The 57,671-nt window shown below is 44.0% G+C and carries 37 protein-coding genes (2 of these 37 running past the window's edge); 10 read left to right on the forward strand and 27 right to left on the reverse strand.

What is annotated here, in order from left to right:
- The 4 genes from ABD894_RS03070 to ABD894_RS03085 form a co-directional block, all read left to right on the forward strand.
- On the forward strand, window positions 1-561 hold the 3' portion of the coding sequence (locus tag ABD894_RS03070; RefSeq protein WP_345209510.1) for an electron transfer flavoprotein subunit beta/FixA family protein. The gene continues 177 nt to the left of window position 1, outside the view; the window shows 561 of its 738 coding nt (coding positions 178-738); its start codon lies off the left edge, out of view; its stop codon occupies window positions 559-561.
- A gap of 38 nt (window positions 562-599) precedes the next feature.
- The gene (locus ABD894_RS03075) at window positions 600-1,577 is read left to right on the forward strand and encodes an electron transfer flavoprotein subunit alpha/FixB family protein (RefSeq protein WP_345209511.1); all 978 of its coding nucleotides are present in this window, start codon (window positions 600-602) and stop codon (window positions 1,575-1,577) included.
- 23 nt (window positions 1,578-1,600) lie between these two features.
- Entirely contained in the window at window positions 1,601-2,200 is a 600-nt protein-coding gene (locus ABD894_RS03080; RefSeq protein ID WP_345209512.1) for a bifunctional nuclease family protein, read from the forward strand.
- A gap of 196 nt (window positions 2,201-2,396) precedes the next feature.
- The gene (locus ABD894_RS03085; RefSeq protein WP_345209513.1) at window positions 2,397-3,656 is read left to right on the forward strand and encodes a nucleoside permease; all 1,260 of its coding nucleotides are present in this window, start codon (window positions 2,397-2,399) and stop codon (window positions 3,654-3,656) included.
- 78 nt (window positions 3,657-3,734) lie between these two features.
- Here the strand turns inward: ABD894_RS03085 and ABD894_RS03090 are convergent, their stop codons facing one another.
- The 14 genes from ABD894_RS03090 to ABD894_RS03155 form a co-directional block, all read right to left on the reverse strand.
- A complete protein-coding gene (locus ABD894_RS03090) occupies window positions 3,735-4,334 on the reverse strand; it encodes a porin family protein (RefSeq protein ID WP_345209514.1) in 600 nt (199 codons plus the stop codon).
- Between the two features lie 92 nt (window positions 4,335-4,426).
- On the reverse strand, window positions 4,427-5,842 hold the full coding sequence (locus ABD894_RS03095) for a TolC family protein (protein ID WP_345209515.1): 1,416 nt from the start codon (window positions 5,840-5,842) through the stop codon (window positions 4,427-4,429).
- 3 nt (window positions 5,843-5,845) lie between these two features.
- Complete coding sequence (locus ABD894_RS03100) at window positions 5,846-6,532, reverse strand: ABC transporter ATP-binding protein (RefSeq protein ID WP_345209516.1); 687 nt, start codon at window positions 6,530-6,532, stop codon at window positions 5,846-5,848.
- A gap of 319 nt (window positions 6,533-6,851) precedes the next feature.
- Entirely contained in the window at window positions 6,852-9,248 is a 2,397-nt protein-coding gene (locus ABD894_RS03105; protein WP_345209517.1) for an FtsX-like permease family protein, read from the reverse strand.
- A 154-nt stretch (window positions 9,249-9,402) separates the two neighbouring features.
- On the reverse strand, window positions 9,403-11,820 hold the full coding sequence (locus tag ABD894_RS03110; RefSeq protein ID WP_345209518.1) for an ABC transporter permease: 2,418 nt from the start codon (window positions 11,818-11,820) through the stop codon (window positions 9,403-9,405).
- A 310-nt stretch (window positions 11,821-12,130) separates the two neighbouring features.
- Complete coding sequence (locus ABD894_RS03115; RefSeq protein ID WP_345209519.1) at window positions 12,131-14,548, reverse strand: ABC transporter permease; 2,418 nt, start codon at window positions 14,546-14,548, stop codon at window positions 12,131-12,133.
- A 134-nt stretch (window positions 14,549-14,682) separates the two neighbouring features.
- Window positions 14,683-17,046, reverse strand: coding sequence for an ABC transporter permease (locus ABD894_RS03120; RefSeq protein WP_345209520.1), 2,364 nt, complete (start codon window positions 17,044-17,046; stop codon window positions 14,683-14,685).
- A 156-nt stretch (window positions 17,047-17,202) separates the two neighbouring features.
- On the reverse strand, window positions 17,203-19,560 hold the full coding sequence (locus tag ABD894_RS03125) for an ABC transporter permease (protein WP_345209521.1): 2,358 nt from the start codon (window positions 19,558-19,560) through the stop codon (window positions 17,203-17,205).
- A 127-nt stretch (window positions 19,561-19,687) separates the two neighbouring features.
- On the reverse strand, window positions 19,688-22,057 hold the full coding sequence (locus ABD894_RS03130; RefSeq protein WP_345209522.1) for an ABC transporter permease: 2,370 nt from the start codon (window positions 22,055-22,057) through the stop codon (window positions 19,688-19,690).
- Window positions 22,058-22,192: 135 nt separating this feature from the next.
- Window positions 22,193-24,661, reverse strand: a complete 2,469-nt coding sequence (locus tag ABD894_RS03135) for an ABC transporter permease (RefSeq protein WP_345209523.1) — start codon at window positions 24,659-24,661, stop codon at window positions 22,193-22,195.
- Between the two features lie 115 nt (window positions 24,662-24,776).
- The gene (locus ABD894_RS03140; RefSeq protein ID WP_345209524.1) at window positions 24,777-27,206 is read right to left on the reverse strand and encodes an ABC transporter permease; all 2,430 of its coding nucleotides are present in this window, start codon (window positions 27,204-27,206) and stop codon (window positions 24,777-24,779) included.
- Window positions 27,207-27,347: 141 nt separating this feature from the next.
- Window positions 27,348-29,702, reverse strand: coding sequence for an ABC transporter permease (locus ABD894_RS03145; protein WP_345209525.1), 2,355 nt, complete (start codon window positions 29,700-29,702; stop codon window positions 27,348-27,350).
- A gap of 37 nt (window positions 29,703-29,739) precedes the next feature.
- A complete protein-coding gene (locus ABD894_RS03150; protein WP_345209526.1) occupies window positions 29,740-30,417 on the reverse strand; it encodes an ABC transporter ATP-binding protein in 678 nt (225 codons plus the stop codon).
- A gap of 82 nt (window positions 30,418-30,499) precedes the next feature.
- Window positions 30,500-31,753, reverse strand: coding sequence for an efflux RND transporter periplasmic adaptor subunit (locus ABD894_RS03155; RefSeq protein ID WP_345209527.1), 1,254 nt, complete (start codon window positions 31,751-31,753; stop codon window positions 30,500-30,502).
- Window positions 31,754-32,067: 314 nt separating this feature from the next.
- Here ABD894_RS03155 and ABD894_RS03160 point away from each other — a divergent pair, with 314 nt between their 5' ends.
- The 5 genes from ABD894_RS03160 (at window position 32,068) to ABD894_RS03180 (ending at window position 38,913) form a co-directional block, all read left to right on the forward strand.
- On the forward strand, window positions 32,068-33,426 hold the full coding sequence (locus ABD894_RS03160) for a sigma-54-dependent transcriptional regulator (RefSeq protein ID WP_345209528.1): 1,359 nt from the start codon (window positions 32,068-32,070) through the stop codon (window positions 33,424-33,426).
- On the forward strand, window positions 33,416-34,756 hold the full coding sequence (locus ABD894_RS03165; protein WP_345209529.1) for a sensor histidine kinase: 1,341 nt from the start codon (window positions 33,416-33,418) through the stop codon (window positions 34,754-34,756). The genes ABD894_RS03160 and ABD894_RS03165 overlap by 11 nt, the downstream gene beginning before the upstream one ends.
- 8 nt (window positions 34,757-34,764) lie before the next feature.
- Window positions 34,765-35,301 (forward strand): NADPH-dependent FMN reductase, encoded by a 537-nt coding sequence (locus tag ABD894_RS03170; protein WP_345209530.1) that lies wholly within the window; start codon window positions 34,765-34,767, stop codon window positions 35,299-35,301.
- A 97-nt stretch (window positions 35,302-35,398) separates the two neighbouring features.
- On the forward strand, window positions 35,399-37,282 hold the full coding sequence (htpG, locus tag ABD894_RS03175; RefSeq protein WP_345209531.1) for a molecular chaperone HtpG: 1,884 nt from the start codon (window positions 35,399-35,401) through the stop codon (window positions 37,280-37,282).
- A gap of 146 nt (window positions 37,283-37,428) precedes the next feature.
- A complete protein-coding gene (locus ABD894_RS03180; RefSeq protein WP_345209532.1) occupies window positions 37,429-38,913 on the forward strand; it encodes a tetratricopeptide repeat protein in 1,485 nt (494 codons plus the stop codon).
- On the opposite strand, the gene ABD894_RS03185 is transcribed toward ABD894_RS03180, so the two are convergent.
- From ABD894_RS03185 to ABD894_RS03225, 9 genes are read right to left on the reverse strand one after another with little or no spacing between them, the layout of a single operon-like run.
- A complete protein-coding gene (locus ABD894_RS03185) occupies window positions 38,914-39,570 on the reverse strand; it encodes a 1-acyl-sn-glycerol-3-phosphate acyltransferase (protein WP_345209533.1) in 657 nt (218 codons plus the stop codon). It abuts the gene before it with no gap.
- Window positions 39,567-40,391: an alpha/beta fold hydrolase gene (locus ABD894_RS03190; protein WP_345209534.1), complete on the reverse strand. Its 825-nt coding sequence runs from the start codon at window positions 40,389-40,391 to the stop codon at window positions 39,567-39,569. The genes ABD894_RS03185 and ABD894_RS03190 overlap by 4 nt, the downstream gene beginning before the upstream one ends.
- Before the next feature lie 11 nt (window positions 40,392-40,402).
- Entirely contained in the window at window positions 40,403-40,801 is a 399-nt protein-coding gene (locus ABD894_RS03195) for a holo-ACP synthase (protein ID WP_345209535.1), read from the reverse strand.
- The gene (locus ABD894_RS03200) at window positions 40,791-41,603 is read right to left on the reverse strand and encodes an enoyl-ACP reductase FabI (RefSeq protein WP_345209536.1); all 813 of its coding nucleotides are present in this window, start codon (window positions 41,601-41,603) and stop codon (window positions 40,791-40,793) included. Before ABD894_RS03200 ends, ABD894_RS03195 begins: the two co-directional genes overlap by 11 nt.
- Window positions 41,604-42,953: a beta-ketoacyl-[acyl-carrier-protein] synthase family protein gene (locus ABD894_RS03205; protein WP_345209537.1), complete on the reverse strand. Its 1,350-nt coding sequence runs from the start codon at window positions 42,951-42,953 to the stop codon at window positions 41,604-41,606.
- 4 nt (window positions 42,954-42,957) lie between these two features.
- Window positions 42,958-43,218 carry an acyl carrier protein gene (locus ABD894_RS03210; RefSeq protein WP_345209538.1) on the reverse strand — a complete coding sequence of 87 codons (261 nt, stop codon included), beginning with the start codon at window positions 43,216-43,218 and terminating at the stop codon, window positions 42,958-42,960.
- A gap of 11 nt (window positions 43,219-43,229) precedes the next feature.
- A complete protein-coding gene (locus tag ABD894_RS03215) occupies window positions 43,230-43,787 on the reverse strand; it encodes a hypothetical protein (RefSeq protein ID WP_345209539.1) in 558 nt (185 codons plus the stop codon).
- Entirely contained in the window at window positions 43,788-44,513 is a 726-nt protein-coding gene (locus tag ABD894_RS03220; RefSeq protein ID WP_345209540.1) for an SDR family oxidoreductase, read from the reverse strand. It lies immediately after the preceding gene.
- A gap of 54 nt (window positions 44,514-44,567) precedes the next feature.
- Window positions 44,568-44,828 (reverse strand): hypothetical protein, encoded by a 261-nt coding sequence (locus ABD894_RS03225; RefSeq protein ID WP_345209541.1) that lies wholly within the window; start codon window positions 44,826-44,828, stop codon window positions 44,568-44,570.
- Window positions 44,829-45,056: 228 nt separating this feature from the next.
- On the opposite strand from ABD894_RS03225, the gene ABD894_RS03230 reads away from it, so the two are divergent.
- Window positions 45,057-47,135, forward strand: coding sequence for a CehA/McbA family metallohydrolase domain-containing protein (locus ABD894_RS03230; protein WP_345209542.1), 2,079 nt, complete (start codon window positions 45,057-45,059; stop codon window positions 47,133-47,135).
- A 38-nt stretch (window positions 47,136-47,173) separates the two neighbouring features.
- Here the strand turns inward: ABD894_RS03230 and ABD894_RS03235 are convergent, their stop codons facing one another.
- The 4 genes from ABD894_RS03235 to ABD894_RS03250 form a co-directional block, all read right to left on the reverse strand.
- The gene (locus ABD894_RS03235; protein ID WP_345209543.1) at window positions 47,174-53,401 is read right to left on the reverse strand and encodes an alpha-2-macroglobulin family protein; all 6,228 of its coding nucleotides are present in this window, start codon (window positions 53,399-53,401) and stop codon (window positions 47,174-47,176) included.
- Between the two features lie 109 nt (window positions 53,402-53,510).
- On the reverse strand, window positions 53,511-55,886 hold the full coding sequence (locus ABD894_RS03240) for a GH92 family glycosyl hydrolase (protein ID WP_345209544.1): 2,376 nt from the start codon (window positions 55,884-55,886) through the stop codon (window positions 53,511-53,513).
- A gap of 131 nt (window positions 55,887-56,017) precedes the next feature.
- Entirely contained in the window at window positions 56,018-56,791 is a 774-nt protein-coding gene (locus tag ABD894_RS03245) for an SDR family NAD(P)-dependent oxidoreductase (protein WP_345209545.1), read from the reverse strand.
- A gap of 18 nt (window positions 56,792-56,809) precedes the next feature.
- On the reverse strand, window positions 56,810-57,671 hold the 3' portion of the coding sequence (locus ABD894_RS03250) for an IlvD/Edd family dehydratase (RefSeq protein ID WP_345209546.1). Its footprint extends 854 nt past the window's final position; the window shows 862 of its 1,716 coding nt (coding positions 855-1,716); the start codon falls outside the window, past its right edge; it ends in the stop codon at window positions 56,810-56,812.

Raw genomic sequence — 57,671 nt, forward strand, 5'->3', positions numbered from 1 at the left:
ATTAATGTGGGCGAAGCCGGTACCGAGCCAACCATACGCAAAGCGCTGGCCATTGGCGCTACCGATGCCGTGCGCGTTAACGCGCAACCGCAGGATGCCTGGTTTGTAGCCAGCCAGATAGCCGAATATGTGAAAGCCAACCCATTCGACCTGATACTTACCGGCCGCGAATCGATAGACTATAATGGCTCAAAGGTAGCTGCCATGCTGGGCGAACTGCTTGATCTGCCATCGGTAGCTATCATCAAAAAACTAAACGTTGAGGGCGATAGCGCTACTGTGGAACGCGAAATTGAAGGCGGCAAAGAAATACTTACCATACCATTACCATTTGTAGCAGGCGCTGCCGAAGGCGTGGCCGAACCTAAAATACCCAATATGCGGGGCATCATGTCGGCACGTACCAAACCGTTGGCTGTTATTGAGCCGGTTAGCGTGCAGGTTACATCAACTATTGTAGGCTATGAAACCCCTGCCCCACGCGGACAGGTTAACCTTATACCTGCCGATAACCCGGGCAAACTTATTGAGCTATTGCACACCGAAGCCCGTGTGATATAATAAAAACCTTTTGAACTTTTTTTGATTTATACATCAATATGCCAGTTTTAATATATGCCGAAAATGCGGAGGGCAAATTCAAAAAGTCCATTTTTGAAGCAGTAAGCTACGCACGTGCCATTGCCGACCAAAACAACACCTCGTTAACTGCTATATCAATTGGCGATGTAAGCACTGATGAACTTGCCGCTTTGGGCAAGTACGGTGCCGATAAAGTACTCAACGTAAGTAACGATAAGCTGAAGAACTTTGTTAACCAGGCCTATGCTTCGGTAATTGCCGAGGCTGCTAAAAAAGAGGGCGCTTCTATTGTAGTGCTATCCAATTCATTTTCAGGCCGCGGACTGGCGCCGCGTGTTGCCGTAAAATTGGATGCAGGCCTTATTGACGGCGCGGTTTCGTTACCCGATACCACCGGAGGCAAATTTGTGGTGAAGAAAACCGCTTTCTCGGGCAAGGCTTTCGCGCTAACCGAATTAACATTGGCCAATAAAGTGATCGCCCTTACACCTAATACTTACAAGGTGGTAGAAACCGGCGCAACCGCGCAGGTGGAAGACTTCAGCGTTGAAACTAAAGAAAGTGACTTTAAGGCTTTGCTGAAAGAAATTGTGCGCTCAACTGACAAAGTTTCATTACCCGATGCCGAAATAGTGGTATCTGCCGGTCGTGGGTTAAAAGGGCCCGAAAATTGGGGGATGATTGAGGAGCTGGCAGCTTTGTTAGGTGCCGCAACGGCCTGCTCAAAACCGGTATCAGATGCGGGCTGGAGGCCCCATAGCGAACATGTTGGCCAAACAGGCATAGCTGTGAGTCCAAATTTGTATATTGCAATTGGAATTTCGGGTGCTATACAACACCTGGCGGGCATCAGCTCGTCAAAGGTGATTGTGGTGATCAACAAGGATGTCGAAGCGCCATTTTTTAAAGTAGCCGATTACGGCATTGTAGGCGACGCCTTTGAGGTGGTGCCAAAATTAATAGAAGCAATTAAACAACATAAAGCTGTAGCATAAAGATTGTTGCGATGGGTAATAACATGAAAAAAATAAAGCTGGATATTGTAGGTTTGTCTTACAGCCAAACACAATCCGGCGCGTATGCTTTGGTTTTAGGTGAGGTAAGTGGGCGCCGCAGACTGCCTATTATTATAGGTAGTTTTGAAGCGCAGGCCATAGCCATCGAGATAGAAAAGATGACGCCAAGCCGTCCGCTTACGCACGATCTGTTTAAAAGCTTTGCACAAGCCTATAATATTACCGTACAGGAAATTATTATTTATAACCTTGTTGATGGCATTTTTTACGCCAAGCTCATCTGCTCGGATGGTAAGCGGGTAATGGAAATTGATGCCCGTACATCTGATGCCATAGCGGTATCGGTAAGGTTTGATTGCCCTATTTTCACTTACGAATTTATCCTCTCTACTGCGGGTATTGTAATAGAAGGTAATGATTTTGTATACCTCGAAAACATTAATGAACCTGTAGAAGAAAAAACGTCGGTAGCATCTACCGGCAGCTATACCTCATTAAGCGACGAAGAGCTTAAAGCCAAGTTGCAGGAAGCCCTTGCCGAAGAAGCTTATGAAAAAGCCGCCAAAATTCGCGATGAGCTGAATAAACGTAAGGCATCGTAATTTCAATAATATTTCAGAAAAAAATCCGACCAACGAATGATATAGCGTCAATACCGGCAGTTATATCATTCGTTGGTTAGTTTAAAACATTCCCTTTCCGGTCAAATTCAATTTTTATTGTTTTTTGATTCGCTTAATTTGAGTATTTTCCGCTTTTAATTAACACTGACTACATTTTTTTAAACCAGGGCACCGTATGAATATTAAGTTCCGCTTAATACTGATGAATTTTATGCAGTTTTTTATTTGGGGAGCCTGGCTGCTCACCATTGGTGCATATTGGTTTCAAAATAAACACTGGTCGGGCGCGCAATTTGGGGCTATTTTTTCTACCATGGGTATTTCCGCAGTGTTTATGCCTGCACTTACCGGTATTATATCCGACAGGTTTATCAATGCCGAAAAACTATACGGTATTATGCACATCCTGGGTTCGCTGGTATTGTTCAGCCTGCCAATGGTTCAGGATCCTTCCACATTTTTTTGGGTGATATTACTCAACATGGTATTCTACATGCCAACCCTTTCACTATCTATTACGGTTGCCTATTCGGCACTAAAAGGCAGTAATAAAGATGTAGTAAAAGATTATCCGCCTATCCGTATCTGGGGAACAATCGGCTTCATTGCCGCGCTATGGGCCGTGAGCTTAACGCATAATGAAACTTCGGCCAACCAATTTTACATAGCCGGGGCTGTCGCTTTAATATTGGGAGTTTACTCATTCACACTACCAAAAGCGCCGCCTTTAATGAAAAAAGTGGGCAGCAAATCATTTGTTGATCTTTTGGGCTTAAATGCTTTCGCGCTGTTCAAGAAACCACGTTTCGCTATATTTTTCGCTTTCTCGTTATTACTGGGTGCAGCCTTACAGCTTACCAATGCTTACGGTGATACCTACATTCATGATTTTAGTAAAGTAGCGGCTTACAAGGATACCATAGCGGTGAAATATCCGGCTATCATTATGTCGATATCGCAAATATCTGAAACATTGTTCATCCTCGCTATCCCCTTCTTTTTACGCAGGTTTGGTATTAAGTATGTAATGCTGTTCAGTATGCTGGCCTGGGTATTGCGTTTCGGCTTATTTGCCTTTGGCGACCCTGCCGATGGCTTATGGATGATCATCGCCTCATGTATTGTATACGGCATGGCTTTCGATTTCTTTAATATCTCGGGCTCGTTGTTTGTTGAAACCCAAAGTCCCCCCGAAATTCGCGGCAGTGTACAAGGCGTTTTTATGATGATGGTAAACGGTTTCGGGGCATTTTTTGGCAGTATTGCCAGCGGTTTCGTAATCGATAAATTCTTCACCATGGCTGATCAAAGTAAAAACTGGCAAGGCATCTGGCTTACATTCGCGGGTTATGCCTTGGTAATAGCGGTTGTATTTCCGTTTGTTTTCAGGTACAAACACAACGCCGCGCTTAAAGAGGCAATTGAACATTTTTAGTCCTTCATCAAATATCCAAAGCATAAAAAAGCCCCGCTGTAAATCTACAGCAGGGCTTTTGTTTTTTATAATTCTCTTTTACAGCGAGAACAATTTATAAGCTACGCTTAAAGTAAACAAGCTTACACGGATGCTTGAATTACCGTCATTATATTTTTGTTTGGTTAATCCTGCTTCATAACGAAGGTCAACCGAAAAATCTCTGATATCAACACCTGCACCTACTACAGCCGCAAAATTTTGTTTTTTGTAGTCTTTAAAAGTTACGGCATCACTCAACCCTTGACCAAGACTTTGATCTTCATTTATATTAAATGACACCAGCGGACCTGCATAAAAACGACCGCCAAAGCCAAAAGCGCCAACTTTAGTACCCAATAATAACGGCACATCCAAACTGGTGAACTTAGCTTTATTTTCATTAGTACCGTCTTTAATGGTAAGGTTTTTACCTGTAACATAAAGCTCAGGCTGAAAGTTAAAACCCAAGCCGCCGATACGGGCGTATACACCGCCTAAATAGCCTGCGCGTTTATCGCTGCTGAAAGTGCTGTTGGTTGAAAAACTTGATAAGTTAACACCTGCTTTTAAGCCGAATTGCGCGTTCGGGATAAGTTGAGCCGAGGCCAGGTAAGATGTACCTAACAAGATACTTAATGATAGGAGTAATTTTTTCATATAGGTTGTGAATTTGATCGTTTAGCAGCGTGAAATTTTGTACAAATAACGATAATTACATGAAATTATAATGATTTTCAGTACAAAATTTATTACAACGATAATCTCCCCTGGTAATAATCTAATATTTTGGTGCGGATAAAATAGTCGTACCTCGCGGTAATGAGGCTGGTGTTCGCCCTGTCGAGGTTATTTTTAGCTACCACATAATCAACCGAGTTCAACGCGCCCTCATTAAACCTGATCTCCGCTATGCGGAAAGATTCGGCAAATGCTTCTACCTGATCGGTAACTACGCTGTAACGCTCGTAAGCGGCCGTCATGTTCAGGTAAGCCTGTTCTACGTTCTGTTTCAGTTTGACCAGCGTATTTTGCTCGGTGTATTGGGCATCAAGCAGTTGTATTTTAGCTAAAGCTATTTTGTTCCTATTCTGGAAGTAATTCAATATTGGTATCCGCAGACCTACATTGAACTGGGTATTGTAACTATTACGCAGCTGATCAAAGTAAGCATATTTGGTAGAACCATATTGAACGGCGCTTACCGGCTGCCTTACCCCCGCTGAGGTTACAAATGTACCGGTATTAACAATTGATGAGTCGCTGAAATTGGTAAGCCTTGCCGCGCTCGAATACCTTGTACCCACACCGCCACCGATACTGATAGTAGGGAACAGGGAGCCTTTAGCTGCCTTCACGCCTTTTTCGGCACTTTGCCTGCGCAGGGTTGCTGCTTTAACCAATGCAAGATCGCTCAGCGCTTTGTTGTACACCTCATCTTCGGTACTTACATATTTGCCCGGCAGTTGCTCGGCATTTAAACGCTGTAGCTGAATGTTGCTTTTGTAAGGCACGTTCATCAGTTGCAGCAGGTTTAGTTTTGATAAAGCCAGCGCGTTTTTAGCATTAATGTAAGTAACCTGATCTGTAGCCAGCTGGCCTTTTACATCATAATATTCAGATGGTTTAACACCACCTTCTTTATTCATGATGTTTAACCTTTCGGTCTGCTTTTTTGATACATCAACCTGCGCGGTGGCCTGGGTAAGCAGGTCAACATTGTTTTGCACCTGCAAATAAGCGGTAATAACGTTCAGGGTAATATTATCTTTTGCCTGCTGAAAATCCATTTTACCTGCCTGGTATGCCAGTGATGTTTGGCGGATGCTGTTTTGCAGTGATAAGCCATTAAACAATACTAAGTCCGAGTTCAGGCTATAATCTGCCGCGGTAGTTGATCCGCTCGACGAACCATTACTGAAAGGGTCGCGGCCGCTGCTGATGGAGTGGTTAACGCTACCGTTTAGCGTAGGCAACAGGTTTTCACGTGCCTGGTTGTAATAAACGCGACTGGTTTGCATATCCAGTTCGCTCCTCTTTACATCAAGGTTGTTTTTTATGGCGATATCAACGCATTGTTGCAGGTTAAGCAGGGAATCTGTTTGGCTGTAGGCCGATACAGACAGCATTAAAGTAAAAGCAGATAAAAGGTATTTTAAATAGCGCATTGTTTATTTATTATTCAGGTTTTTAGATGATTCCACTTTGCCATCTAAAAGGTTAATGATACGGGTGCCGAACTCGGCATTTTTTTCGGAGTGGGTTACCTGTATAATGGTTACACCATCCTCCTGGTTCAGCTTACGGAAAAGCTCCATAATTTCTTCGCCCTGTTTTGAGTTTAAGTTACCGGTAGGCTCATCGGCCAGTAATAACTTAGGCTTGGCAATAAGCGCGCGGGCTATACCCACCAACTGCTGCTGTCCGCCTGATAGCTGCGCCGGGAAAAGGTCTTTTTTACCAACTATCTGAAAGCGGTCCAATATATCGGCCACTAAAGCTTTACGCTCAGAGCCTTTTATGTTTTGATAGATGAGCGGAGTTTCGATGTTTTCGTATACGGTAAGCTCATCAATTAAATGGTAAGCCTGAAATACGAACCCGATGTATTGTTTATATAAAGCCGAACGCTGTTTTTCTTTTAACTGGTGTACGGCCTGCCCGGCAAAATAATGAAAACCGTCTGTTGGCTCATCAAGCATGCCTATTACGTTTAGCAAGGTTGATTTACCCGAACCCGATGGCCCCATGATAGATACAAATTCGCCTTCATCAACTTCGAGGCTGATATTATTAAGCACAAATGTTTTGCTTGCGCCAGTTTGGTAGTACTTTGAAATGTGTTGAAGTGATAACATTTTTAAACTTTAGTATATGGTTAATGATGCCGGCAAATTAAAAATATAAACCCGATTTACCATTAATGTATCAATAATATACCAAATACATATACAACTGATAATCAATTAAATAAATTAAAAAAGCTATTAATAAAGTGTTCGTTTATGTACAAGATGCGTACGGTTATGATACACCTTTTTAATGGTCATTGGGGCATTTGGGCATTAAGTCATTGGGCAGTAGTCAATGGTCAGTAGGGAATAGTGAATAGGCAGTAATGAGTAGTCATTACCTTTCGGCTTTAACCTCTATCCTTTCAGCTTTCCGCTTTCACCCCTATTCACTACGCAAGCTTTTTACCGGGTTGGCTATCGCCGCTTTTATTGATTGCAGCGAAACCGTAATAAAGGCAATAACAAGCGTTAAGCCACCGGCTACTACAAACACCCACCATTGTATATTTATGCGGTAAGCAAAATCCTGTAGCCATTTATTCATAAAGTACCAGGCGGCTGGTGATGCTATTACAATGGCTATCAGCGTAAGCACTAAAAACTCTTTTGATATCAACCCTACTATACCGCTTACACTCGCGCCAAGTACCTTACGAATACCTATCTCTTTGGTGCGCTGCATAGTAGCAAATGCCGCCAGCGCGAACAAACCAAGGCAGGCCAGTAAAATGGCGAGGGTAGAGAACGTACTGAATATCTGCGCCGTTTTTTGTTCGGTTACGTATAGCTTGTTATAATTTTCATCCAAAAAGCTGTACTCGAACGGGCGGTGCGGTACACGCTCTTTCCACATCGCTTTCAGGAAGCTTAGCGTGGCCGGAATATTTTTACCATTGGTTTTAATGAAGATATCGTTGGTAAATTGCTTATCGAGAAACAGCATCAGCGGACCAACATTTTCGTGCAGCGACGCGAAGTTGAAATCTTTTATCACCGCTTTGATCACGCCCGGCGTACCACCTTTTTCGGCACGACGACCAATTGCCTGTTCCGGCGTTAATCCAAGCGCTTTAACCGCTGTTTCGTTCAGTATAAAGGCGTATTTGAAATTTTTTCCGTGGTTGCTGGTATCCATCTGGGCATAGTCGGCTTCGGTATAATCCATTCCGGCGATGATCTTCATGTTCATGGTTTTGATGAAACCAAGGTCAGACGGCAGAGCAGTAATTTGTAAACTAACGTTCTTTTGTCCGTTATCCACATCGATGCCATCGCCCCAACCTACTGATGTAGGGCTGGCATTGGCACCGCTCACGCTGATCACATTAGGATTTACGCTAATGGCCGCTTTAATGGCTTCATAGCTGTTTTGCATTTGCTCGTCAACAGGCAGTACAATTACGTGTTCCCTATCGTAACCCAGATCTTTATTGCGCATAAAGTTGAGCTGCTGTAATATTACAAACGTGGATACGATAAGGCATATTGATACCGCGAACTGAAATACGATAAGCGTTTTACGGAAATAACTCCCTGATGAACTAAGGCGCAACCCCGATTTAAGGGTACTGATCAATTTGGCATTGGCCAGTACAAGCGCCGGGTAACTGCCCGAAGCAAAACCTACCAATACACATAGCAGCACCAGCGCGGCAACAGGCAGTGGCTTAAATAAGGAAGCGATGGCAAGTACTTTACCTGTCAAATCATTAAAGTACGGCATTAAAGCCGCAGTCAATACAATAGCCAAAGTAAGCGACAGTAAGGTGATCAAAAATGATTCGCCGATGAACTGACCAAACAGTTGTCCTTTTTGCGCGCCCAATACCTTGCGGATACCGATTTCGGCACTGCGGCCACTTGATTGTACCGTGGCCAGGTTGGTATAGTTGATACAAGCTATAACCAGTATCAGCAAAGCGATAATACTGATCACATAAATGGTTTTAATGCTGCCGTTTGCTTCCAATCCGCCCAAATCAGAGTGCAGGTGTACCTCTTTCATGGGTTGGGCGTTGTATACCAGTTGCGCCTTGCCCATTTTAAGTTCGTTGGCGCTTACATTGGTCATGTAGGCGTTTATTTGGGTTTGCAGTGGGGCTATCGATTCCTTTTTATCCAGCATCAAATAAGTAATGTAATTGGCTGTCCACCATTCTTCGGTTTTTGATGCTGAAAGCGTGGAGAAAGAAGCTATAAAATCGTATTTGATCTGCGAGTTTTCGGGCGCATCGGCTACTACGCCGGTTACCTGGTATTCGCGGTCGCTGTTTACGTTGAGCACTTTACCTACCGGATCGGCATTGCCAAAATATTTATGGGCTGTTGAGGCCGATATCACCACTTTTCTCGGGCCATCCAGTGCCGATTTAGCATCACCTTCCAATAACGGAAAGCTGAACACATTAAAGAAACCGGCATCGGCAAAAAGAAAACGCGGTTCGGTAAATACCTTATCCTCATACTTTACCACGCTTGAGTAATTGATAACCCTTACGTAAGTTTCAATTTGCGGAAAGGTACGCTGCAATTGCGGACCTGCCTTAGTACCCGTAGTAACCGCCTTATTCATATTACCCGGTTCGCCGTATTCCATGGTTACACGTACTATCCTGTCGGCATTCTTCTGGAACTTATCGTAACCTGTTTCGTTAATGATATATAGCCCAATGAGCAGACAACTGGTGATGCCCACCGTTAAACCTACTATGTTTACGATAGAATAAAGTTTATTTTTCGACAGTTTGCGTAACGCTATCTTGAAATACGTTTTGAACATAATATTTTATTTTAGTCGTTGGTGGATAGTCAATGGTCGATGGTCCATAGTCCATGGTCAATGGCCATTGCCTTTTACCTTTAAGTTTTAACCTTTTTGCTTTCAGCTTTAGCCTTTAAGCTTTTCGCTTTCGTCTTTCAACTTAACCTTCCCCTCACTCCCCTCTTAAGCTTTTAACCGGGTTGATAAGGGCTGTTGTGATGGCTTTGTAGCCAAATGTAAGACATGCAATTAATACCGATACCACAATAGCCAGTATAAATACACCTGCCCCCAGCTCAATACGGTAAGCAAAGTTTTGCAGCCAGCCGTTCATCATGTACCAGGCCGTTGGCATGGCGATGAGGAATGAGATACCCAGCAGCACGATAAATTCTTTGGAGAACAGGAAGATAATACTGGTGATCGACGCGCCAAGTACCTTGCGGATACCCACCTCGCGGGTGCGCTGCACTGCCATATATGATACCAGGCCATACAAGCCAAGGCACGATATAAAGATGGCTATGCCTGCAAATATTTTGTATACCAACGCAAGTTGATTTTCCTGTTTATAAAACTGGGCTATGCGCTCATCCATAAAATAGCCGTTGTAGGCATAATCAGGATAGGTACTTTCCCATTGTTGTTTTATATCGGCCACGGTACCGGTAATGTCCGCCACCTGAATTTTTACCGCCAATTGCGATTCAAACTTTTTAATCGGGGTAATAACCATTGGTTTAATGGCATCGCGCAGTGAGTTGGTTTTAAAATCTTTCACCACGCCAACTATAGGTATCCAGGGTGTTCTACCACCTATTTTTACCATTTTGCCAATAATGTCTTTCGGATTTTTAATTCCTAACTTTTGTACAAAGGTTTCGTTCACCACGGCCTGGTTAGCGGTATCGCTTTGGGTGTAACCGTTACCGGCGGCAAACTTTAAGCCGAAGGTTTTAAAGTAATCAACATCACCCATTTTACGGAACACGGTGAACTCGCCATCTTCATTTGAGTTGTTAAAATAGAAGTTGCTGCCCCAGTTATTTTCTGACGATGGCACATCTGAAGCGAAAGAAACCGCTTTAACTTTAGGATTTTGCAGCAAACGCTGTTTAAAGGCATCCATCTTTTGCAAACTCAAGCTATCGGTATAACCCGGAATAACCAAAACGGCATCCTTACTAAAGCCCAGATCGGCATTGTTTACATAGTTCATTTGGTTAATTGCCACAATGGTACCGATAATCAGCAATTGCGATATAGCGAACTGCGCCACTACCAAACCACGGCGTAAGGATACGCCGCCGACTGATGCCGCGGTGATCTTATTTTTAATAGCCAGTACCGGTTTAAAGCCCGATAATATCAGTGCCGGGTAAATACCCGAAAGCAGGATAACCGTTACCACTACCACCACAAAAAATACAATAGTACCTGTATTAAACAGACTCAAATCTTTTGGAACACTTGCTATATTTTGCAGGTAGGGCATGCCTAATTTGGCTATACCAATAGCCAATAAACCCGCGCACATCACTATAATGGCAGTTTCGCCAATAATTTGCAGAATGAGCTGCTTGCGGTTGCTGCCCAGCACCTTACGTATCCCCACCTCTTTTGAGCGGCTAACAGATTGTGCCGTAGTAAGGTTGATAAAGTTGATTGACGCCATTATGATGATAAGCACGCCTATAAAAGTTAAGGTGCGCAGCGTAGCCTTAGTGGTTACGTGGTCGCCGGTTGAGTTACCGAATTTAACATCGAAGTGCATATCGCTCAATGGCTGCGATAAGATGAGGTTACTGCGGATGCCTTCTTTATAATGTTTGTTTGAAAATGCTTTTAAACGATTGTTCAGGCTTGCAGCGGTGTAGTTCTTAGGTAACAGCATATATATCTGGTGGTTGCTGCTGATACTGCCCCATTCGGCCGAGTAGTTATAATCCTTACCATAGCTTTTCCAGGTGATGTATGATACCATTACCTTGAACGGAAAATCGCTGTTTGATGGCACATCTTCAATTACGCCTCCCACTTTAAGGTCTATCAGGTTATCCATTTTCAGGGCCTTACCTTCGGCGTTTTTCCAGTCGCCAAAGTATTTGGTAGCGGTACTTTTATCAAGTACTACGGTATTAGGTTCGCCCAATACGGCTTTGTTACCGGCCAGCCACTTGCCATCGAAAATTTCAAAATATTGCGGCTCAACAAAGGCTACGCCAATGTCTTCCAAAAACTTTTTATCGTTGGTGCCGCTTACGCCATCGGTAACTGTAAGCTGACTGCCATAGCTTGTATTAAACGCGGCAACTTTAGCCTCGGGCATATCAACCCGCAAAGCCTCAAGTGCCGGCACTGATACACCCGGATTATAGCCCACCTCATTACCCTGGTACGATTGGGTCACCAGGTGATATATGTTATTGAAATTCTTATTGTCTTTATTAAAGCTCAGCTCGTATTGTACAACAACAAAAATGAGCAGGCAGGCGGCTATGCCCACCATTAAACCAGATATGTTTATAGCTGAATATGCTTTATGACGTACAATGTTACGCCAGGCTATCTTGAAATAGTTTTTAATCATGATAATTATCGTGTTACTTATTCAACCTAAATCACATACCAAAACAACAAACAACTGTTTATCAGCGCATTAAATCAACCGCTCAATACCAACGTGTTCGCAAGCGTAACAGCGGGTGTACGGTTATGATACACAATAGTCAGTGGTGAATGGTCAGTGGTGAATAGTCATTCGGTAATAGTCATTGGGCATTGGGGCATTAAGTCATTTACCTTCTGCCTTACCTTTTACCTTTCAGCTTTAGTCTTTCAGCTTTCTGCTTCTACCTTTCTCTATTTACCTTTCAGCTTTAGTCTTTCAGCTTTCCAACTTATTCGCTTCTCAGGCTCTTCACCGGATTTGACAAAGCGGCTCTGACCGATTGGAAGCTTACTGTTATTATGGCTATCAGCATGGCCAGTGCACCCGCCAGCACAAATACCCACCATTGGATATGGATGCGGTAAGCAAAGTCTTGCAGCCAGTGATCCATAGCGTACCAGGTAACAGGTACGGATATCAATACGGCAATCAATACCAATTGTATAAATTCGGCCGAAAGCATTTTGGTGATATTGGCAGATGACGCGCCCAGCACCTTACGGATGCCTATTTCTTTTACCCGCAACCTCATCATGTAAGCAGCCAATCCGAATAAGCCCAGGCTTGCTATAATAAGCGCGATTACAGCGAAGGAAGTAAATATCTTACCGGTACGTAATTCTGCCGAATACAGCGAGGCAAACTGTTCATCTAAAAAAGTATAACTAAAAGGCGCTGCCGAAGTATAGGCGTTCCACTGCGTTTCGAGTTTGCCTATCAATTGTTTAATGTCCTTGGTTTTTACTTTAACAATAAAGTTGCCGTAGCTATGGCCGGCCAGCAGCATAAGCGGCGCTATTTTTTGTTTGGCCGATGTATAATGGAAATCTTTGATAACCCCCACTACAGTGAACTGCCTTTGCCCTGATCTCACGATGGTTTTACCAATTGGGTCAGTACCCGACCAACCCAGATCGCGCACCGCGGCTTCATTGATGATCACCGATGAGGTGTCGGCTAAACCAGCATAAAAATTACGCCCTTTAGCCAGTTGTATACCCAGTGTAGTAATATAATCTTCATCTACATGGTAAATATTGGAGTGGATCTCGTTACGGTCGGCATTACCGGTATGTTCTTTTGCGTATATCTGTGTGCCATCCAAATCGCTGCCACCCGGTACACTGCCCGATATGGTGCTTTTTATCACGCGGTTATCCTGCACCATTTCATTTTTAAAGGCCATAATGTTTTCGCCGAGGGCGTAAGCATCGTTAATTACCATCATCTGGTCGGTATCATACCCCAGCTTTTTGTTCTGCATAAAATGCAGTTGCTGATAAACAATAAAGGTGGCTATAATAAGCCCGGTAGATACCGCGAACTGAAATACCACCAGCCCACTACGCAAGAAATTGCGTTTTAATGGCTGTGTGCTTAAGCTGCCTTTTAATACGCTAATGGTTTGAAACGATGATAATATAAATGCCGGATAGATGCCCGCCAGTACACCTACACCCAATATAAGCAAGGCCTGGGTAAGCAATATCTTGTAATTGAAGAAAAAGCTCATCGGAATATTACGCTGGCACAGCTCGTTAAAATAGGGCAACAACAAATACACCAAGCCAATAGCGAATAGCATAGCAAAGGCCGTAAGCATTACCGATTCAACTAAAAACTGGGTAACCAGCGATCCTTTTAACGAGCCCATTACCTTGCGGATACCTACCTCTTTAGCCCGCTTGGCCGAACTCGCGGTAGACAGGTTTGTAAAGTTGATGCAGGCCAGCAGCAGTATAAAAATAGCCAGTGCACCCAAAATATATACATATTTGATATCGCCGTTAGGCTCTATCTCGTACTTGCTGCTTGAGTGCAGGTGAATAGCCGTAATAGGCTGTAAATAAAAACGGAAAGTATTAACAGAGTTTTTTGCCTGCGCCAGGCTTACTCCCATGTCGTGCTGCACTTCGGGCACTACATATTTGGCCACCAGTTCAGGGAAGCGGGCTTCTATTTTTTTCGGATCAGCAGCTTTATCAAGCAAAAGGTAAGTAAAGTAGCTAACATTGCTCCACGTTTGCTGGGTAGATTGCGTGAGGCTGGCCATGCTGATAAATCCATCATAATGGAAATGCGAATTATCGGGCACCTTTTCAATGATACCGGTAACTTTTAGCGGATAGTTATCGGGGATGTTCAGCATTTTACCCATAGCGCTCGCGCTGCCAAAGTATTTCTTTTCCATCGCCTTGGTGATCACTATACTATGCGGCTCTTTTAAAGCGCTTGCGTAGGTACCTTCCAGCAACGGAATGCTAAACATTTGCAGAAAATTCGAATCGGCTAATGCGATATGCTGCTCTTTAAACTGGTTACTGCCATATTTAATATAAACCGGCCCCCTACCCGCAAGGCGCACGGAAGCGGTTATACCCGGAATAGCATTCTTCATGCCCGCGCCAACGGCAACATCCACAAACGGGAAATCGGTAATGGCACCATTCTCGGTTAGGTGCAAACCAACACGATAGATCTGTCCCGACTTTTCGGGATAGGTATCATAATTAAGCTCCTGGTACAGATACGAACTAATGAGCATACAACACGCCAACCCAACCGACAAACCAAACACATTTATGAACGAGAACACCTTATTTATTTTAAGCGTTCGCCAGGCGGTTTTTAAATAGTTCTTTATCATTTTATTTGGTCATTTTTTTGTTAGTCATTGGGGCATTTGGTCATTAGTCATTGGGCATTAGTCATTGTTTACCTTCTGCTCCTACCTTTCTGCTTTAGTCTTTTCGCTTTCAGCTTTAACCTTTAACTACTTAATTACTCGCTTCTTAAGCTTTTCACGGGGTTGGCCAGTGCTGCTTTTATGGCCTGGAAACTTACTGTTGCCAAGGCTATTACAATGGTGATGAGGCCGGCCATGGCGAGTACCCACCAACTTAGGTCAACCCGGTACTCGTAGTTTTGAAGCCATTTGCCCATAGCCCAAAGCGATACCGGCACGGCTATCACAATACCTATGGTAACCAGCTTTAAAAAGTCTTTTGATAGTAGGCCTGCCAAACTGGTTACGCTGGCGCCCAGCACTTTGCGTACGCCTATCTCTTTGGTGCGTTGTTCGGCAGCGTAAGTGGCCAGGCCGAACAAGCCCATGCACGATATTACAATTGCCAAACCGCCAAACAAGTTCGCCAGCATACCCAGCATTTTTTCGTTCTGAAACTTCTTTTCAAAGTTGCTGTCAACAAAGTGTATATCGGCCGGGTAAGATGGATTAATCTCCTTCAGTTGTGCTTCTATACCCTCAATATTTGCGGTGATGCTTCTTTTCCCGTTAAGCCGCATAGCTATCACACCACCTTTAATGTTACAATATGATATCATAGGCGATATTTTTTGGTACGGCGATCCCCATACAAAATCTTTATAAACGCCTACAACCGTAACCGGACCGTCAACTGTAATTTGTGCACCTATCGGATTTTTAAGGTTCATGATCTTGGCGGCAGTTTCGTTAATGATCACGTTTTTGCCCGCGGTATCTGCCGGGTAAGCTTCCGAAAATTCACGACCGGCTATCAGTTTAACGCCTGATGTAGCTACGAAATCGTATCCTACCCTAAACATGTCAAACAGTATCTTCTGTTCCGGATTTTTGCCCGGCCAGCTTACGCCCCAGGTATTGCTGCCATTACTGGTAATACTTTGCGATAGATGGGTGGCATTGGTAATGATGTTGTTCTTTTTCAGATCGTTGATCAGCACTTCGGCCTTGTTTGGCAAATCGCCTTCACTATCTATCTCAACCAAATCATTTTTGCTGTAACCTATAGATTTGCTCTGCACAAATTTTATTTGCCTGTAAATACAAATGGTAGCCGTAATTAAAAATACCGCGAAACCAAACTGCACCACTACCAATACCTTACGGATAGATAACGCGCTGCCACCGCCCTTGAACAATCCTTTCAATACCTTTATCGGCTGAAAAGATGACAGGTAAAATGCCGGGTAACTGCCCGATATAAGCCCTGTGAACAATGCCAGCACAAGTAGCGACACCCAGGTAAGGGGCTCTTGGTATGGTATACTTAACTGTACTTTTAGTAATTGGTTAAAGAATGGCAGGCTCAACTGCACCAGTATTACAGCCACTACCAATGAGGCTACCGAAAGGATAAGCGACTCGGTAATGAACTGCCATATCAGCGCGCCACGGGTGGAGCCAATGGCTTTGCGAATGCCCACTTCTTTAGCACGCTCTTCTGACCTGGCGGTTGAAAGGTTCATAAAGTTTACGCAGGCTATCAGCAATATACAAATAGCCAGTATGATGAAAAGGTTTATCTGATCTATCAACCCGCCTACCGATTTGCCGTTTTCAAATAGCGAATGCAGGTGCAGCGCGGTAAAAGGGTACAGCATAGCTTCGGCCTCGTACTCCTTTTGGTTGCTCATGATCATTTTACGCGTCATTTTATCGGCGTTGTCAAAAAACTGCGGAGACTTTAACTTTACCAGTGTTTGCATAAAATTGCTCGACCAGCCCGACGTTTTCACCCAGTCGTACTCATTCTCAAAAAGAGTCCACGGTATAATATAATCAAATTTGTAGGTAGAGTTGGCCGGTGCATTTTCAATTACCCCGCTTACCATCAGTTGTGTTTTATTGTTACGGGTGATCATCTTGTTCATCGGATCATCATTGCCAAACAATGCCTTCGCCAGATCAGCTGTGATAACGATAGAATTTGGCTGCGTTAACGCGCGATTTGGATTACCCTTAATAAACCTGTACGACAGGATGCCAAACAGATCATTATCGGCAAAGAGCCCGTCCTTACGTAGGCTGTTATCTTTATAACCCAATAAACCGCCTGCATTATAACTGGTTATCCGCGCGGCCTTCTCCACTCCCGGCACGGTATTTTTCAAAGCCCCGGCCATAGGCGCAGGTGTAGCCGGAAAAGTATAGATCTTCCCATCGCCCTTTTGGTTGTTTTCTACAATGTAGATGCTTTCGCTATCCTTAAATTGCCTGTCGTAACCTAAATGATAGGCCGAATACAATAACAGCAACATACAGCTGGCCATCCCCAGAGCCAGCCCGCCCGCGTTAAGAAACGAAAATCCCTTATGCTTCTTAATATTTCTCCAGGCCGATCTTATATAATTCTTAAACATATTCAGTAAATTGTTAATAAGTCATTATTTTTAGTCATTAGGCAATGGTCATTAGTCATTGCTTTTAGCTTTACTTTAGTCATTGGGCAATAGTCATTTGTCATTGCTTTTCGCTTTAGTCTTTTCGCTTTCAGCTTTCACCTTTATCCTCCTTAATTACTCGCTTCTTAAGCTTTTCACCGGGTTGGCCAGGGCCGCTTTTACCGATTGGAAACCTATGGTGATAAAAGCGATGAGTACAGCTAAAAAGCCCGCGAGTACAAATACCCACCATTCCACCTGTATGCGATAGGTAAAGTTTTGCAGCCATTGGCTCATGGCATACCAGGCAATAGGCGTAGCTATTAGTATGGCTATAAATACCAGCTTTATAAAATCTTTTGCCAGCAAGCCCACTATACCGTTTACACTGGCACCTAATATTTTACGTACGCCTATTTCGCGGGTGCGTATTTGCGCGGTGTATGCAGCCAATCCCAGCAAGCCAAGGCACGATATAACTATGGCAATGGCCGACAAGTAATTAAACAAGGTTCCTTGCCGCTGCTCGCCTTTGTACAGGTTATCGAATATTTCATCCATAAATGCATAGCCAAACGGATACTCGCCATTGTATTGCTTAAACTGGGCTTGTGCCTCGTTGATAGCCTTTGGGGCATCTTTACCGGTAGTTTTTACATAAATAGTGGCGAAAAGATCTGGCCGGTAGCAGAAAATAGCCGGGGCTATTTTTTCGCGCATGGATGCGAAGTGGAAATCTTTTACCACCCCAATGATGGTACCTTCGGTTTTCCATTGCCTGAAGCGTTTGCCCACAGGATTTTTCATACCGATCTCTTTTACAGCCGCCTCATTCAAAATAAAGTGGGTACTATCGCTTACAGCACCTGTAAAGCTGCTGCCCTGCACCATCTTCATTTTAAAGAAGGATATAAAATCTTTATCAACCGCCATGGGGTGTACAATAAAGGTTTGTCCGGGGGCTTTTCCATCCCAGCTGTTATCGCCGGAAATGTTTCCAAGATTTACAATATTGGAGCTTGAGCGGGTAACGTTTACCACACCCGGCTGCTTCAGCAGTTCGGCCCTTACAGCATCATAATGCTTATCCATATCGCGCATCCAAAAACCAAACACATGCGATTTATCATAGCCGAGGTCCTTCGAGTGGATATAGCTTAGCTGGCGGGTGATTACGATTGTCCCGATGATCAGCATTATGGAAAAAGAAAACTGCGTAACCACTAATACTTTGCGGAACAAGGCATCGCCAATACCCGCGGTAATTTTTCCCTTTAAGGCTTTAAGCGGCTCAAACGACGACAGCAGCAATGCCGGATAAATGCTCGATGCAGCCAAAGTACCAGTTATAGTGGCCAATATGATCATCCAAATATGGTAATCGCGCAGGTTAAACACCAGTTGTTTGCCCGATAGCTGGTTGAATACCGGCATCAGCACATAAATTAAACCCAACGCGCATACCGCGGCTACCGAAAACAGCAAAGCTGTTTCAACAATAAACTGCATAAACAGGTGCCATTTTGATGCGCCTATTATCTTACGCATGCTGATCTCTTTTGAGCGCAGCATTGAACGCGCGGTTGACAGGTTTACGTAGTTGATGCAAGCGATAACCAATATCAGCATCGCCACAATAATGAAGATCCTTACGGTTTGTACGCCACGGTTTGAACCATCGGCATTGTAGAGGTGCATTTTTTCGAGCGGAAGCAACAGGTACTCTACATCGGTATCGTCGGCCTTATGCTTAATATGGATATCGAATAGTTTTTTGGCTAAAGCCGCTGTAGAAACACCCGGTTTAAGCAGAAAATAAGTTTCGTATTCAAAATTGCTAAAATCGTTATTTACATCAACATTACGACTAAGCAAATCCTTCATCTTATGCCCCATAGGCATTATCATATCGCACTGCATACTTGAGTTTGGCGGGAAATCTTTGATCAGTCCGCTCACCGTAAAGTTCACCTTGTTATCGGCTACTATTACCTTACCTATCGGATCCTCATCGCCAAAGTATTTTTTAGCAGTTTTTTGAGTGATGATCACAGAATTATCATCGGTGAAAGGCTTTGCAGCATTTCCCTTTATCAGCGGATAATCAAATACCGAAAAAAAGGAAGCATCAACAAATAAGTTTTGCTGATCGCCGAATACCTTATCCTGGTATTTATACATCGAGTACAGATAATTGCGTGTTATCCGCACTTGTTCCTGTACATCGGGCAGTTGCTGCTTGGCCAGCGGCCCTATCGGTGCCACATCAATCGACCAGATCTGCCTGCTGGCACCCGTACCACCGAAAAGCTCCAAACGGTAAATATTTTTGGTTTGTTTATGAAAACTATCAAAACTCAACTCATCCTGTACCCAAAGCAATATGAGTATCCCAATAGCCAAACCGGCCGTTAAGCCCACAATATTTATAGCCGAGTAAAACTTGTTTTTCAACAAGTTACGCCAGGCAGTTTTTAAATAGTTTCTTATCATTTTAGTTAGTCATTAAGTCATTGGTCATTGAGGTCATTTTTTACCTTTCAGCTTTACGCTTTCCCCTTTCGGCTCCTGGCTCTCTCCTTTTACCTTTCAGCTTTTACCTTTATCCTTTCCGCTCCCCTCACTCGCTTCTCAAACTCTTTATCGGGTTGGCAACCGCTGCCTTAACCGATTGAAAGCTTACCGTGAAAAAGGCTATAGCGAAAGTGATAAGCGCGGCCAGTACGAAAACGCCTGCATTGAGCGGGGCACGATAGGCAAAATTTTGCAGCCATTTATCCATAGCGTAGTACCCAAGCGGCATGGCTATTACAGTGGCAATCAGCACCGGTTTTAGCATATCTTTTGAAAGCAGCAGTAGAATATTTTGTACCGATGAACCCAGTACCTTGCGCACGCCAATTTCTTTGGTGCGTTTGGCAGCGGTAAACAGCGACAGGCCGAACAAACCCAAACAGGCGATGAAAATTGCCAGGCTCGAAAATATACTCAGGATAGTTTGCTGCCGCAGGTCTGTTTTGTAAACGGTATCGAATTTTTGATCGAGAAACGTATACTCAAACGGATAAACCGGCGCGGCCTTGCTGTAGCTGGCTTTAAGAGCAGCCAAGGCATTTTGCAGATTACCCGCTTTAAGTTTGATCACGGCTACCCTCCTGTCGTCTGCCGGTGATATTACCAGCGCGTCCATATTCTCTTTTAGCGAGAGAAAGTTATAATCTTCAATTACCCCTACTATTCTGCGTCGGTGCTCATCGCGCATGGTGTTCTTTATCCATTTACCAACGGCCTGCTCCGGCGTAAAGTTCAATTTTGTGGCAGCGGTGCGGTTTATCAACACGGCATCATTGGTATCGGTAGCAAACTGTGGTGAGAAATCACGGCCTGCAATAATTTTAAGTCCAAGCGTTTTTACATATTCAAAATCGGCAAATTCGGTACGCGACTTAAATACATCGTTTTGGCCTTCAACATCAAAGCCATGCATATCATGAAAACCACCCGGCTCACCCGACATCAGGGATACCGATGCCACATTGCTGTTATTTAACAGATCATTTTTAAAGGCATTCTTATTATTATAAATATCGTCGTTATTTATGGGCACAAGCACGGTTTGCTCCTTCTCATAACCCAGCGATTTGTTTTTTACAAAGCTCATTTGGTTACGGATAATAATGGTACCGATAATAAGCAATACCGATATGCTGAACTGAACTACCACCAATACCTGCCTGAACAGGGAGCCACCTTTGCCCAATTGCAGTTTACCCTTCAGCGCCTGCACAGGCGAAAATGCCGAAAGGAAGAATGCCGGGTAACTGCCTGCCAAAAAGCCCACGAAAAGGATCACGCCTATTAAAAACAGGTAAATAGGCGAAGCACCCCATGGCACAGTTAAATGATAACCTAAAATGTTATTATACCAAGGCATCAACAGCATTAAAAGCCCTATTGAAAACGCGCATGATATCAGCGTTAGTAATACCGATTCGCCGATGAACTGCCATACAAGGTGGTTGCGTAAAGCCCCCATCACCTTACGTAAACCCACTTCTTTTGAACGCTCAACCGCGCGAATGGTCGACAGGTTCATGAAGTTGATACAGGCAATTACCAGTATTAGCACCGCTATAGAAAGAAAAATGTATACTACCGTTTTATCGCCATGCTTAACGTTATCAAACGTTGAGGACGGTTCAAAATAAATGTCGTTTAAAGGGGTAAGCGCAAGATCGAACCTGACATGCATCTTCTGCATATCCTTACCCATATACTTTTCCATAAAAGCCGGAAAACGTTTTTCGAGCTGGGCTTTGTCAACATTATCCGCCAGTTGAACGTAGGTAAACCCGTTATTATACGTCCAGGCTTTAAACCAATCGCGGCTGGTATAGTTTGAGATGGGTATTACCGCATCAAAGTTAAGGTGCGAGTTTGAAGGTACATCTTTAGCCACGCCGGTCACTTTCAATTGCAATTGCTTATCCAGTTGCACTACCTTACCAATGGGATCTTGGTTGCCGAAATATTTTTTAGCGGTAGTTTGGGTAATCACTATGCTGCCGGGTTCTTTCAGGGCAGTCGCCGCGTTACCTTTTACAAGCGGAAAGGTGAATAATGTAAAGAAATCAGCATCGGCTACATATATGTTTTTTTCGCTGAAAGATTGGTTACCAAATGAGATCAATCCCGAATTAGGCATTACGCGTACAGCCCTCTTTATATCATTTGGATAATCGTTCAACAAAGCCGACGCATAGGGTGCCGACACGTAGGGCACCTTCATTTTATCTACGTCGAAACCACGCATTACCCGGTATATATTCTTGTTTTTATGAAATTTATCAACGCTAAACTCATTGGTAATAAACAAAAAGATCATCAGGCAAACCGTAATACCAATGGTTAATCCCAGGATATGAATAAGCGAAAACGACTTGTTCTTATACAAGTTTCGCCATGATATTTTTATGAAGTTCTTTAACATAATTTTACATTTAGTCAGTGGTCATTAGTCATTGGGTCATTTTTTTAGCGTTGAGCCTTTCTCCTTTTCCGCTTAGCTATAGCTTTCAGCTTTAGTCTTTCCGCTTTCAGCTCCCCTTTACCTTTCAGCTCCCCATTATTCGCTCCTCAAACTCTTCACCGGGTTGGCTATAGCTGCCTTAACCGACTGAAAACTTACTGTAAGCAAAGCAATAACTACGGTAGCAAAACCTGCCAGTGCAAACACCCACCAACTGATGGTGGTACGGTAGGCAAAATCCTGCAACCACTTGTTCATGGCGTACCAGGCTATCGGGAAAGCTATTAGTGACGCTATTAAGACCAGCTTCAGAAAATCGGTTGACAACATAGCCACCACGTTTTTCACCGAAGCGCCCAGCACCTTGCGGATACCGATCTCTTTGGTGCGCCTTTCAGCAGTATAAATAGCCAAACCAAGCAAGCCCATGCAAGCCACTGTAAGCGATAGCACCGTAAACACGCTGAATACCTGGCTGATGGTTTTATCGGCACGGTACAGGGCATCAAACTCGGCATCCAAAAAGCTGTATTCAAAAGGCGTATCGGGCATAAACTGCTTCCACTTACTTTGCAGCGCGTTGATGGTTTTATTGTAATCGCCGGGTTTTATGCGTACGGTAATATATGATGAACCGGTATAATACGATTTGGAAGTGGTGTAAAACAACGCGAACGGCGATACGGTGCTGTGCAATGATTCTACATTAAAATCTTTCACCACGCCTATTACTTTAAATTTTTGGTTTCCGTTACCGGGATACAAGATGCTTTTGCCAATGGCATCTTTCCAGCCTATTTGTTTGGCGGCAGTTTCGTTGAGTATTACCGAAGCCGAATCGGCAAAGTCTTTGGCAAAGGCACGGCCTTTAACCATTTTAAAGCCCATGGTGGGTATAAAATTCTCGTCGACAATGAATGATGACAGTGTGATCTTGGTTTCGTCGCTTTTAGTATTGTTTGCATCGGCCTCGGGCGTATAAAAATCGCCGAAGGAGTTTTTGGTAGGCACGCTGGTAGAAATACTGGCGCTGCTTACCTGCGGCAGCGTAAGTAATTCCTGCCGAAGACTTTCTTCGCTATCGCCCAACCTGTCGGCATTGGAAATAACCACTACATTCTCTTTAGCAAAACCCAAATCTTTTGATTGACTGTATTTCAGCTGTTTATAAACCACAATGGTGCAAACAATTAAAGCGGTTGATACCGTAAACTGAAACACCACCAAGGCGTTACGGGTTACAAACTTACCCGTAGTACTGTTAAACAGGTTGCCTTTTAATACACTGACCGGCTTAAATGAAGTGAGGAAGAATGCCGGGTAACTACCTGCCAGTAAACCTGTAAGCAGCACAAGCCCTACAATGGCCAGCCATGTTCTTATATCTAAAAATGCCGAAAGCGAAAGCGCCTTATTAGCTAATTGATTGAAGTACGGAAGCACCAATACCACCATTACAACCGCGATAACAGCGGCAAACAAACAGTACAGCAGTGCCTCTGTAATAAACTGCCCTACCAACTGTTTACGCAGCGAACCAAGCACCTTACGGATCCCTACCTCTTTGGCCCTTTTTGCAGATTGCGCGGTGGCCAGGTTCATGAAATTTACACAGGCCAGCAATATGATAAACAGTGCGATGGCCGAAAATATGTACACGTTTTTAATACTGCCCTGTGTAATAAAAGCAGTAACTATATTACCCGAATACAAGTGAACCTCGGTTAAAGGCTGCAAGTGCAGATCCCAGCGGCCACCGTTCTTTTTAAATTCATCAAAAGGCTGCCCAATACGTTTAAACGCGCTTGCCGCCTGTTGGCTCACCATCTGCGAAAACTTGGTTTCCAGCTTAGTGATGGCCGCCGCGTTGGTAACGTTCCTGAGCTTAACATAAGTGCTCATTTGCAGCCAAACCCAGCTCCACGAAAAGCGCTTTACAGGCGGCATCCCCAGGTTTGATTGCAGCATATCAAACTGCAATGATGACTGTGCCGGAAGATCTTTCAACACTCCCGTTACGGTAAACGGCAGCGAATATTCATCAAATACCAGTGTTTTGCCCATTGGGTTGGCATTGCCAAAGTATTTTTTGGCTGCTTTTTGGGTGAGCACTACCGAATTTGTTCCGTTTAAGCAGGTGGCTGCATTGCCCGCCACCAGGGCATAGTTAAAGAACTGCAAAAAGTTAGAATCAACCGATAGCAAGTTTTGCTCGTTCAGCGAATTCTTCTGACCATCTTTTTCGTAATGGATAATTTCGTTACCCGGTTTATAAATACGGGTATAGCTTTCCACCTCCGGAAAGTTGTTCATTAAAGCGGCTCCCGCAGTGGGCGGCGTATGACCGGCAACAAACTCATCATTGCCCATTTTGCCATCGATATTAACCCGGTAAATGCGGTTGGCATCCTTAAAAAAAGCATCATAACCAAACTCATCATTAACATACATCCCTATCAGTAAAACACAGGCCAAACCAATAGCAAGTCCGCTAATGTTAATGGTGCTGCTAACCTTATTACGGGTAAGGTTGCGCCAGGCTATTTTAAAGTAGTTCTTGATCATTTTATTTGGTCATTTGTTTTTCGTCATTCAGTCATTTACAGTAGTCATTAGGCATTCAGTCAGTGGGCATTTCTTTTAGCTTTAGTCTTTCTCCTTTTCGCTTTCAGCTTTCTCTCTATTCGCTCCGCAAGCTCTTCACCGGATTGATGAGCGCTGCTTTTATCGATTGGAAACTGATGGTTAAAAACGCTACCATTATTGCTGCTCCACCGGCTATTGCTATTACCCACCAGTGGATGGTTTCGCGATAGGCAAAATCCTGCAGCCATTTGTACATCATATACCAGGCTAAAGGTGTGGCTATCAGTATGGCGATAAACACCAGTTTCAGGAAATCTTTAGATAGCATACCTACTATGCCCGATATGCTTGCGCCCAATATTTTGCGGATACCTATCTCCTTGGTGCGCTGCTCGGCAGCATAGGCTGCCAGGCCGAATAAACCTAAACAAGCGATGATGATGGCCAGTGTGGTGAAGATCAAAAATATTTGTCCTATACGTTGCTCGGCACGGTACGAGGCGTCGAAATCCTGATCCATGAACGAGAAATCCATTTTTATGCTTGGGGCAATGGTTTTCCACCTGTCCTCAATTTTGGCGATCACATCCTTAATGTTCGCGCTGTTTACTTTAATACTTAAAGCCCCATTGTTTTTGTCCATCACCATTACCACGGGTGCAATATTTTCGCGCAGCGAGCTAAAGTGAAAATCTTTAACTACGCCTACTATATGATATACTTTAACGTTTTCGGCCGCATGCTTGCCCCCTAACGAACGGTAAAGAACCTTGTTTAACGGCTCCTTCATATCCAAAAACTTGGCAGCAGTTTCGTTGATGATAACACCTAACGAATCGGTAGGCATCCGGTTAGAAAAACTACGACCGGCAACCATTTTCATATTAAGGGTGCTGATGTAATCCTCATCAATTTGCCAGGTTTCCGGGAATAGGGATTTCTTCGGATCGAGCGTGGCATCTTTATAGAACATGGAGGTATTATGCCAGCGCGACGTAGGTAAAAAGCCGGTAAGTGTAGCATTGCTTACACCGGGCAGCTGTTTTACTTCGTCTTTAAATATCCAGGCCTGGTCGTTCAGTTCAAAGGCGTTTTGTACTATAAGCACTTGCTCGCGGTTGTAACCAAGGTTTTTGGTTTGAATGTAGTTAAGTTGATTATGGATCACCAGCGTACCTATAATGAGCACGATAGATATGGCAAACTGAAATACCACCAGCGAACTGCGCAGCATCCCGTTTTTAAAGCCGTTGGCCAGCTTACCTTTTAACACATTGATAGGCTGAAATGCCGACAGGTAAAACGCCGGGTAAGAGCCTGCCAATGCCCCTACTATCACTACAATTAAAATTAATGTTGGTACCAGCCATTTTAAGGCTTGCGCACTTACCACAATCTCTTTACCTGCCAGATCGTTAAAATAAGGCAGCGACAGCAAGGCCACCACACAGGCAATAAGGGTAGCGGCTAAAGTAACCATTACCGATTCGGTTAAGAACTGGGCGACGAGATATCCGCGCGACGAACCCAAAACCTTGCGTACCCCTACCTCACGCGCCCGGTTTGCAGAGCGGGCGGTTGCCAAATTCATGAAATTTACGCAGGCAATGATGAGTATAAACAAGGCTATCGCCGAAAATATGTATACATACTGTAAAGTACTGTTAGGACTAAGCTCGCCGGTGCGGTTAGAGCGCAGGTGAATATCAGTAAGCGGCGTTAAATTCAGCCTGAAATAGTTACCGTTCTTTTCAAAACCATCTATAGACATGTTAAGGTCCGATTGCATTTCGGCAGCGCTGTGCTTATTTAAAAACCCCTGTAAAGAACTTTCAAACTTTTTAGCATCGGCACCTTCGCGGAGTAATACATAGGTATTATAATCGCTGCGCAGCCACTGGTTGGTATGGCTATCGGGCCAGGTGGTCATGGATACAAAAAAATCGAAATTAAAGTGCGACTGCTTTGGGATGTCCTTTATTACCGCGGTCACCTTAAAGTTAATATGATCGTCTATCAGCAAGGTTTTGCCAACTACATTGGTGTTGTTAAAATATTTTTTGGCGGATGTTTCGGTAAGTACAATAGTATTCGGTTCCGAAAGCGCTGTCGCGGCATCGCCGTTGATCACCGGCAGGGTAAATACTTTAAATATCGCCGGATCAGCGTAGGCAACCTTGTTCTCTTTAATGTTGATACCATCCTTTTTTATATGATAAGTACCCGCATTCCTGATACGTACCGCGTTCTCTACCTGCGGAAAGTCCGCTTTTAAAGCATCAGCCAGCGGCGGCATGGCTACGGCGTATAAAACGCTGTTATTACCGAATTTAAGGTCTTCGTTTACACGATAGATCCTGTCGGCATTGGTATTGTAACGATCGTAACTAAGCTCATCAACCACATAAAACACGATCAGCAAACATGCGGCAAGCCCCAGCGCCAGGCCACCTATATTAATAGCTGTAAAGCCCTTGTTGCTACGAAGGCTGCGGAATGCTGTTTTTATGTAGTTACGAATCATGTTTATTAGTCATTTTAGTTCATTAGTCATTCAGCTATGCTGTCATTGGGCATTTAGCTACGCAGTCATTCGGCATTCAGTCATTGCTTTCCGCTTTAACCTTTTACCTTTCAGCTTTATCCTTTCCGCTTTCAGCTCCCCTTACTCGCTCTTCAGGCTTTTTACCGGGTTGCTTGATGCCGCTCTGAAAGTGTTGAGCACTACCACCGTCAGTGTGAGCAGCAGTATGAACAGGCCTACTATGCCGAACATCCAGATGCTTACATTAATGTGGTAGGTGTATTTTTGCAGCCAGTTGTACATTAGCCACCAGGTTAAAGGCACCGCTATTACAAAGGCTACAAATACCAGTTTCATAAATTCTTTTGATATCAGCAACAACACTTGTTGAATACTGGCACCCAGCACCTTGCGAATACCTATCTCACGGATCCGTTTTTCGATAGTGAATGATGCCAGACCGGCTAAGCCAAGGCAGCAGATAAAGATGGCAAGACCTGCGAAAATGTTGGTCACCCGGCTGATCAGTTCTTCGGTAGCGAATTTTTTGCTGAACTCGGTATCAACAAACTGGTACTCAAAAAGGTCGTCGGGGCTGTAGGTTTTATAAATATTTTCAAAAGCCGCTATCGCTTTTTGTGGTTGCGCTCCCTGGTTAAGCCTTACATTTACCCAGTTTAAACCACGGCCAAAATAGGTGATCATTGGCCTTACGGTTTCATAAGGCGACGACATGATGATATTATCGGTAACGCCTATTACATGAAGGAGTGTTTTATCGTAGCGCAACGTTGTGCCCAATGGCTGCTTCAGGTTCATGGCTTCAACTGCTGCTTTATTGAGCAGCACATTGGCGCTATCGGCAGGACTGCCATCAAAATCGCGGCCTTCCAAAATTTTCACGCCCATTGTTTTGGTAAAATCCCTATCGGCAGACATGCCCGAAAAAATAATGGTTGAACCTGTAGGCCTGCCCGGGTAATCGGGGCCGGCAGTTGTCCACCATATATCGGTAATGGGCGAAAATGTGCGTGTCACCCCACTAACCAAGCCTGTTTTAAGCATTTCCTGCTTAATTACATCAAAGTTTTTATTAGCCGCCGCGGTGGCAGGTATCATGATCAGGTTATCGGCATTGTAACCTGTATTGCGGTTTTTTACGTGTTGTATCTGCTGGTAAATAATTATGGTGGCCGATATCAACAGTATCGACATTACAAACTGGCCAACTACCAATATGCGTCTTGGCATAATAGCACTTTTGCCTACCATTATGGTACCCTTCAAAACCTTTATCGGGTTAAATGATGAAAGGTACAGGGCCGGGTAACTACCCGCTGTTATGCCTGTAAATACGACTATAATTAATGCCCCTATCCAAAATAAAGGCTCGGCAAAATTGATACTAAGCTGTTTATTAACCAGCTGGTTGAACATCGGCGTTAAGGCCAGTACAATGATGATAGAAAGCGCGAAGGCTACCGTTGTCAATATGGTTGATTCGGCAAAAAACTGCAGTATTAGTTGTTTTTTATTTGAGCCTAATGTTTTGCGGATCCCGACCTCTTTGGCCCTTTTCTCGCTGCGCGCGGTAGACAGGTTCATGAAGTTTACGCAGGCTATCAGCAATATAACCAGCGCTATAATGGTGAACAGGCGCACATACTCTATCATGCCGCCAACATTTTTACCATCTTTAAATTCATGGTAAAGATGCCACTTGCTCATGGGGTAGGTAAAGTAGGTGCTAAACTTTTCGTCGGGCTGGTGCTTTTTCATCTCGCCGTGCACAATCTTATCTAACGCAGCGTTAGTAGTGCCCGGTTTGGCTTTGATATAAACGTACCACGATGAGTTTACCCACTCATTCATGTTACGTTTGCTTTCTTCGGTTGAATAATTGAACGGCCTTAATCCGTCAAATTTTATGGTAGAGTTGCCCGGAGGGTCGGCAACTACGCCGGTAATTTTCGCGGTTTCGCCGGTATTTATTTTCAGCGTTTTGTTCATCGGATCGGCATCCCCAAAAAACGCCTTAGCGAATGATTGTGTGATAACGATAGATGACGGATCGGCAAGCGCGTTTGCCACGTTCCCCTTGATAAACTTCCACGAAAAAACATCGAGAAAGCCATTGCTTACAAACAGCAGGTCGCGTTTTAAACGCGTATTGTTATACTCTATCAGGCTCCCTTGTGTTTGCGATACACAGGTTACGTGTTCAATTTGCGGATAATCGTTTTGCAACGCCGGTGCCAGCGGGAACACCATGTTCTCGTCGGTAAAAATGTTGTTCTTAAAATCGCGGGTGGCTATTGCCTGGTAAATATTATCGTAGTTTTTATGAAACTGATCAAACGACACCTCATCTTTTACCCACAAAAAAATAAACATGGTACAGGTGATACCTATAGTTAACCCCAGCAAATTGGTGAAAGCGAAACCTTTATTACGTAAAAGGTTTCGCCAGGCTATTTTAATGTAATTTTTGAACATGGTTTAAAGGTGATTGGCGGTTTTAATTTTATTGTGATCAGATCATGATATTCTCTACAACGGTTTTACCATCAAGTAAGCGGATAATGCGGTGGCTGTAACGTGCATCGTGCTCGGAGTGCGTTACCATGATAATGGTAGTGCCTTGTTCGTTCAAATCAGTTAAAAGCTCCATTACTTCGTTACCGTTGCTGCTATCCAGGTTACCGGTAGGCTCATCCGCAAGTATCAGTTTTGGTTTGTTTACTACCGCGCGGGCAATGGCCACACGCTGTTGCTGACCACCCGATAACTGTTGCGGGTAGTGGTTGCGGCGGTGCATGATCTGCATTTTTTTCAATACCTCTTCTACCCTTGTTACCCTTTCGGCAGCAGGCACACCGGTGTAGATCAGCGGCAGCTCAACGTTTTCAAATACGGTAAGTTCATCAATCAGGTTAAAGCTTTGAAACACGAAACCTATGTTGTGCTTACGCAGATCGGCACGTTTACGCTCGGTAAAGTGGGCTACCTCAATATCGTTAAATACGTAGCTGCCCGCATCCGGATCGTCGAGCATACCCAGTATGTTCAACAGCGTTGATTTACCACAGCCGGATGGGCCCATGATGGCCACAAATTCGCCGGTGTTAACTTCCATTGATAGTTTGTTCAATGCAACCGTTTCAACTTCTTCGGTGCGGTAAAATTTTTCGAGATCAGTAATTTTTATCATTTGGCCCTCCTGAAAACCTGCCCGCCGAAACGGGAAGGCTTTTGAATTTTAATTGTGATTTATGTTTTATAATTAGTTATCGTTATTTTTTCAGTACCAGTTCCTGCATATCGCCGTAGGTTTCGTAGCTTGATGTTACTACTTTATCGCCCGGTTGTAAACCTTGCATTACCTCGTAATAATCAGGATTTTGCCTGCCCAGTTGTATATCAACCCTGTAAGCTGTTTTGCCGTCGTCGCTTAGTTTAAAGATCCAGCTGCCACCGGTTTGTTGGTAAAAACCACCTTTTGATACCAGTACGGCTTGTGTTTCGTCGCTTAAAGCCAACCTTATTTGCAGTGTCTGGCCGCGGCGGATACCCGCAGGTACCTTACCGTCAAAGGTCATGTCAACCTGGAAACGGCCATTGGTGATCTGGCTGTATACTTTCTTGATCTTCAGTTTATAAGTTTTATCAGCGAAAGTAAAATCGCCTGCAAGGCCATTGTAAATGCGCGACAGGTAGTGCTCGTCAATATCAACCTTTACCTTAAAGCCCGAAAGCACGTCGATCTGCCCTAAACGCTCACCTTTATTTTTGCTCTGCCCTATTTCGGCATCCATTGAGGTAAGCTGACCGTCAACCGGTGCGCGTACTATCAGGTCGCCTACCTTTTTGCGCATCAGCTCTAAAGTAGCCTTCATATTGGCGTATGATTCGTTTGATTGCTGCAATTGCTTGCTAACCGATATCGTATCTTGTTTTAAAATGTCAGATGCCAGTTTTTTACGGCGTAACTGGTAGTTATAAGTATTTTCAGATGATTGAAACTCCTGCAAGCCGATAGCTTTTTGCGCGTATAATTTTTTGTTCAGTTTATAAATACGGTCTGCTTCTTTAAGAGCATTGTCAACATCGGCCATTTGGTTTAGCTTGCCGATGGTATTTTGCTGCGCCTGTGAACGCGAAATTTGCATTTGGGTTAATACATCAAATACCGAAGTTTGCTGATTGGCCAGGCTAAGCTCCAGATCGGTATTGGCCAGTTTAAGTATCGGGTCGCCTTTTTTCATGGTGGCACCGTCTTCAACAAATTTCCTTTCAACCCGGCCGCCTTCAATAGCATCCAGGTAAATAGTAGTAAGCGGCATTACCACACCATTAACAGGTATAAACTCCTGAAAAGGGCCTTTTTTAATTTCGCTGATGGTAATACGCTCAACATCAACATTCAATTTGCTTTTACCGGAGGTGAAAAATATACTGCCCGCAACAAGCGCTACAATAGCGGTAATGCCGGCAATGGTCATTATCTTTTTAGAGTTCCACTTCTTTTTTTCTATAATTCTGTCCACAGTATTTTATTAATATTTGAACAACAGATACAAAAAGATATGCCATAAATTAAAATGCTGTTTTTCAGTATTTTACATGAGTATTATTAAATAATACCGTACGCTATTGTTACATCAGGTGTACGGTTATGATACAGTGTATTTTAGGCCTGTTTTAATAATATGCTGTATTTCAATATTTTGGATATTTGGTTACTGTTTTGGGTATTTGAGTACAGTTAAAAAGCGTACAATTGCAGGTCGCTTAAATTTATAAATGCGAAAAAATACCTATTTTAACACCTTAATACGATATAAATAAACCAACAGCACCAATGATACTTAAGAAAGCTACCGTTTTAATTGTTGATGATGACCCCGATGTACTTACCGCGGTAAAGCTTTTGCTTAAACCGGCCGTACAGGAAATTATTACCGAGAAGAATCCGGAAAACATAAACTGGCTGCTGCAACGTAACCAGGTTGACCTGGTGCTGCTTGACATGAACTATAACAGCGCCATTAACACCGGCAATGAGGGCATTTACTGGCTGCGCAAGGTGAAAGAATGGAAACCCAACGTATGCGTTATTATGATAACCGCTTATGGCGATATCGACCTCGCGGTACGTTCGTTAAAAGAGGGCGCTAATGATTTTATTGTTAAGCCATGGCATAACGAAAAGCTGATTGATACCATTACCGACCTGGTCGATAAAAAAGAAGGCGGCACCAAACCTGCCAAAGCATCGGTAAAAAGCAAAGCCGGCGACCAGGCCATACTGGGCGAAGCCGATGTAATGCAGGACATATTTTACAAGGTAAACAAAATAGCCCCTACCGATGCCAACATATTGATACTGGGCGAAAACGGAACGGGTAAAGATTTGATGGCGAAGGCCATACACGAGCGCTCATTACGTGCCGATAAACCCTTTGTTAAGGTGGATGTTGGCGCGTTGACCGATACCTTATTCGAGAGTGAGCTGTTCGGCCACAAAAAAGGTGCGTTTACCGATGCCCGTGAAGACCGCATGGGCCGCTTTGAAGAAGCACAGGGAGGCACCTTGTTTTTAGATGAAATTGGCAACATCAGCCTGCAACAACAGGCTAAGCTGCTTACCGTGCTGCAAAACAGGCAGGTAACGCGTTTAGGTACCAACCGCCCGGTTGATGTAGACATTAGGCTGATATGCGCTACCAACGTACCGCTGTATGAGTTGGCTAACGAAAACCATTTCCGTAAGGATTTAATTTACCGTATCAATACCGTTGAAATTACTATGCCGCCGCTGCGCCGCCGTAATGAGGATATTGTGATACTGGCCAAGCATTTTGCCAAGCTATATGCCAATAAATACCTTAAACCAACTATGGAATTTGAGGCCGCGGCATTGCAAAAGCTAAAATCGTATAACTATCCGGGTAATGTGCGCGAGTTGCAGTATACCATTGAGCGTGCCGTAATTATGGCCGATGAGCATATTTTAAAGGCCGATGACCTGCTATTCTCGGTACTGGAAACCAGCAATGAGATACAGGAAGAAAAGGACAATATTCCGTTAAGCACACTGGAAAAGAATGCCATATTACGTGTTATTGAAAAGCACAACGGCAATATTACCCGCGCCGCCAAAGAGCTGGGTTTAACCCGTACGGCCCTCTATCGCAGATTAAGCAAGTATGATATATAAAAGTTACGAATGGCGGCTGCTGCTTCGTGTGGTGGCCTTGTTTATTGTAGTTACGGCCACCTGCTTAGTTGTTATCAACGGGAAGTACCTTTTTTTAATGATCACCGGGCCACTGCTGCTGTATATCATATCGCGCATGATCCATTTTCAGAAAAAGGCGCAAGATGAAGTAGAGCAATTTGTAGAGGCCATTCAATACCGCGATTTTTCGAGGCATTTTGATGTACGCAAAGCGCCAAATGAACTAAAGCCGCTTCGCCATGGTTTTAATGAGATTAACGCCACCTTTAAGCAAATTACCCGCGAACGCGAAACCCAATACCAATACCTGCAAAAGATACTCGAACTGGTTGATACCGGCATCCTATCGTACGAACAGGACGGCGGCGAAGTGAACTGGACAAACGATTCGTTCAAGAAACTGATTGACGTCCCCTACCTCAAATCGATACAATCGCTCGAAAAACGAGACCATGGTTTGTATGATGAGATCACCCAGTTAAAACCCGGCGATAACAAAGTGCTAACCATTACCCGCGATCAGCAACTGGTAAAAATACTCATCACCGCCAGCCTGATGCGCACCGATAATAAAACGAGCAAGTTACTGGCCTTCCAAAACGTGAGCGAGGCATTGGACGAAACCGAATCAAAGGCCTGGTCGAAATTACTGAATGTAATGACGCACGAGATCATGAACTCGGTTGCCCCTATCTCTTCACTGGCCGATACTCTGAAGAACCGCCTGCAAAGCCCTGAGATTGTCAATAGCGACATCAGCGACGAACTGGAAGATATTGAACTGGGTATTGACACCATTAAACGCCGAAGCGAAGGTTTACTTAAGTTTACCGAAAGCTACCGCAGCCTTAACAAAATTACCAAGCTCGATTTGGACAAGGTGATGGTACGCGATATGTTTGAGAACATGAACAGCCTGATGCGCCCAACACTGGATAAAAAACGCATAGAGCTCGACATCATCCTCCGCGACCCTGCACTGGCTATTGAGGCTGATATTAATTTGGTAGAACAAGTGCTGATCAACCTGTTGGTAAATGCTATCGAGGCCGTTAAAGACCGCGAGCATCCGCAGATCACCCTATCAGCAGAAATACAAAAAAATAAAACCTTAGTTAAGGTGAGCGACAATGGTTTAGGCATGCCACCTGAACTGTTAGATAAGATATTTATTCCGTTTTTCAGTACCCGTAAAACTGGTAGTGGTATCGGTTTAAGCTTGTGTAAACAGATCATGCTGCTGCATAAGGGCAACATACAGGTACAATCAACCGAAGGCAAGGGTTCTTCATTCATCATGCAGTTTTAACCGTATTAATGGCTACCAACCGTTTAAAAATCATAGCCATATCGGGCAGCCTGCGCGATGGTTCAACCAATCATGCTATCCTTAATTTTATCAAAACACTTTGCCCGGATACTATTGAATACGTTATTTATAACCGATTAAGAAATATCCCGCCTTTTGATCCGGGGCTGGATAATGATAACCCGCCCGATGAAGTTGTTGATTTGCGGCAACTGCTTACCATGGCCGGCGCGGTACTGATCTGTACACCTGAATACGCTTTTGGTGTGCCCGGCTCGCTCAAAAACGCTTTGGATTGGCTGGTATCAAGCAGTACGCTGGTTGATAAACCTGTGGCTTTAATTACCGCTTCCTCTGTAGGGCATAATGCCCATGCTTCGCTCCTGCTTACGCTTGGCGCGCTATCGGCAAACGTGGTTGAGGGCGCGGCTTTGTGTATCCCCTATATCCGCTCAAAAATGGATAATGATGGCAATGTGACGGATAAAGAAACCGAAGAACACATTACCGCCTGCTTTAATGCATTGTTAACCTCGATAAGCTAACCACTTACTGCCAATTTGACAACCTGCTTACATTTGGAACGAGCCTTGATGGTTGCGTGATAACAAATGATCATTTAATTTATAACCATATAGAATTATGCAAGAAAAAGGCACGATCTCGATCCACACCGAGAACATTTTTCCGATAATTAAAAAATTCCTGTACTCTGATAACGAGATATTTTTGCGCGAGCTGGTATCAAACGCGGTTGATGCTACGCAAAAACTGAAAAGACTGGCGTCATTAGGTCAGTATTCGGGCGATGCAAGCAACCTGCGCGTTGAAGTTTCGGTTGATAAAGAGGCTAAAACCATCACCATATCTGATAACGGTATCGGTATGACAGCCGAGGAGATCAAGAAATACATCAACCAGATCGCGTTTTCGGGCGCTACAGAGTTTATGGAGAAATTTAAGGAAGCCAAAGATGCCAACGAGATCATCGGTCGCTTTGGTTTAGGTTTCTATTCGGCATTTATGGTGGCCGACAGGGTTGAAATACAAACCTTATCGTACCAGGATGGTGCCGAGCCTGCTTACTGGGTATGCGATGGCAGCACCGAGTTTGAAATTGGCGAAGGTATACTTGAAGAACGCGGTACCGAAATTACCCTGCATGTAAACGCCGAATCTGAAGAGTTTTTAGAGAAAGGTAAACTACAACAGATACTTGATAAATACTGTAAATTTTTACCTGTGCCTATTAAATTTGGCGCAAACGAACAAGAAGAAGAAGACGGTGTTGATGAAGAAGGTAAAACCAAATACAAAACCATTGAGGTTGATAACATCATTAATGATACCAACCCTATCTGGACAAAAGCACCGAATGAACTGAAGGACGAAGATTACCTGAAGTTCTACAAAGAGCTTTATCCTTTCTCTGAAGATCCTTTGTTCTGGATCCACCTGAATGTTGATTATCCTTTCAACCTTACCGGTGTATTGTACTTCCCTAAAATCAAGAACGATTTTGATACCCAACGCAATAAGATCAAACTATTTTCGCGCCAGGTATTCATTACCGACGAGGTAAAAGACATCGTTCCGGAATTTTTAATGCTGTTGCATGGCGTTATCGATTCACCGGATATTCCGCTGAATGTATCACGTAGTTTCTTACAGGCCGATAGCAACGTTAAGAAGATCAACACCTACATTACCAAAAAGGTAGCTGATAAATTAGCTGAACTGTTTAAAGCCGACCGCAAAGCCTACGAAGAAAAATGGACCGACATTGGTTTATTCGTGAAATACGGCTTGGTAAGCGAAGACAAGTTTTATGATAAAGCAAAAGATTTTGTTTTATTAACCAACACCGCTAAAGAAAACTATACCCTTAGCGAGTATAAAGACAAAGTTGAAGCTACCCAAACAGATAAAGATGGTCAGCTGATCTATCTGTACACTAATGATCCGGCTAAGCAGGATTCATTCATTCAATCGGCCAATAAAAAAGGTTACGATATTTTGCAGATGGATTCGCCTATTGATAACCACTTCATCAGTCATTTAGAGCAAAAACTGGAGAAAACATCGTTAAAACGTGTTGATGCCGATGTTGCCGATAAACTGATCAAAAAGGATATAACGCTGGAAACTGTTTTAACAGAAGAGCAATCAACCAAAGTGAAAGAGATCTTTGATAGCGCTATCAGCAAACCGGCTTACAAAGTTGAGCTGGAAAGCCTTAGCCCCGAAGAACTGCCGGTAACCGTTACCATGGATGAGTTTATGCGCCGTATGAAAGATATGGCTGCTATGGGCGGCGGTATGGGCTTTTATGGCAGCATGCCTGATAACTACAAGGTGATAGTGAACGGTAACCACAAACTGATTACCCGCATACTGGAAACTGAAGATGCAGGCACACAAGCGCAACTGGCCAAGCAAGCGTTTGACCTGGCCCTGTTATCGCAAGGTTTATTAACCGGTGCCGAGTTAACCGAATTTGTTAACCGCAGCGTTAACCTGATATAAGGTTAACCGCAAACAATATCAAAGCCGCCCGTGTATTATACCGGGCGGCTTTTTTGTTGCAACTTATTGCAAGTATTATCGTTGAATAGTTTAAGCCGCGGGGCTTAATCCCCTAAATAACATTTTTAAATATCTTTGGCCCTATCATGACCAAAAAACATCTGCTACTGTTCTTTTTCTTTTGTGTTTGCAGCGTGAGTACTTACGCCAATTTCAACTTTAATGCCAACTGCGTTAACGCTTATGAAGCTATTATCAGTCTGCGTATTAACGAGGCCAGGCAGCTGATACAGAAAGAAAAACAGCATGATCCTAAAAACGGGATCATTATAATGCTGGAGAACTATGTGGATTTTTTTAGCCTGATGGCATCTGACAATAAGAACGACTACGAAAGGCTGAAAGATTACCGGTCGGACAGGTTATCGGCATTAGAAGATAACAGCGACGAAAAATCACCCTACTACTTATACACACAAGCCGAGGTTTACCTGCAATGGGGACTGCTGAAAGGTCGTTTCGGCGATTACCTGTCATCAGCCCGCGATTTAAAGAAAGCCAGCAACCTGCTTAAGGAAAACACCAAAAAATTCCCTGATTTTACACCCAATAAAAAAGGTATAGCATTGGTGAACGTCATCTTCGGGTCGATCCCCTCCAATATGAAAGGCATCACCAGTTTTTTGGGGATGACAGGCAATGCCCCAACCGGTATTAAACAATTGGAAGCGTTGCGTTTGGAGTTACCAAAATCAAAGTATGAGCTGTTTAAAGATGAAGTGATCTTCTTTTTGTGTTACATTAATATTGATGTGCTGCATAATAAAAACAGTTACGATAAACTGATCGGCTATGTAGCCGATATGGATAGCAAGAGTTTGCTTAAAAGCTATCTGCAAGGTTACGTGGCCTTCAAAAGCGCGCATAACGAAGAGGCTATCAACTTTTTAAAATCGGCACCTGCATCAACTATTTATATTGACATGCCGCCTATTGATTACTTGCTGGGCAATGCCAAACTTAACCGGCTGGATACCGATGCTTACGTGTACCTGAACAATTACCTGCGCAGCTACAAGGGCATCAATTTTATTAAAGACACCTATCTTAAACTGGCTTATTTTTACCTGTTGAAAGGCGATAATGCCAAATACGATTACTACCTGAAACAGGTACGCGCCAAAGGCTACGCGGTTGACGAGAAGGATAAGCAGGCCCTGAAAGAAGCCAACGATGCCCCGCCCGATACCGATTTGCTGCGTGCCCGTTTCTATTTCGACGGCGGATATTACAACAAAGCATTGGCCGAATTAAAGGATGAAAAGGTAAACACCTTTAAGCTGTTAAGGGATAAAATAGAGTTTTACTATCGCCTTGGTCGTGTGTACGACCGGATGGAACACGATAACGAAGCCCTGCAAAATTATCAGCAGGCAATTAACCTGGGCAAAAAAACCAGCTATTACTACGCGGCTAACGCGGCACTAAGTATAGGCTACATATACGAGCGAAAAAAGGATTACCCACGTGCGGCCAGTTTTTACAAGCAGGCCATTGATATGGACGATCACGAATACAAAAGCAGCATTGATAACGAGGCCAAAGACGGACTGAAAAGACTGGGCAAATAATTAAGCCTCGGGTTCATCCGTAAAGCGGATGTTTTTTTGGATGGCTTGCAAGTGGTATTGGTTCACTTTGGCTTTCAGCTCATCAAAATCAAAATCGTGGTTGGTACCGCAATCGTACATATTGAAATAGAGCGATGCTTTAAGGCTCTCAAAGTAATCGGTTAGGTTACTGCTCCATATTAGCTGGCAGTTGCCTTTAATGCGTTGTACAATCTCTAATATGCCTTCCTTAAATACAATGTGCCTGATGTGGCTGGTCTCTAAGTTTCCCTGTGGATAATAGAGCAATACATTGCCGGGGGTACTTAGCACTTCGGCGGCATACGCTAAACTTTGCTGAACCGAGCGCTTACCGGGCTCGATGGAAAATGAACCGATATACCGCAGCCACCACTTCTTTTCCATTTGCTTTTTAACCGACATTACATATAAAGCCTTAACGTTTTGCTGTTTATGAATGCCATATATAGCCAGGTAAAAGGCGAACAAACCATCCCAAAAGCTAAAGTGGTTACACATTAGTATGTACGAATGATCGGGTTTTACATCGGCAGGCCTTACAATGACTTTATTAAAACGATATTTAAACACCAGCGATAAAAAATAAGCTGCCAGTTTTAACAGGTATAAAGGAAGTGGTTTTGATTTGATGATCATAACAATACAGCCGATAATGCGGATACGAAATTCTGGTTGATCATCTCGTGGTTCTCATCCAATATAATTACTTCCGCATTTTTAACTTTAGCGATGAATGCCTTGCCCATAGCAGGCGGGTACATTTTATCGCGTTTGCCAAATATAAAAATGCTTTTGATGTTTTGCGCATCCAGCGCCTGTATCAATTTGGGCTCGTTGGTTTCAAAAAAGCGTAAATAGGTAAAGCAGGCATAAAAATTAAATCGTAGTTCAGGCGTATTGATCTCGTTGAAGAGTATCTTGTAGCCTATATCATCCAAAAAACCAAATCGCTTGCTAAAGCCCAGCATTTTTATGAGCGCGGTTTCGCTTAAGGCCAGTTTACTTAATATGCGGTTGCCTAACTTGTTCTTACTGAAAAAGGTAACCAATGTTCCCGGATTAATTGATGATGGCGCTATCGCGATGTATTCATCTATTCTATCAGCCAACTCTTCAACTACTACTGTAGCGTAATGCGTACCCATAGAGTAGCCGATTACCGAAAAACGGTCTATCTGCTCGTGCCTGCAAAAATCGGTGATCAGGTCGGCCAATTGTTTTTTGGTGATACCTTGTTTAACAGTAGGCAGGCTCTGATCCTTGAGTTTGGTTTGTTTATGAAAGAAGAGATCGAAACCGTAAAAGGTATATTTTGAACTTAACGCGGTATCTTCAAAAAGTTTGAACTGCTTACCGTGCATCCCATAACCATGAAAACACAGCATTTTTTGTTCGCCGTTACCAAATTGGTAATAGTGAAGGTTAACCAGCGCGTTTTCAAAGTAGTGATCTGTCATGCGGATGCGACTTATTTATCGGTGGCTATTAAGGCCACAGCCCATACATAATCGCCATCGTGGGTAATGGTAAGGCTTATCTGCGGGGCGCTATCACGATGGATAATTACTTCGGGCTTGCCACCCAGTTTCTCGCGTATGATCTCAATTTTTTTCCAGCCGATGGGTGAATCATCCAGTTGTTTCAGGGCTTTGTAAACGGCTTCTTTAGCGGCGAAAGTGGAGGCGTAATGGAGCAGGGCGTCATCAAAGCTATCACAATAATTTACTTCAGGTAAAGTGTATACTTTATTCTTAAACAGATCATTAAATGATTTTTGAAAATCGGTTAGCAATACTACATCATTGCCAATGGCAAAGCTTTTATCGCCCACTAAATCTTCAACTATTTTTAATAATTTACTCTCCATCAACCCCAAGACCCATTATGTTAAAACCGCCATCAACAAAATGGATATTACCCGTTACTTTTTTCGACAGGCTTGAAAAATAGTACAAAGCCGCGTCACCTACATCACCGGCATCAATATTGCCCAGCGGCGCGGTAAACTTGCCTATCTTACGCAGTTTACGCACCCCCAAAATACCACCGGCGGAAGTGGTCATTACCAACCCGGCAGATATGGCGTTTACCCGCACGTTCAAATCGCGGAAATAACTGGCGAGGTACATCACCATGTTTTCTAAAGCAGCCTTGCAAATGCCCATACCCGCATAACCCGGAAATACCCGCTGCGAAGCATTATAAGTAAGCGTTAATATCGACGCGTTTTTGGCCAGCAGCGGTTTCGCCACACGGCAGATCCTTAAAAAAGAATAGGAACTGATATTAAAGGCATCCATCAAATCATCAAACGGAATATCGATATACTCCGGCGCAGGCTCGTTACTGCCCGGCAAAGTGTAACACATTACCTGCTGGCTGCCGTAGGCCACGCCATGCAGTATGTAGTCGATAGGTCCTAAGCCGTTGTAAACACTTTGTAAAAAGGCAGTGATCTGCAATTCGTCGCGCACATCAACATGGGCCGAGTATTGCGGATCCATACCGTTCTTTTCCATCAGGTACAGTACTTCATCCTTGGTATCGTCAACGTAGTTTAAGGCCACCTTACAGCCCGATTGATGCAGTTTTACGGCAATATCATATCCTATAGAACTTTCGTTCCGCACACCAAAAACTACCGCTACTTTATCTTTATTATCAATCATTTATATATCCCTTGAAACTGATATGGCGCTGTTTGTACCGCCAAATCCATAATTTAAACAGGCTACGCTGTTAATCTCCTTCGCAAAACTTTCCTGCGGTACCAAATGGCGGTATGCCGCCAATGGGTTTTGCGGCCCGGCCCAGCCTTCAGCTTTCTGAAAGGTTTCCAACTCAGGGTTAAGCGTAGATGAATTGAGGCATGGCAATACCTTTTGGTTCTCCAGCATCAGTAAAGCAGTGATAAACTCTACCGAACCCGCGCCGCCCAGCATGTGCCCAAACTGCGATTTTGGTGCCGATATATGGTAACCGCTATCGCCCAGCGCATCTACCACGCTTAGCAGCTCAATAGCATCACCTGCCGGGGTTGAGGTGCCGTGCACTTTTACCACATCGGGTTTTACTCCCCTGGTGTTCAGCAAACCTTTCCACATGCGTTGCTGGCCGGCGAACGACGGATAGAACATATCGCCGTCGCCGTCGGAATTGTTAAAATATTCATCGATAACGCCTAAAATGTTAGCGCCACGGGCTTTGGCCATTTCGTATTCTTCCAGCGCGACAATACCGGCACCAAACGAGCATACAAAGCCATTACGGTTAAGGTCAAACGGGCGGGAGCTTTCTTCGGGTGTAAAGCCTTTACTCAACACCATCATGCCGTCGAAACCTACAAAGGTTTCCACCGAACTGCCTTCTACCCCACCTGCAATTACCCTGTCCTGCATACCAAACTTGATCAGCCTGTAGGCATAACCAATGTTACCCAAACCGGTAGCGCATGCCGAACCTATGGCCTCGCAAACACCCTTGGTTTTCAACAGGCACGATATATTGGCCGCGTCACGGTAAAACATGGTACGGTCAATAGTATGTGAACCCGCGATACGGGCTTTACGGCCCTCCTGAAAGAAATGGTGCCAGGCAATGCGCAGTATCAAATTACCCGCGCCGCCCGAGCCTACCACTACCCCGGTTTGCTCCGATTCTATTTCACTTTTAGACCATCCGGCCATTTTGGTAGCATCCTGCGCGCCCAGCATGGCCCATATACTGCCCATATCGGCAGTGGCCAGGTTGGCATCGGGTATACGGCCCAGTTTATCAATATAAGTTTCGGGATAATCTTCGGCAATAGGTGCTATAACGGCTTCAAGTCCCATCTCCTCTTCGGTAATATAGCCCGATACGGTTGAACGTATCTGTTTGCCATATTGCGCCACCTTATCCCACTGCCTGATCAGGCTTTTGTTAGCGAATAGCTTCTCGCTAAAATCATCAAGCCCGGTACAAGTAGGGAAAGCCCCGCCCATGCCTACTACAGCTACTTTTCTGCCCGTTACCTGCATCGTATTATCCTCTTGCTTTTACCTTTAAAATCAAATCAACAATATCCTTTACGGTTGAGCCTAAATCGTCAATATCATCATCTTCAAACTCAATACCGAATTTGTGCTCGGCCTTTGCAGCAATATTGATGAGTTCGGTTGATGGTGTGTTCAAGTCACCACGGAAATCTGTTTCTTCTGTTACGTTCTTCAATCTTTCAGGATCAATCGTTCTAACAGTTTTTAAGATCTCTACTAAACCATCAATAATTTCTTGTCTTTCCATATTGCTTTATGTTATTTTTCAAATAGTTCTTTTTTTATTGCCCTGCCGGTGATGTCAAACAGTTCGGCTACCAGCTTAAATTCGCTGCTGATATCGTAAGCGAGTAAACGCTCGTCGGTAAAATCACTGAAATAGGCATCCAGATCAAGCCCCTTGGGTGCTTTATAAATACGGCCGTCGCATACCATCTGCCTGAATTTATAAAACTTGATCTGTCCAATATTAATAAAGGTATCCCCTGTTTCCAAATAGTAATGGAAATAAACGGGCCCGGTGCTGATGAACGCGGGAATAAACTTATCGCGCATATCATCGGCCGTGTAACCATGCTTTTTTGATTCGAGGTAGGTTGCCAGCGATACTATGGTAGCCTGCGCGAAGGCCTCTATCTGATCTACCCCGCGAAAAACACCGAAGTGGTCTTCCACATCGCGCGGTTTTGGCGTATAACTGGCCACAATACCCACCTTGGGCGAGTGGTAGTGATAATTATCAACCAATCGCTTTGTTGGGCCGTGCAGCAGCATGGTTGCCGGGTCAATACCTACAAGTATGTCGTTGTTTTCCATTTATATAAGCCCGCCGTTTATATGTATGTTGGTTCCGTTGATGTAAGCCGCCTTGTCTGACAGCAGGAAGGCAATGGCATCGGCCACGTCATCAACCTTGCCAAAACGTTTAGCGGGTATCATGCTTAATATTTTTTCTTTTTCAACCTGTGGGATAGCGTCCGTCATATCTGTTTCTATAAAACCCGGCGATACGCTGAACACCCTTATACTATGGCCCTCTTCGCTTAACACACCTGCCTCCTGCGCCAATGAGCGTGACAGGGCCACCAAGCCCGCCTTTGTAGCCGCGTATACCGATTGAAAGGCATGTCCGCTCTCGCCCACTACCGAACTGATGTTGATGATCACCCCGGTTTTGTTTAAACCAAAAATCTTCATAGCGGTTTTGCTGATGAGTATAGGAGCCTTAAGGTTTACATTGAGCATGGCATCAATTTCGCGCTCGGGCTGAAAAAGCAGTGGTTTATCATGCGTAAGCCCGGCATTGTTGATCACCGCGTACAACGAATCGCCGTGTTCTTTTTTCAGTTGTTTGCAAAAGGTGGTTAATTGCTCTCCGTCTGAAAGATCGGCACAAAGTATATGGCTGCCCGGTTCAACATGGGTAAAGCTTTCGGGTTTTGAGGCATGCAATATCAAAGTGTACTCTGCCGATAGCTTTTTTGAGATGGCTAAACCCAATCCCCTGCTTGCTCCGGTTATCAGTACTTTCTTTTTCTCCATAGGTATAAGTAGTGGTGTATTATTCTTTGTTTTTACCGGCGGCAAATATGCAGGTTAATATAGTACTATTTTATTTTTTCTTGCTATTAACAGCGCTATGCCCAAAGTAGGCAACAGGCTAACTACCGGTGCCCAAAATGTCCAGAACTGCATATTAAATGCCGGGCTATTTAATAACAGCACAGGTAAACACAGCAATAAGAAAGTTACGAATGCCCCTATGCCTATCAATCCCCATTTAAAATACGACCGGCCCATTTTTTTGCCGATAAAGCCGAATAAGGTAAATACGGCGGGGATGAAAATTAGAGCCATAGCCTGTGTTTTAAGAGTGATTGCCGGCATATAAAAATATACTGCTGGGTATATATCATAAGCCTGTTCATAAGTTTAGTCAGCATAAACTTAATAAATCAATTGCGTGTTTCATAATTTTAATAGCTAACAGCATATATTTTAATCAATTAAAACTGCACGAAATTTATTTTTATAGCCTTGCAAAAACAATTTACTACTATATTTATGGCCTATCACACCTAACTCATGAGAAAAAACCTGATCCTGATCTTACTCCTTGCCCCTTTCATAATAAAGGCGCAATCTGTTGTAGATCTTTCAAATTTCACGCGTAACGGCGAGGTAAAAGCCATTGCCAAAGGCAGCCAGTTAAGCATCAGCTGGCCATCGGGCAATAACGAACAAGGCTCGGTAACCTTTAACCTTAAAAACAAGCAGCCGCTGTTTAAAAGCATCGGCATACAAAAAGACAATGCCTACAAGGAGATAGCCACAGAGCTTGATCCGGGTTTTATTTTAACCGTTGGCAAGCGCGACCTCATATCGCAAAACGGCTGGAACATCTTTTTTGATAAGGTGCCCAAAAAGCCCCATCAATCATACACCATCGACCTAAAAAAGCAAAATGCCAGCGTAGCCACCGTTGGCTCACGTACCGTAGTAAAGGTGCCGGGTTTATCGGCACCGGGCTTTAGCGGTTATTTGGAAGTTACCTTTTATAATGGTTCGCCGTTGTTTAATGTGGCTGCTGTTATGACCACCCAAAAAGATTCGACCGCTATTTTGTACGACGCGGCCCTCATCAGCAAAAAACCTGTATGGAACAGCATTAGCTGGGCCGATACACAAAGCAAACTGCAAAGCCACAGCGTGCAAGCTGCCGATAGCAGCCGCAACCTTGCTGTAAAGTACCGCACCATTATTGGCGAAGGCGAACATGGCAGCCTTGCTGTTTTCCCGGCACCGCACCAGTATTTTTACCCGCTGGATGAAGCCTTTAACCTGAAATTTACCTGGTTTGGCAATAACTACCGCGACCTGCTTAAAGGCTACGGTATAGGCATTCGCCAGGACCTGGAAGGCGACCGCCGTTTTGTGCCTTGGTTTAACTCGCCGCCCAATACCCACCAGCGCCTCAACTTTTATTGTTTGCTTGACGATGGCGCGGCCGGCCCGTTATTGACCGAAGTAAAAAGGTTTACGCATAACGATGTTTACAAGCCTGTATCAGGTTACAAAACCATGGCGAGCCATTTCCATAACGAGTTTATTATGCAGGTGGTAATGGCCCACAAACCTGTGCCCGATAGTCCCAATTTTGTAAAGGTGTTTAAAAATATGGGGGTAAATATTGTGCACCTTGCCGAGTTTCACTACACCGCTCACCCAAAAGGACCGGATGAAAAACGCCTTGCCGAGCTAAGCGCGCTGTTTAAACAGTGCAAAAGATTGTCGGATAAAACCTTTCTGCTTTTGCCGGGTGAAGAACCTAACGAGTTTTTTGGCGGTCACTGGCTGGATTTCTTTCCGAAGCCGGTGTACTGGATCATGTCGCGCAAGGCCGATCAGCCTTTTGTTACCGAAGACCCGCAACATGGCAAGGTGTATCACATTGGCGATAAGCAGGATATGCTGAAGTTACTGGAAGCTGAAAAAGGCCTGGCCTGGACGGCACATGCGCGTACCAAAGGCTCTACCGGTTTCCCGGATGCTTACAAGAACGAACCTTTTTACCTGTCGGACCGCTTTATGGGGGCAGCCTGGAAACATATCCCGGCTGATCTTTCCTTACCGAGGATGGGTAAACGTGCTTTAGACCTGCTGGACGACATGAATAACTGGGGACTAAAAAAACATATGATTGGCGAGGCCGACCTGTTTACCATTGAGCCCGAGAATGAAATGTATGCCCACATGAACGTAAACTACCTGCAACTGGCCGACCTGCCCGATTACGATGACGGATGGCAGCCTGTACTGAATGCCATGCAACAGGGCAAGTTCTTTACCACTACGGGCGAAGTATTGTTTCCGTCGTTTACCATTAACGATAAAGGCGCGGGCGAAACAGCGCAGCTGGATAAAAGAGGGAACGCCATTATATCCTTATCCGTGAACTGGACATTCCCGCTTAATTTTATCGAGATCATCTCCGGCGATGGTAAAGAAACCTATCGCCAAAAGATTGACATGAACAACACCAAAGCCTTCGGTACCCGTGATTTTACATTCACCACCAACCTCAAAGGCCGCAAATGGGCACGTATTGAGGCTTGGGATGTAGCGGCTAACGGCGCATATACGCAAACGGTTTATTTGAAATAGTATTTAGTAATAAACTATTATATAATCTGCGGTTACCTTTACTTCTGCTCGGCTTGCGCTGTTGTAGTTACCTGCATTGCACTGCTGTAAGCCGCAATTGATGGTTGATACATACACTGTAACGAAACCGGACCTGCGGTGAATTGTCCTTCATGTGCTACTACCAAATCATAAGTTATGGTAGAAACGCCTCTTGGGATGGCCTCTGTGAAAAATTGCATGCCCGCGTCTCTCACTGATTGATAGTAGCTTAAACCATCGCCGTACTCGTAGCCACTCTGCAATTGATTTGGCTCAAACGCCGCCGAACGAGGATCGTTTATATATACGAATTTTAAACGTTTACCTGCATTAATGCTCAGCTTAACAGTTAGCTTATCTCCGGTTTTTAAAACAGCATTAGGTTGCAGCAATATTTGCTTTCCGCTCTTATCACGTATATAAAGCTGCCTGCTTATTTTCACCACTTTATTAACCGTGTCAGCTCCTGATGGTTCGGCAAAGTAATACCATGTTACCGCACCGCGCGTGTTTTGATTGTTATCAGTAAAGGTAATATTAGATGGCAAATCGCCGGTACGTATAAAAGCTGATGGGACACCGTCAAGCAATCCATCAGAAACCGTTACCTGCTTACCTGCAATTACAGCCGATATGGTTTTTGTTTTGCCCAATACCTCGCCTTGTTGTTTTTGCAGCATACCGATAGCCGCGGCAGTGCCTTTAGTAGTGCTCCACCGGTCCTCAGTTTTAGCGGTAAGCAGCCACTTAATGATACCCGCGTCAATTTTTTCGTTTTTCCCCGCTAAGCCAAACGCTTCAGATAGCATCGCTACCGTCTCTTCTGCTGAGTTATTCAGTTCATCAGCATCGGCCAAAGCCTTCCAGCGCATTCCGTTCTCGTTATCAACAATGGCCTGTTGCCTTATTGATTCGAGCTGGCTGAGGGCTTTTTTATGCAGGATACTACCTGCACGGGTATATCTCAAGGTATTAATGATCAGCAGCGACAAACGCTCCAGATCGGTTTGATCCACGCCCCTCCATTCAGTAGTCAGTACTTCATTCAGCCTGTCGGCAAATAGCACTGTTTGGGCTGATGTTCGCCAATAACCTAAGGCATACAAAAGGTATAATTTATCTTCGCCTTTAAATGAATCATTTGCCTGGGTAAAACGCTGCTGCACATAATCAGTAAGCCGGTTAAGCCATGCCTCATAAGCATTAATCTCACCTGCTTTATAATACCAGCCTCTTTGTTTCATTTGCCCCACCCCTGCCAAAACGTAAGCTGAGATATAATCACTGCTCTTACCGCCATCAAACCAAGCCAGGCCACCATCACCCTGTTGTAGTTTATATAAACGCTCCTGGTGCAGTTTTATACCTGCATTGGTTTTTAAGGTATCAAATAATAAGAGCAATTGCTTTTGCTGCTTGGCCGTTTGGTTTGCAGCGCCCAGCCATGGCATGGTTTCGTCGGCAAGTTCATCGGGCAATACAGCGGTTGCAGTATCGGTTTTTGCAGCTGATGCCGCTTTGCTGTAAGCCGCTTGCAGCGAAGTATCAGTACGTATTAAGCTTACCGCTGTGGCTTGCGCGCGCAGCTTATTAAAGGTTTGTTCGGCACAGTTGTAGGAATAGTTGGCCAACCAAGGCAGCGCGTTAATTAAAGTAGCCTGCGGCTTTTGCCCAATAGACAGGCCTATCCCAAACAGCGAAGCATTCACCGGCAGTTTTACCGATGGTATACTTAACTGTGTTTTATTATTAAAATTAAGAGGCAGGCTTTGCCTGATAAATAACCGCGATGATGCCACCGGAATAATATGCTCTTCGGCATCGGCAGCACCTTTTGTTGCTGCGCTTATTACAATTTTAAGCGGATTGGTTTGTGATGCAGGCACGTTAAGCATAAATGCCCATGAACCACTACTTTTTTTACCGAGGTTAAAGGCTTTATCTTTTTCCGCGACCAGTTTTGCAGTGATATCTTCGCCGGTAACGGCATCCTCAATTTTGCAGGTTACCGTTCCGTTAATAGCCGTGGTATCAAGGTTGCTTACCCTGCTTTGCAGTTTTATCTTATCGCCTTGGTATAGCAAGCGGGGTATGTTGGGCTGCACCATCAGGTTTAATTGTGTTTGCAGTTTACGTTCGGCATAAGCGAATTTTGCATTACGGGTATGCGCCAATATCTTCCAGTTCCATTCGGTAGCGCTTTCGGGCATGGTAAAGCTAAAAGTGTAATACCCCTTAGCATCGGCATGCACCTGCGGAAAAAAGAACGCGGTTTCATTGAAATTCTTACGCACCTTTACTACCGGCGGCTCAGGTTGAGGTAAAACAATACGGCCCTTTGTACTTATCACCAATACCCCTTGCGCCGCGCGTGCGCCATATAATGCCGAAGCATCGGCCCCTTTAAGTATAATCGCCTCGGTTATTTTCGAAGCGTCAATATCTTTCAAATCGGTTTCAACCACCACGCCATCAACTATGGTAAGTATCTTACCTATTCCGGCTAAGGTAGCATTACCCCTAATTGTAACCATACTGCTTGTGAGTGACCGGCTTGTGGCCACTCCGTATGCAACCACTACCACCTCGTTTAAGCCCGATGCATTGGTAATATTTAAACCGGATACCTTGCCTTGCAAATAAGCAGTTGTGTCTGTCTTAAAATATCCACCGTTTTCATTATTAGTTGGTATCCGGCTGCCCGCATCACCGGCTATAGCATTATTTACCAAAGTACGTTCCCAGTTATTATTCAGGTATAATTGCTCCTTTTCCAAATTTGGTTTTGACCATTGATGCTGGTTCAATTTATCAAGCGTTACATCATAAAGCGTTGTAAGTATTTCGGCTGCTACATTCTCGCTTTTAGTTTTAACCGAAAGTGTAATGCTTTCTTTTGCGCCGGGCACCATCACTTTACGATATTTTTCTACAATAATTTCGGGCTCAGCCTCCCTGGGTTCCCATAAATACGCTGTTTGCTCAACAGTATATAAGTAGTTATCTTTCACATATGCCCTGGCCAACAGCACCTTCCCGGTAGCAGCATCGGCAGGTATGCGAAAACGAAATATTCTTATTCCCTTTTCTTCAGTAATATGCTGATATATAGTGCGTATTTGAGGGATTTTTTTCTTTAGCGCAATATATTGCACCTGGTAAACAGAATACGTTTTGCTATCAGCGGCGGTATGCCAGGTAAGCACATCACCCGGTTTTACACTGTTTACCGGCAAAAAATTAAGCTCATCTGCATCGCCGGCGTATTCTTTTGATTGGCTATTGAATAAGCTAAAATCATATTCCGATTTTCCGCTTAGCTCCCCGCCATCGTTACAGGTAGCAATAAGTTGATATTCGCCCGCGCTAAGCTTACCGGCAGGCAACCGCAGTATATTGTCGGCAGCTGTGTTAATAGTAGTTTGCCATACCAATACCGTATCCTTTGGCGCATCATTTAAATCAATATGCGGGAACCACTTTTGCCAATCTGCCTGTGGGTATAACCACTGATCTACAGTAGTATAATTGTAAACAGCGCCTTTTGAAGATGACAGCTTATATAGTTTGACCTCAACCTTACGATCAACATTACCTTCAAAATTGGCAGTTGTGGTTACATTGAAGCCTGGGATTTTTACAATATCATACAGTTTTTCGAGCTTGATATTGATTTTTACAGGCAAAACAGGTACCGAAACATATTCAGACAACTCTATAGTTTCACCAGTAGCATCAGTTGCAGTGGCTTTAATGCTGTATGAAATGTCTGAAGGGCGTTCCGCGAATAAATATTGCTTTAACAAAGAATCATTAATGGTTATCGATACATCACCATTTGCATCTGTAGTGCCGGTACTATCAATCAACTTATAGTCGTACGGCAATTGGGCTCTCTTTTTGCTCAGTCGCTCTACCACCATCGATCCGTAATAGCGCGTAATAGTATATTTTACAGGCAAGTTATTCATATTGGCACCGCTGAACGGGTGTGCCTTTATCTTAATATTAAATGGCTCGCCTATTTTCACCATTTTACGCGGCTTCTCTAAAACCAGCTCAAAGGTTGGCCTCTTGTACTCCTCTACTTTAAATTCACCCCTGTTTTGGTAATCCATATCCAGGCCGCCCACGTTTATCTCCCAATCACCGGTGGCGGCGGTTTTTGGTATGGTAAATGTGCCCGCGAAACTGCCGAATTCATTTATGGCGATGGCTGCCGAGTCGACTGTTTTACTAAATGGATTTTCGAGCATTACCTTTTCGCCTATATCCTTTATCCACTTATCAAAGTTCTTTTTAGCGTAACCGGGTTTCAGGTTATCGCGGCTAAGCAGCATAGGTTGGTCTGTTTCAGGATTTTTGGTAATAAACAGGGCCTTATAATGCACCTGCTGCCCCGGGCGGTAAATACTTCTATCGGTAAACAGGTGTACCTTAATATTATCTTCGTAATACTCGGCTAAGCCGCTATCCTCCTCTTCCTCGTTATCATCCTCATCCTTTTCATAAATATCATCCGGCTCATCGTTTTCACGTGCACTGTATTGATATTCAGTAGTATCCTTACCATTGCTGATCACCAACTTTTTAGCCCTATTTTCATAGGGAATAATCACTGAACCATCTGCCACTACAGTTTTGTTGCCCAGCAATGAATAAGTGTTTGTATTACCATCATAAGAATATATTTTAACATCCGCGCCCGGTATAGGTACGCCTGTTTCGCGGTTTACTACATATACCCTGTTATCATCATTAAAAGAGGCAATATTGCTTATTTCAATTTTAATTTGATGAGCAAATCTCATTCCCGGTTTAAGTTGACTATCGCTAAAAATTAAGTGGTAATGCCCAATCGCCAACTGCGGGAGTTTTAAAAAAGCAACATGAGTATTAAAATCATCTGTTCCGGGTAATGCAATACTGTTTTCGGCAACCGGCTTTATTTCCAGTAACTGTTTGGTAACGTTCAATTTGTTAATTATTTGAGGCGCATCTACGCCGGTGGGTATTAATCTGTAATATAAATGTGCTGTGTTTTTATATTTTACATGGGCTACAAAAGATTTACCCGGCAGTACGTTTGTACGCGTATCAATATTAATATCAGGCGCTAAAATTTGCTGTTTCATTATGTACAGCACTTTATAAAACGGCCGATAATTTGACAAAAGCGCTTCATTATCATTATACAGCTTCAAAGCCTGTTGTAAACAGTTTTTATACTTAGTATTGAATTTAGCGTACCAGGAGTTTCCGGCTCTCCAGCTATAAGATTCATCGTCATTAGAATAGTATCGTTTACCATCCTTATTCCATAACAAACAAAGCTGATATATACCATGTGCCTTAACAGCCGGATACGGTGATTTCAAACACTCGTTAAGATATCTGGTATAGTGTAACGTGTTTAGCGAATCCTGGTCGGTTTTCATCCAGGCGTACTTGCGCGCCAACGATTCAATAAAGCTCACCTTTTGCTCATCCCCCTTGTTGGCCTGCATCCATTGCTGATAACTCGCAAGTACCGGTAGCTTGTTTTTTGCATAGGTCGCAACGCTATCTAAACGTGCACGAAAAGCCGGCGATGGTAACTTGATCCAAAGCTCATCATTAGTAGAATTATTTTTAGATGCCATTGCCACTTGCTCGGCATAAATAACATCCTTAAAACCGGCTCCGTCAAATAAAAATACATCCGGGGTTGATGATAGCCATAACAGATCGGCGATGAAGCCTTTGAAAGGATTGATCTTAGCGGCGGTTGCTATGTGGCTATAAGCCATGCTATCCAACCGGGCATTACTTAAAGCCGCATAGTTATTTGGTAATTTGGGCGTTTGATAGGTTTCTCTTTTAAACCGCAGATATTTATTGCCAAAACCTGCCAAACGTTGCGCCTGCAATAGGTGTAACATGGTTTTTAATTTTAACGATGCCGACTTACTGTTGAGTAGGGTATCAATAAAAGCGCTATTCCTGAAATACAGACTATCTTCGGTAATCTGATCGCTAATTTTGAGGAGGCTGTACAGGCAGCGGGCATGTGTAATATCGTCGTTAGTCTTTATTGCTTTTTGCTGCATGGATAACAGCTTTTGCCGGGTATCCTGCAAGTTATTTTTCCACTTGATATCTGATTCGATATCCGGCCAAACATTAGCGCCTGTAGGTATTTGCGAAAAGGCATTACCCAAAAGAAGAATTAACAATACCGGGGTGATAAGCAGGTTTTTAAGCATATAATTGAAATGGTGCCTAAATATAATAAACAAGCTTAATACACATCAAAATAAAACCCGTAATGTATTTACACCACGGGTTTTATTTTTCAACTACTATCAATTACTGTTATTGTGCCGATGGTGGCGGCGTTTTACTGCCCCAGCCGGTGTTGGGCTTATCTCCCATTACAAAGCTGAGTTTGCCACCCTGCATCAGTTCGTCGCGGTATAGCCAGCAGTTGCTTAATGCTTTGCCATTAAATTCGGCCGATTGGATGTAGACGTTTTTTGCCGAATTATTTTTTGTTTCGATGGTGAGATTTTTGCCGTTGCCCAGTTGAATGTCGGCCATGTCAAATGCCGGGCTGCCAATCTCGATGATCGGCCGGAGATCTGTAAAGCCCTTTACATCAAACAGCCCCAGCGATGATATTACATACCATGAGCCTAATTGTCCCTGGTCTTCATCCTGCCCGTAGCCGTAACCGTGGATACTTTCGGTACCATAAAATTCATCGCATATAGCGCGGGTCCATTTTTGGGTGAGCCATGGCTTGCCCGAAAAGTTGAACAGCCAGCTGATATGTAGATTGGGTTGATTACCATGATTGTAGATAGATTTAATACCTGCGAAAGCATCAATCTCCTTGCCGCCTCCAAAACTGTTCTTTTGCGCTAAGGTGAATATGCTATCCAAACGATTGTTAAAGGCATCTTTGCCGATAGCGCTGATCAAAGCATCCGGATTTTGCGGCACATAAAAGGTATACTGTATAGCATTACCCTCCTGAAAACCGCGCCATGGCTGGTATGGGTCGAACTTATCTATAAAACTGCTATTGGCCAGCTTTGGCCGCATTAACTTTTGCTGCGAATCGTACAGCAGTTTCCAGCCGTTAGAGTACTTTATGAGCGATTGATAATCCTGCTCCTTGCCCATAGCTTTTGCCATTTGAGCTGCCGCGAAGGTGCTGAAACTATACTCCAGCGTATGTGATGCCGCGAAATGTGAGGAGGTACTATCTGTTTTATCTTCTTCGGTATAGGGCACATAGCCTTTATCAACAAATACCTTCACATCCATTTTACCTGAACCTACTTTGCGGTTTTGCCAGTTCAATTCGTTCTCCTTAATGGCTTTGTAAGCCAATACCGTATCATAATCGCGGATGCCGGACTGATAGGCACCTGCAATGGCCAGTCCGACAAAATTGGTACCCACACCCGATACGAAGTTGCTGTTAGCGATACCATCACCAAACCAACCACGATCTTTATAGATCTCCAGCTCGGTATGCACATAATCGTTATAATGCTCGGGGTACGATAGTGCCCACAGTTGGGTAAGGTTCCAGAACGCGCCCCATATAGCATCTGTATTGTAAAAGTTATAGCTGAACTTGCCCGATTTATCTTTAGGCAGCTGCCCTATCGCTCCGCCATGTTTTGGGAAAGCGCCGTTAACATCATTAGCTACACCCCTGCCCAATAAGGCATGATAAAGCCCGGTGTAAAATTTGATCTTCTTTTTTTCGTCCGTGCTTTGCACGTAGATCTTGCCCAATTCCTGCTGCCAGGTTTCCTGAGCTTGTAACTTGGCTTTTTCAAAGGTTAGGCCTTGTACTTCGGCTTCGTAATTGGCTTTGGCATTTTGGGTAGATGTATAGGATAGGCCAACTTTTAGTTCTATCGCTTCATTATCCTGTGTTTTATATTCGAGGGTTAAACCTGCGCCCTTGCCTTTAGCGGTATTGTTATGCAGTTGAATACTGCCGGTAGTAAAAGTATTTACATCATCAGGCTTACGACTTACCTCGCCCCAAAAGTACATGGATACATGGCCGTCGGCATCATAAGTGTGCACATATTTAGGATAGGTGGTTACAAAGCCCTCGAAATGAGTATCATCTATCATGCGTACTGCGGCATCGGTCACTTCATCGCTTTCGCCCTGCTTGTTGCCAATATCTAGTATAATGCGCGATTGATCGCTTTTCGGAAAAGTGTACCGGTGAAAACCCACATGTTTTGTTGCAGTAAGTTCGGCGGTAACTTTATAATCGTCAAGTAATACTTTGTAGTAACCGGGTTGGGCTATTTCATTTTTACGGTCGAAATGTGAACGATAGCCATTGCCCGCCTTATCCAGCTCGCCGGGAATTGTTTTCAGCGCGCCTGTTGCCGGCATTACACTTACACCGCCTACCTGCCATTCGTGAAAATGGACAAAGCCCTCGATAGAATTATGCCGGGTATCATACCCTACCGCCTCCCATCCCGAAGGATTACCATAATGCCCGTTGGTTGACGGTGCCAGCTTGGCCATACCATAAGGTACAGCAGCCGGGGTATAAAAAAACCACCTGCTGTGGGCAGTACCAATGTTAGGGTCAACATATTTTAATACGTTCTCGCGCTTTGCCGCGCATGAGGCCAGCAACAATGCCGACACAGCAATAAACGATTTAGCACCAAGGACAGAAGATATGAACTTATTGGCCATGAAATATAGGTTTGATGAATAATTGGTTTACAATGTACAAACATAGTAATATATTTTACACTTGCAAATCAATTATTTCTAACATAAACCGTATAATAAACAATTATATGTATGCACAAATAAGATCAACCTTATTTATCATTCGGAGCAGGGCTAATGGATGTCCACCCGCCATCAACCACCAGGCTTTGGCCGGTGATGTGCCTTGACGCGGGTAACAAAAAGAATAGCACGGCATTGCCAATATCCTGTACGGTAGCAGGTCGGCCAAGCGGTGTTAATGCCGACCATGTATCGGCGTATCCCGCAAAGCTCAATGTGCGTTCGGTTAAGGTAGCGCCGGGGGCTACCGCGTTAACAGAGATATTGTAGGGAGATAGTTCGATCACGAGATTTTTAGCCAGCATTTCTAACCCGGCTTTGGTTACTCCGTAAGCACCCAAATTTTTGTGTGCCTGGTGACCGGTAACGCTGCTGATGAAAACAATGCTACCGCCACTTTTTTGCGCGATGATCTGTTTGGCTACGGCCTGCGCAAGGTAAAAACTGCCGCCCAAATTAAGTTTCATCACCCGGTCGAAATCTTCTTCAGGATATTCCAAAAAATCGCCGTAAAGAGATAAACCCGCATTGGCCACAGCTAAGGTAACCTTACCAAATTGCTTAACGCCTTCGGCAACCATACTGCGGATGAAAGCAATATCGGAGGCATCGCCCGGCATGGAGTACGCCGTACCGCCTTCGCTGGTGATGGAGGCTACCGCTTTATCGCTTAGTTCAGGGTCGGCATCATTCAATACTACTTTAGCGCCCTGCAATGCCAGTTGCCAGGCTATTTCAAAACCTATACCCTGCCCCGCCCCTGTTACTATCGCAACCTGACCTGTAAATGGACCGTTCGCCATAAATTATATGATACTTAATTAATGTGAATCTTTACTTACCACGCTGCCCGATGAACCTTTCAGGAAACCCAGATCGGCACCGAGGTGCGCCTGCTCTACCGTGTTTTGATAAAGGCCAACATAGCCCCTATCAGCTATGGCTACAAAAGGGGGCAGTTTGCTTTTACGAATGGCAATTTCTTCATCAGATACCTCCAAATGCAATACCTTATTGAACACATCCAGCTTTATGATATCGCCGTTTTGTACAATGGCGAAGGTACCGCCAATGGCCGATTCCGGCGATACATGCAGCACTACCGTACCAAAGCCGGTTCCGCTCATGCGGCCGTCGGAAATGCGCACCATATCGGTAACGCCTTTTTCGAGCAACTTGGTGGGCAGTCCCATATTGCCCACTTCGGGCATGCCGGGATAACCTTTGGGGCCAACCTGTTTTAGTACCAGTATGCTATTCTCGTCAACATCCAGTTCGGGATCGTCAATACGGGCTTTGTAATCGTCAATATCTTCAAATACTACCGCCTTGCCGGTATGCTGCAACAGGTGGTCGCTGGCGGCTGATGGTTTGATCACCGCGCCATCCACACATAAATTACCCTTTAAAACTACCACACCCGATATTGGATTTACCGGTTTATCTATCGAAGCAATTACTTCGGTGTTATAACATTCGGCACGTGAGTAATTATCCTGTATGGTTCTGCCATTGGCGGTGATGCAATCGTTATGCAAAAACCCACTTATTTCTTTATGTACCACTGGCAAGCCGCCCGCGTAATACATATCTTCCATAAAGTATTTGCCCGATGGTTCGAGGTTTACCAGCAGCGGCACATCCTTACCAATATCATTAAACTCATCCAATGAAAGCGGTACG

It is taken from the genome of Mucilaginibacter gynuensis (assembly GCF_039541195.1).
Taxonomy (GTDB): Bacteria; Bacteroidota; Bacteroidia; order Sphingobacteriales; family Sphingobacteriaceae; genus Mucilaginibacter; species Mucilaginibacter gynuensis.

What these genes read in the sequence shown, in the direction of transcription:
- ABD894_RS03075 (WP_345209511.1), top strand. Translation starts at nt 600, where the DNA reads ATGCCAGTTTTAATATATGCCGAAAATGCGGAGGGCAAATTCAAAAAG.
- ABD894_RS03080 (WP_345209512.1), top strand. Translation starts at nt 1,601, where the DNA reads ATGAAAAAAATAAAGCTGGATATTGTAGGTTTGTCTTACAGCCAAACA.
- ABD894_RS03085 (WP_345209513.1), top strand. Translation starts at nt 2,397, where the DNA reads ATGAATATTAAGTTCCGCTTAATACTGATGAATTTTATGCAGTTTTTT.
- ABD894_RS03090 (WP_345209514.1), bottom strand. Translation starts at nt 4,334, where the DNA reads ATGAAAAAATTACTCCTATCATTAAGTATCTTGTTAGGTACATCTTAC.
- ABD894_RS03095 (WP_345209515.1), bottom strand. Translation starts at nt 5,842, where the DNA reads ATGCGCTATTTAAAATACCTTTTATCTGCTTTTACTTTAATGCTGTCT.
- ABD894_RS03100 (WP_345209516.1), bottom strand. Translation starts at nt 6,532, where the DNA reads ATGTTATCACTTCAACACATTTCAAAGTACTACCAAACTGGCGCAAGC.
- ABD894_RS03105 (WP_345209517.1), bottom strand. Translation starts at nt 9,248, where the DNA reads ATGTTCAAAACGTATTTCAAGATAGCGTTACGCAAACTGTCGAAAAAT.
- ABD894_RS03110 (WP_345209518.1), bottom strand. Translation starts at nt 11,820, where the DNA reads ATGATTAAAAACTATTTCAAGATAGCCTGGCGTAACATTGTACGTCAT.
- ABD894_RS03115 (WP_345209519.1), bottom strand. Translation starts at nt 14,548, where the DNA reads ATGATAAAGAACTATTTAAAAACCGCCTGGCGAACGCTTAAAATAAAT.
- ABD894_RS03120 (WP_345209520.1), bottom strand. Translation starts at nt 17,046, where the DNA reads ATGTTTAAGAATTATATAAGATCGGCCTGGAGAAATATTAAGAAGCAT.
- ABD894_RS03125 (WP_345209521.1), bottom strand. Translation starts at nt 19,560, where the DNA reads ATGATAAGAAACTATTTAAAAACTGCCTGGCGTAACTTGTTGAAAAAC.
- ABD894_RS03130 (WP_345209522.1), bottom strand. Translation starts at nt 22,057, where the DNA reads ATGTTAAAGAACTTCATAAAAATATCATGGCGAAACTTGTATAAGAAC.
- ABD894_RS03135 (WP_345209523.1), bottom strand. Translation starts at nt 24,661, where the DNA reads ATGATCAAGAACTACTTTAAAATAGCCTGGCGCAACCTTACCCGTAAT.
- ABD894_RS03140 (WP_345209524.1), bottom strand. Translation starts at nt 27,206, where the DNA reads ATGATTCGTAACTACATAAAAACAGCATTCCGCAGCCTTCGTAGCAAC.
- ABD894_RS03145 (WP_345209525.1), bottom strand. Translation starts at nt 29,702, where the DNA reads ATGTTCAAAAATTACATTAAAATAGCCTGGCGAAACCTTTTACGTAAT.
- ABD894_RS03150 (WP_345209526.1), bottom strand. Translation starts at nt 30,417, where the DNA reads ATGATAAAAATTACTGATCTCGAAAAATTTTACCGCACCGAAGAAGTT.
- ABD894_RS03160 (WP_345209528.1), top strand. Translation starts at nt 32,068, where the DNA reads ATGATACTTAAGAAAGCTACCGTTTTAATTGTTGATGATGACCCCGAT.
- ABD894_RS03165 (WP_345209529.1), top strand. Translation starts at nt 33,416, where the DNA reads ATGATATATAAAAGTTACGAATGGCGGCTGCTGCTTCGTGTGGTGGCC.
- ABD894_RS03170 (WP_345209530.1), top strand. Translation starts at nt 34,765, where the DNA reads ATGGCTACCAACCGTTTAAAAATCATAGCCATATCGGGCAGCCTGCGC.
- htpG (WP_345209531.1), top strand. Translation starts at nt 35,399, where the DNA reads ATGCAAGAAAAAGGCACGATCTCGATCCACACCGAGAACATTTTTCCG.
- ABD894_RS03180 (WP_345209532.1), top strand. Translation starts at nt 37,429, where the DNA reads ATGACCAAAAAACATCTGCTACTGTTCTTTTTCTTTTGTGTTTGCAGC.
- ABD894_RS03185 (WP_345209533.1), bottom strand. Translation starts at nt 39,570, where the DNA reads ATGATCATCAAATCAAAACCACTTCCTTTATACCTGTTAAAACTGGCA.
- ABD894_RS03190 (WP_345209534.1), bottom strand. Translation starts at nt 40,391, where the DNA reads ATGACAGATCACTACTTTGAAAACGCGCTGGTTAACCTTCACTATTAC.
- ABD894_RS03195 (WP_345209535.1), bottom strand. Translation starts at nt 40,801, where the DNA reads ATGGAGAGTAAATTATTAAAAATAGTTGAAGATTTAGTGGGCGATAAA.
- ABD894_RS03200 (WP_345209536.1), bottom strand. Translation starts at nt 41,603, where the DNA reads ATGATTGATAATAAAGATAAAGTAGCGGTAGTTTTTGGTGTGCGGAAC.
- ABD894_RS03205 (WP_345209537.1), bottom strand. Translation starts at nt 42,953, where the DNA reads ATGCAGGTAACGGGCAGAAAAGTAGCTGTAGTAGGCATGGGCGGGGCT.
- ABD894_RS03210 (WP_345209538.1), bottom strand. Translation starts at nt 43,218, where the DNA reads ATGGAAAGACAAGAAATTATTGATGGTTTAGTAGAGATCTTAAAAACT.
- ABD894_RS03215 (WP_345209539.1), bottom strand. Translation starts at nt 43,787, where the DNA reads ATGGAAAACAACGACATACTTGTAGGTATTGACCCGGCAACCATGCTG.
- ABD894_RS03220 (WP_345209540.1), bottom strand. Translation starts at nt 44,513, where the DNA reads ATGGAGAAAAAGAAAGTACTGATAACCGGAGCAAGCAGGGGATTGGGT.
- ABD894_RS03225 (WP_345209541.1), bottom strand. Translation starts at nt 44,828, where the DNA reads ATGGCTCTAATTTTCATCCCCGCCGTATTTACCTTATTCGGCTTTATC.
- ABD894_RS03230 (WP_345209542.1), top strand. Translation starts at nt 45,057, where the DNA reads ATGAGAAAAAACCTGATCCTGATCTTACTCCTTGCCCCTTTCATAATA.
- ABD894_RS03235 (WP_345209543.1), bottom strand. Translation starts at nt 53,401, where the DNA reads ATGCTTAAAAACCTGCTTATCACCCCGGTATTGTTAATTCTTCTTTTG.
- ABD894_RS03240 (WP_345209544.1), bottom strand. Translation starts at nt 55,886, where the DNA reads ATGGCCAATAAGTTCATATCTTCTGTCCTTGGTGCTAAATCGTTTATT.
- ABD894_RS03245 (WP_345209545.1), bottom strand. Translation starts at nt 56,791, where the DNA reads ATGGCGAACGGTCCATTTACAGGTCAGGTTGCGATAGTAACAGGGGCG.